A 47,010-nucleotide genomic window follows, 5' to 3' on the forward strand; every position below is an offset into this window, starting at 1 on the left:
CTTCTCGAGGGGTATAAACCCCGTAGGTAATCCCGCTGGCCAATGAATTAAGCCAGGATTGTTCTGTCTCGATCCTGACAACATTTTCGGCACCGTGACAAATAGCAGCGGCGTCTATGGGTTCGTTCAGGCCAATATCAATATCTGAAAAGAAGAAGTGACTGGTGACCTCGGTCGAACTGACACTATTTTCGTTACCGAGTGTAAATGCCTGTGCGGCATTGACATCGACAACCTGTTTGGCACAACCACAGTTAACAACCGTCAAGCAGACGATAATCATCGTTTTGTAATTAAACATTTAAACTACCTTGCTGGTGCTGCCAATAACATCATCAAATTTTGACTGCCAGATATAGCACCGCCAATATTGGGATGGCAGTGTCACGACCGTAAAAATTAGAAATGATATATGTGATGAGGATTTTTTTGATCAGCATCATCTGCCACACTTCCCGTGTTAACGCAGAGCAATGATGTTTGTTCAAGCCAATTTTAATGTACGACCTCTTGCATCCCCTCAATAGGGATTGAATGCAAGTTAGCTTTTCTTGTTATGAATCGCAGTATCTAACGGTGCCATGCTGACGTCTACAGCAAAAGCAGAAGTCAGAACATTCCATTTCAGAAAGTATGTTGCGATATTGTTTGGATAGAAAACAGACGACCGAATGGTCCATCGCCATCATCACCGCCGGTTAAATAATCAATAACAAGCCGAAACAGCTGACTCCGGCTAATCAATCGGCATCGTCACTGCCACATTAACGTGGCAATTCGTCGTTATAGAGTCGCCGGATCTCGTTACGCAGCCACATTACCTTGGCATCCTGATTGTGCCGTTTGTGCCACAACAGGATGAAGGCGATCTCCAGCTGGGCATAGAGCTTCTCCGGCAGCGGCAGCGGCATGGCGATCAGATTGCCGTGATGCCGACTGGCATAACCACCGCAGTAGGAGGGGGCTACCGCGATCAGCTCGTGGCTCGACTGGGAGGCAATATGCAGCGCCTGCTCGAAACTGGCGACCATGATGGGCACCTCCCGCTTCAGCCCCTCATCCTCCAGCAGACTGTCGAGGGCCCAGGTATCGTTCGCTTCCCACACCATGCTGATCTGGGGGCAGGCCAGAAAGTTCTCCAGCGACCACTTCTGCTCGAGCAGGGGGTGATCCTTGCGCAGAAAAACCACCGGACGATCGGTAAACAGCACCTCGTGATCAATGTAATAAGGCAAGCGGTTGACCTTGGCCCGGGAGCGGCCATGGGTTTCGCGGGCGCAGAAGCCGAGATCCGCATCGCCATTGACGATGTCGTTGAGAGAGTGGTGATCCCACCCCAGCATCCTGACCACCGATTTCGGGTACTTCTCATAGATGGTCATGGGCAGATCGCTCAGGAAGCTGATGTAGAAGGGGGACTCCATCACCAGCGTAAAGCGGGCACCGTCGGGGATCGCATCGCTATTGAGCGAGGTGATGCTGTCGGTGAGCTGGAACCAGACCTTCAGCTCCTCCTCCAGGGTCAGGGAGAGGTTGGTCGGCTGCAACCCCTGCCGCACCCGCACAAACAGGGGATCGTCAAACCACTCCCGCAACTTGGCCAGAGACTTGCTCACCGCCGACGGGGTGACGCAGAGCTTTTTGGCCGCCCCTGCCACACTGCGCTCCTGCATCAGGTACTTGAAGACCACCAGCAGGTTCAAATCGAGTTCACCCAGGTTGCGCATATCCCCTCTCATCTTCCATCAGCCCTGCGACCGCGCTTCACGGACCGCGAGCCATGGTACCAGCCCTTTGACAGCCAGGTAACTGAGCATTGCCAGCAGCAGGGCATAGATCAGCATCTCGGACGGAGTAAAGCCGAGCCGGCCAAGCAACCAGATATAGAGGCCGGAGAGGCTGATCTGCATGATGCAGAGCACGGCGCTGGCAAAGGCCACGTTATGCTGGCAACCATCGAGCGCCTCCCCCATCGCCACCCCGAAGCCACAGGAGAAGCCGACACAAACCAGCGCAAACCCCGGCAGCAACAGATGGATATCGCCCCCCGCCTGCCAGCTGCCGAGCAGTGAGCACGCCGCCAGCAGATAGGAGAGATGAGACACCGCCAGCACCTTCTGTTTGCCCAAACGGCGCAACAGCAGGGGGGTCAGGAAAGAAGTAGACATGCTCACCCCGGCCATCACCATCATCACGATGGAGTACTGCTCGGTCGTGAAGCCAAACTCCTTCATCAGGATCAGCGGCGAGACGCTGACATAGACCAGAATGGCGGTCACGCTGGCACTGGTCAGCAGGGAGAGCAACATAAAGCGCGGCGAGCGCAGCAGGGCAAAGGGCAGCGCCGCGCCACTCCCCGGTTGCCGCGCCGGACGGGTCTCCTTGAGCAACAGCAGGTTGACCAGACCGCTGATGGCCGCCACCAGCGCCATCGCCACGAAGATCCCGCGCCAGTCAAAATGGGACAGGATGAGATAACCGAGCACCGGCGCCAGCACCGGGATCACGCAGATCACCCCGTTGATCATCGAGAGCGCCATCGCCAGCCGCTCCTGACTCAGCACATCCCGCAGCACGGTAAAGGTCATGATATAGAGCGCCCCCGCCCCGACCCCCTGCCAGAAACGGCCGAGGTAGAACTGGGTGATCCCTTCGGCATGACCCGCCACCAGCGAGGCGATGACAAAAATCAACGCCCCCCCGAGCACCACCCAGCGCCGCCCGTAGCGATCGGCAATCATTCCCCCCAGCAGCACGGTCGCCGCCATGCCAAACAGATAGATGGAGAAGGCGGTATGGATCTGCGCCTCGCTCGCCTGCAGGGTATCGGCAATCTGGGGCACGGCGACCAGATAGAGATCGATCCCGACCGGATAGAGGATGATCATCAGAAAACTGCACAACAGGAATACAGGCATGGATGCTCCATAACAGATTGACCCGCCAGCCCCCGCCAGAAAGAAGCAACAGGCGAAGAGTGGGCAGGGTCAAGGTGGTAACGAACGTAATGAACATGGCAGCGGACAGGGCCGCAATGGGGGGAACTATATGGTGGGCCCTCTCCTGCACCTAGTGAAGAGATGGCGATCGGTACATTCCAATCAGGAAATTTTGTTTCTACCATCGAGCCATTTAGGCAGCAAAACCCACCACAGCACGATTGCCGGAGACGAGCATACCCGCATGACGCCGGGGTTGCCCCTGCGTCACTGTCAAATTTGGACGCCCTGAACTCGGCCGATCACTCGGCCAACTGACTCAGGATGGCGTGAGCCGCCTTCACCCTGGCCTCGATGGGATAGTTGCGATTGGCCAGCATGACGATGGCGATCCCTCTGGCAGGCACGAACGCCACATAGGCGCCAAAGCCGCCGGTCGAGCCCGTCTTGTTATAGAGCCGCTGCTCGCCCATCGCTTTGGGCACCGCAAAGCGCGTTACCGGATTGGCTTGGAAGCTCACCGCCGGTGAGTTGCCCGCCAGCAGCACCTGCTCGGTGACGGGATAGGCGTAACTCTCCCAGCCCAGCCCCTGGGTCATGCCCCCCACCGAATGGAAGCCGGTGTGGGTCAGCGCGATCGCGCTTTTTACCGCGGCATCTCCCTGATACCCCATGTTTTCCTCGACAAACTTCAGCAGATCCGCCGAGCCGGTCTTGATCCCGTAAGCCTCGGCTGCCAGCACGCCCGGAGTGACCCGAATGGGCTTATCTTCCTTCGAATAGCCGTAGGCATAGTTCGCCATGGCCGACTCCGGCACCTGGATATAGGTGTGGTGCAAACCCAGCTTGGGCAGCAGGGTCTGGCTCATCAGTTGCTCAAATGGCTGGCCCAGACTATTTGCGGCCAGGTGACCAAACAGGCCTATGCTGGGGTTGGAATACTGACGATGAGTCCCCGCCGGATAAACCGGTGACCAGTGCCGATAGTAAGTGCGCATATTGTCATTCGAATCCACCTCATCGGGGAACTGCAGCGGCAAACCACCCGCACTGTAGGTGGCAAGCTCGGCCATAGTCACACCATCGAAAGCGGAACCTTTGAGCCAGGGGGCGTGCTGGCTCACCTTGTCATCCAGCTCAAAGCCCCCCTTGACCGCAGCATAGGCGCCAAGGGTCGCGGTCAGAGTCTTGCTGACCGAGCCAATCTCGAACAGGGTCTGCTCATTGACCCGCTGGCCGCTCTCGCGGTTGGCAACCCCATAGTTGAAATAGTGGGCCTTGCCATCTTTCAGCACAGCGACCGCCATCCCCGGGATCCGATACGCCTTGAGCATCGGCTGGATAATGCCGTCCACAGCGGCGGTCAGCGGAGCCTCCCCGCTGGCATAAGTACAAGGGGCTAACAGCAGGCTACCCAGCGTCAGTAGCGCGAACGCACGTCGTTGTTGCATATGGTTATTCTCGTGGTGAATGAAATTGGCATTAGCATAAACAAGATGTATGTGCCCACGATGAGCCGGTGTGAAGTCTCGGTGAAGTCACCGGGACATGGCCGATGCTACATCGCTTATGGCTCGATGAGCCCTCCCTCTGCTCGCTGGCGTATAAGCTGTAGGGGCCAAAGAGCCAGAGAGAGAAATGGAGGTGCAAGTGAGATCACAAGAGCACATCACGGCGGTGCTGGCGGCACTGGAGCGAGTCATTCTGGGCAAGCCGCTACAGCTGAAAATCGCGTTGGTGACGCTGCTGGCGCGCGGTCATCTGCTGATCGAGGATCTGCCCGGCATGGGCAAGACTACCCTGGCCCACGCGCTGGCGCAGGTGCTGGGGCTTGCATGCAGGCGGATGCAGTTCACCGCCGATCTGCTGCCCGCCGACCTGCTGGGGCTGCAGATCTTTGACCCCCAGCAGCAAACATTTCGCTTTCACCCCGGCCCCATCTTCACCCAGGTGCTGCTGGCTGACGAGATCAACCGCGCCAGCCCCAAGGTGCAGAGCGCCCTGCTGGAGGCGATGGCCGAAGGCAAGGTGAGCATTGAGGGGCACACCCATCCCCTCCCCGATCCGTTTTTCGTCATCGCCACCCAGAATCCGGCGGATCAGGCGGGTACCTATCCGCTGCCGGAGTCCCAGCTCGACCGCTTCGCCGTGCGACTCTCTTTGGGTTTTCCACCGCGAGAGGCGGAGCGCCAGTTGCTGCGCGGCCACCAGCCGAGTGGCCCCTTGTCCGCCATGCTGGATGGCGCCGGACTCGCCGCCCTGCAAGCGGAGGGGGATGCCATCCATGTTTCCGATGCCACCCTCGACTACCTGCTGGCGCTGGTGCACCAGAGCCGCTTTGATGGGGATCTGCCACAGCCCCTCTCCCCCCGGGCGGCCCAGACCTTGTTGGCGGTGAGCCGGGCCTGGGCGCTGGTAGCCGGGCGGCGCTTCGTCACGGTGGAGGATGTGCAGGCGGTCTTCCCCTATGTGGCCGAACATCGGCTGCGGGGCAGCTTCGGCGTGCAGCATGGCGAAGCCTGCCCCCTGAGCCAGCGGTTGCTGGCCAAGGTCGATCCGGACCATCCCTGATGAGCACCTTGTTCACCCGCTGGCGGCAAAGGAGAGAAAACTGGCAACGACGCTGGCTCGATCGACGCATTCCCCCGGCCCGCCAGATCACCCTAGGGACTCACAGCCTCTTTATCCTGCCCACCCGCATGGGGCTGCTCTATCTGCTGGTGCTGCTCGCCATCTATCTGCTCGGCACCAACTACCAGAACAATCTGGTGCTGCTGGTGGCCTACTGTCTCGGCAGTCTGTTTATGGCCGCCATGTGGCTCACCCATCGCAACCTGCTGGGGCTGGAGCTGCTGGGTGGCCCGCTGGTACTGGGGGAAGCAGGTAGCCAGCTTCCTATCCGTATCTTGGTTCAGAGCCGGCGTCCGGTGCTGGCGCTCCGTTTTAGCCTCAACGAAGGGACCCTCTGGCTGAGACAGGCCGACGCTGTGCCCCGCACCTTGATCCTGCCGGTATCGGGCTCGCGCCGTGGGCCATTGCCCCTTGGCCGATTGCGGGTCGAGAGCCGCTACCCCCTCGGCCTGTTTCGCTGCTGGTCCCTGCTGGATCTGCAGCTGGAAGGCTGGCTCGCCCCCAAACCGGCGTTCGGGGCGCTAAGAGGGGAACATGCGACCGAAAGCGAGGGTCATCAGGGCCAGCCGGCTCCGGCCCCCCTCGGTGACTTTGATACCCTGCGGACACACCAAACCGGCGAGCCCCTGAGCCGGGTCGCCTGGAAGCAACTCGCCCAGGGGCGCGGCCTGCTGACCAAGCAGTTCCATGAACCGCTGCAGGATGATACTCACCTCACCTTGCAGCGGGTCGCAGGTGGGGATCTGGAGCAGCGGCTGGCGGTGCTCGCCTGGTGGTGCGCCGATTACGGCAAGCGGGGTATCCCCTTCACCCTGACGCTGGCAAACCAGACGCTGGGGCCTGATAGCGGCGCCGCCTTTGTGCAGCGCTGCCTGCTGGCACTGGCCCGATTCGATGCGACACCACCGAAGAGCACACGGGATGCAGCTCGATAACCGCCGCCTGCTGCCACTCATCGCCCTGCAACAGCTGCTGCTGGTCGCAGCGCTCTGGCCCCAGTTGCAGCTCTGGGTGGTGGCGGTAAGCGCCGCTACCCTCTGCGTCCGGGCCATGATGCTGTGGCGCGGCTGGCCGCCCATTCCGGCGCGCTGGTTAGCACTGCTGGCCATCACTACCTTAGTGTTGCTGGGGCTGCAGTGGCGCACATTGGGCACCCTGCCCGCCCTTATCAATCTGCTCTGGCTAGGCTATAGCCTGAAGATGATCGAGGTGCGGCGCGAACGGGATATCGAGCTGGTGCTGCTGCTCGCCTTCTTTCTGATTGCGCTAGCGCTGGTGCAGCGGCAAAGTATCGGCTGGACGGCCGGGATGGCGGTGGCACTCTGGCTGGCGGTGACCACGCTGGTCGCCGCCATCGCCCCCGAGCAGAAACGGCCTTGGCGCAGCGCGGGTGGCGCCCTGCTGCTGGCGCTTCCCCTGCTTATCACTCTATTTTTGCTGCTGCCAAGGCTCCCGCCCCTCTGGCAGATGCCCACCACCAGCCGCGCCCTGTCGGGGCTCTCGGAAGAGCTGGCCCCCGGCGATATCAGCGAACTGGTCAACTCCTCCGAACTGGCGTTTCGGGTCACCTTTGCCGATGGCCCGCCCCCTGCCCGCGAGCGTTACTTTCCGGTAATGCGACAAGAGATTTTCGATGGCCAACGCTGGCTGCTAAGCCCCAAGATCAAGGCGTGGCAGCGGACGGTGCCGGTGCAAACCGGGCTCACGCTTCTGGCGTCATCTTCACAGACCAACAATCAACTGACAGATAGTCCGTTACCCGCCGGAAGCTACGAGGTGATCGCAGAGCCCCAGCGCCACCGCTGGGCCTTTGCCCTCAGTGAACCGCGCCTGCTGGCGGGTCCGGTGCTGCTCACCCCCATTGACACCCTCTATCGGCAGGGGAGCGGCGAGGTGGCGATCCGCTATCGCATTGGCCAAAGCGAAGCGCAGCCCGAGGATGATCGCCAAGCCGCCCAGCGCAACCTGCAACTGCCAGCCGGGGGCAACCCGAGAGCGCGAGCTCACGGCCAGGCGCTGGCCGCACGCCATCCGGATCGCGCTGCGCTGGTCGCCGCCCTGCTCGCGCAGTTTCGCAGCCAATCCTATTACTACACCCTGACCCCGCCACGGCTTGGCAGTGACGGGGTTGATGAGTTCCTGTTCGATACCCGGCGCGGCTTTTGCGGCCACTACGCCATGGCGACTGCCTTCGTGCTGCGCGCTGCCGGTATTCCGGCACGGCTGGTCACCGGTTATCTCGGCGGCGAGTGGAATCCCAGAGGCAACTATCTGGCGGTACACCAGTTCGATGCCCACGCCTGGGTGGAGTATCTCGATGAAGGGGGAACATGGCGGCGCGTTGACCCCACCGCGGCAGTGGCGCCAGATCGCATTGAGGGCGGCGTAACAGAGGCCCTGAGCGACGAGTTTACCGCCGCCGACCCGCTATCTTTGCAGCGTTATCGCAATTGGGCGCTGCTCAATCAGCTGCGCTGGTGGGGCAACAATATCGACTACCAGTGGAGCCGCTGGGTGATTGCCCACGATGCGGGTCAGCTCTGGCAGCAAATCGGCCTGCGCTGGCCTGCTCTGGCGGGGCATACCCCTTGGTTGATCCTCGCCAGCCTGATGCTGGTTGCCCTGTTGGTGAGCCTGCCCCTGCTGTTGCCCGCCCGTCTGCCGCCAGAGCGGCGCATCTGGCAACCCTTGCTCAAACGGGGCAAATGCAGCGGCTACCCACCCCAGCCCGCCGAGAGCATGGGGGCATGGTGCGAGCGACTGGCGCGGCTGCGTCCCGACCTTGCCCACCCCCTGCTAAAGAGTGCGTGGCTCTATCGCCGCTGGCGTTATGCCCCCCTCAGCGACCGGCAACAAGGGCGCTACTGGCGCCAGTTGCGACGACGTATCAGACAGCTCGTTCGGCGCTGGGATCAACAGCCGAAGAGCACGCTATAAAAGAAGGGGGGAGCCACTGGCTCCCCCCTTAGGTTTGACTCAAGAGATTTGACTCAAGGTCTGACTCACCGCTTGTTATTTTTTGGTCGGATTGTCCCAGATCCCCTCTTCCAGCTGGGAGCGGATCTCGGGGTATTTGTTGGCATCGAAGGTAGGCACCTTGCCCAACCGGAGCTGGTCGTTGTAATCCTTGGCCAGCTTGATGGCGACGCTGGAGAGCAGCAGGATCGCCACCAGGTTGACGATGGCCATCAGCCCCATAGAGACATCCGCCATCGCCCAGACAATCGGCAACTCACCCACGGCACCGAACATCACCATCCCCAGCACGAACACCCGGAACAGCATCAGACCGCCCTTGTGGTTGTGCTCGAGGAACACCAGATTGGTCTCGGCATAGGAGTAGTTCGCCACGATAGAGGTGAAGGCGAAGAAGAAGATGGCTGCCGCAATGAAGATGTTGCCGCCGCTGCCAATCTGGGAGGAGAGCGCCCGCTGGGTCAGCTCGACACCGGTCACGCCGGAGCCCGGCTCAAACTGACCGGACATCAGGATGATGGCGGCGGTACAGCTGCAGATGACGATGGTGTCCATAAAGACCCCGAGCATCTGCACATAACCTTGAGAGGCCGGATGCGGCGGATAGGGGGTGGCGGTCGCCGCAGCGTTGGGCGCAGAGCCCATCCCCGCTTCGTTGGAGAAGAGACCGCGCTTGATGCCGTTGATCATCGCCTGGGAGATGGCATAACCCAGCGCACCGGAACCCGCCTGTTCAATCCCGAAGGCGGACTTGATGATCAGCATGAAGACATGGGGCAGCTCGGTGATGTTCATCGCCACGATCACCAGCGCCAGCAGGATGTAAGCCAGCGCCATAAAGGGCACCACCAGCTCGGCAAAACGGGCGATGCCACGAATGCCGCCGAAGATGATAAGGCCGGAGAGCGCCACCAGCGCCAGCCCGCTGACCCAGTCAGGAATGCCAAACGCCACCTTCATCGCCAGACTGATGGAATTGGCCTGCACCGCGTTGAACACCAGACCAAATGCCAGGATCAGGCAGAGGGAGAACAGCACCCCCATCCAGCGCATGCCGAGGCCCTTTTCCATGTAGTAGGCCGGACCACCGCGGTAGTTGCCATCCTCATCCTTGACCTTGTAGAGCTGGGCCAGGGTGCTTTCCACAAACGCCGTCGCCATACCGATAAAGGCGATCAGCCACATCCAGAAGATGGCACCGGGGCCACCCAGATAGATGGCGACGGCCACACCGGCCAGGTTGCCGGTGCCGACACGGGCGGCGAGGCTGGTACAGAGAGCCTGAAAAGAGGAGATGCCCGCATTGTCCGATTTGCGGCTGTTTCTCAGCACGGAAAACATGTGGCCAAAGTGACGGACCTGGATAAACCCCAGGCGGAAAGTGAAAAAGATACCGACCCCGATCAGCAGGTAGATGAGCACGGCTCCCCACATCAGGTCGTTTAGCATCGCAATCAAGGTGTCCATAATTCTCTCGTTGTTATTCACATCCATGGTCAGTCTGCGCTGACCGTTTTCTGTCTGTCGTTTAATTAGCGTTTCGCTAAAGGGGCGGAATCTAGCACAGCGGGAGAGCCCGGAATAGTGATCCCGATCACTCGGGACACAAAAAACGAACGGTAAAAGCCCATAAAGCTCCATTTAAATCGCAAACTTTCAACAAACTCAATAATCTAATCAGGCAGGCCACCATTAAGCCCCATAAGAGAACCACTTTGATATATCCCTGATGAGTTATCCGAAAACGCAAACGCTTGCCTGAAATGGCTTTCAAACGGGGATATTTCGCCAAACGTTTTCTCTGTAATTAAATTTCAAGTACGCAACAGGACAATTTGTGTGATCGACGACACAAATATGGATATTGGCTAAAAAAGTTGAGCCGGAAGCAAACCGGAAAAGCCTGCAGAAACAAGATAAAAAACCTTATAAATCATCCACTTTAGCTCATTGAAACGGAATGAATGGCCAGCCTGAATATTTAACAACCAAGCGCCCCTATTGCAGGATGCACCACATAAGTATTAATTAGGCAGGCAATGACGATGGGCCGCCCCCATCGCGCTTTTCTGAGCCTGAGGCACCAAGATCCTGTAATTTTATTTCAGAACCACCGTCTCAAGCCCGCAACCCAGGGATGATTCCCTCATTAAGAGATGATATTCGCTATGGCCGATAAATTAACCCAGCTGAAAGCCCTGACCACTGTTGTTGCCGACACCGGTGATATCGAAGCCATCAAACGCTATCAGCCCATCGATGCCACCACCAACCCCTCTCTGGTTCTGAAGGCCTCCGAGATCCCCGAGTACGCTCCGCTGATCGAAGACGCCATCAACTGGGCCAAAGCCCAGAGCCAGGACAAGGCACAGCAAATCATCGACGCGGGCGACAAGCTGGCCGTCAACATCGGTCTGGAAGTGCTGAAAATCGTTCCGGGCCGTATCTCCACCGAAGTGGATGCCCGTCTCTCCTTCGATACCGCTGCCAGCATCGCCAAAGCACGCAAGCTGATCCGTCTCTACAACGAAGCGGGTATCAGTAACGACCGCATTCTGATCAAGCTGGCCTCCACCTGGGAAGGCATCCGTGCCGCCGAGGTACTGGAGAAAGAGGGTATCCAGTGCAACCTGACCCTGCTGTTCTCCTTCGCCCAGGCCCGTGCCTGTGCCGAAGCCGGTGCCTTCCTGATCTCCCCGTTCGTGGGTCGCATCCTCGACTGGTACAAGGCCAAGCACAACCGTGACTACACCGCCAGCGAAGATCCGGGCGTAGTGTCCGTCACCGCCATCTATGACTACTACAAGCAGCACGACTACCCGACCGTGGTGATGGGCGCCAGCTTCCGCAACACCGGCGAGATCCTGGAACTGGCCGGTTGCGATCGCCTGACCATTGGCCCGGCCCTACTGGAAGAGTTGAGCAAGACTGAAGGCGCCGTGGTTCGCAAACTGGACTACACCGGTGAGCGCAAGGCCAAGCCGACTCCGATGACCGAAGCCGAATTCCGCTGGGAACTGAACCAGGACGCAATGGCTCACGAGAAGCTGGGCGAAGGCATCCGCATGTTCGCCATCGACCAGGGCAAGCTGGAAACCATGCTGGCAAGCCGCCTGTAATCTGTTCTTTTTTCTGAAAAAACCGGGCCCCTACCAAGGGGCCCGGTTTTTTTTCATGGGCTTTTTTAGCTCTGTCATAGAGTCGTCACGAAAACGTTTTAATTTCAGATTCGTTATGTTATACGGGTGGTGAAAACGATAAAAACCAAGGAGGGAGCCATGGAAATGTTCAACTTCGATTATGACGAGGTGGTTGAACTCGGTTCGCGTAGCCGCGGGACAACGGGAAAAAAACGTAAATGGCGTGAGATCGAGGCGTTGAAAGACAAGCACCGCCTGCAGAAGGAGCTGCAATCCATCGATATCGCCTATGAAGGTCTTACAGACGAGATTGAACTGTAATACCGCCAGACACCTGTAAAAGCGTCCCGCACAGCCGGGGCGCTTTTTTATGCCGAAATCGGATGATTAAAGCGGCTGGTCATGCCAGCGCGAGCGATGCCACGGGATACTGCAGACACGAGACAGACCGACGACAGACAACGCGTGCAGCCCTCCTCTTCCAGCGCCCTGACCGCCCTCGCCAACGGCATGGCATACCAACCCTCCCCTCACCCGCGAATGCAGGCCTGCGCCGTTTCAGGGCGTGTTGGGGCACTCACCGCAAGACTGGTGATCAGCAATAAAAAGCCCCCGTCGATGACGGGGGCCTGGATGCTCAAGGTCAGGCTGCGCTTAGCAGTAGCCGTAGCCCAGCAGACGCTGGTAGCGCTGCTCCAGCAGTTGCTCGGTCTCGAGCGGACGCAGGGCGTTCAGATCCTGCTGAATGCGGTCTTTCAGACGCTTGGCCATCTTTTCCACGTCGCGGTGGGCGCCGCCGAGCGGCTCCTCGACGATATTGTCGATGAGTTTCAGCTCTTTCAGACGCTGGGCAGTAATGCCCATCGCTTCAGCAGCCACGGAGGCCTTGTCGGCGCTCTTCCACAGGATGGAGGCACACCCTTCCGGCGAGATGACGGAGTAGGTGGAGTACTGCAGCATGTTGACGCGGTCACCCACGCCAATGGCCAGCGCACCGCCGGAGCCGCCCTCACCGATCACGGTGCAGACCACCGGCACGGTCAGACCGGCCATCACTTTCAGGTTGCGGGCAATCGCTTCGGACTGGCCACGCTCTTCGGCACCGACGCCGGGGTAAGCGCCCGGGGTGTCGATAAAGGTGATGATCGGCATCTTGAAGCGCTCGGCCATCTCCATCAGACGCAGGGCCTTGCGGTACCCTTCCGGACGCGGCATGCCGAAGTTGCGCTTGATCTTCTCTTTGGTCTCGCGACCCTTCTGGTGACCAATCACCATCACCGGCTCGCCGTCGAGGCGGGCGATGCCGCCGACGATGGCCTTGTCATCGGCATAGGCGCGATCGCCAGCCAACTCGTCGAAATCGGTGAAGATATGCTCGATATAGTCAAAGGTGTAGGGGCGCTGGGGATGACGCGCCATCTGGGATACCTGCCAGGCACCCAGATCACCGAAGATCTTCTTGGTCAGCTCTTCGTTTTTCTTCTCCAGCCGGCGGATCTCGTCTTTCAGATCCACGGCGTGATTGCCTTCACTCACATGTTTGAGTTCATCAATCTGCGCCTGCAACTCGGCAATCGGCTGTTCAAAATCCAGAAAAAGACTCATAGGGCCTTAGAACCTCTAATCAAAAACCAATTCAACCCGCTCTCGTCCAAGCAGGACTCGCAAGTCATCTATCAGTTGATCGGTGGGCGTCACCCGCCACTCGGTACCGAGCGTCAATCGCACCCGGGAGCCGGGGCGACGATAGTTTACCTGAACCGGACAGACTCCGGCACGGGCGGGCTCCAAAATCTCGCACAAACGCGGGAAAAAGCGATCATCAATCCGCTGTTCATCGAGGGAGATGCGGATTGCTCTGGCAAAACGCTCCCTCGCATCGTTGATATCCAGTAATTCTCGAGCAGACATTTTAAGGCCACCGGAGAAGTCATCAAAGCTGACCTGTCCAGAAACCACCAAAATGCGGTCTTTTTGCATCAATTCTTCATATTTTTCCAGCGCTTCACTGAACAGGGTCACATCGAGGCGACCGGAACGGTCGTCCAGGGTGAAGATCCCCATCTTGTTGCCACGCTTGGTCACCATGCTGCGGGCCGCAATCACCAGTCCCGCCGCCGTGGTCACGGTATCGCGGGAGGTGGGATGCAGCTCGCACAGGCGACCCGAGGTATAACGGCGCAACTCGCTGCTGTACTGGTTGATCGGGTGACCGGTGAGGTAGAGCCCGAGGGTCTCGCGCTCCCCTTCCAGCCACACCTTGTCAGGCCAGTGCGGCACGTTGGCAAACGCCTTCTTGACGTCGTCAATCTCTTCGGTAAGCACGCCGAACATGTCGACCTGCCCCACCGCCTGTGCCTTGGCGTGCTGCTCGGCGGCCCGCATTGCCTCCTCCAGCGTCGCCATCAGGGCGGCGCGGTGGGGGCCGAGCCGGTCCATGGCGCCGGAGAGAATGAGCTTCTCCATCACCCGCTTGTTAAGCTTCTTGATGTCGACCCGGTTGCAGAAGTCGAACAGATCGCGGAACGGGCCATCCTGATCCCGGGCGCTCAAAATCGCGTCGATGGGGCCTTCACCGACCCCTTTCACCGCCCCGATGCCGTAGACGATATGGCCATCTTCGTTGACCGAGAAGCGATAGCGACCGGTGTTCACATCTGGCGGGATCACCGTCAACCCCATCCGCTGGCACTCATCCACCAGGGTCACGATCTTGTCGGTGTTGTCCATATCGGCGGTCATGACCGCCGCCATGAACTCGGCCGGGAAGTGGGTCTTGAGCCAGAGGGTCTGGTAGGAGACCAGCGCATAGGCGGCGGAGTGGGATTTGTTGAAGCCGTAGCCCGCAAACTTCTCCACCAGATCGAAGATCTTCATCGCCAGCTCGCCGTCGACGCCATTTTTGATGGCGCCCTCCTCGAAACCGGCCCGCTGCTTGGCCATCTCCTCGGGCTTTTTCTTACCCATGGCACGGCGCAACATGTCCGCCCCGCCGAGCGTGTAGCCCGCCAGGGTCTGGGCGATCTGCATCACCTGCTCCTGATAGAGGATGATGCCGTAGGTCGGTTCCAGAATCGGTTGCAGGCTCTCGTGCTGCCACTTCTCGTCCGGATAGGAGATCGCTTCATTGCCGTGCTTGCGGTCGATGAAGTTATCCACCATGCCTGACTGCAGCGGGCCCGGTCGGAACAGGGCCACCAGTGCGATCATGTCCTCGAAACAGTCGGGGCGCAGCCGCTTGATCAGATCCTTCATGCCACGGGATTCCAGCTGGAATACCGCGGTGGTCTCGTAGCGCTGCAGCAGGTCGAACGACTTCTTGTCATCGATGGGGATGGCGGCGATGTCGACCGGCGGCTTGCCCTCTTTGGCAAGACGCGGGTTAATCATGCCGAGCGCCCAGTCGATGATGGTGAGGGTACGCAGACCGAGGAAGTCGAACTTCACCAGACCGGCATATTCCACGTCGTTCTTGTCGAACTGGGTCACCGGGTGATGACCCTCGTCATCGCAGTAGAGCGGCGCAAAGTCGGTGATCTTGGTGGGCGCGATCACCACGCCACCCGCGTGTTTACCGGCGTTGCGCACCACCCCTTCGAGGCGACGGGCCATGTCGATGAGGTCTTTGACCTCTTCATCCTGCTCGTAGAGCTCGGGCAGCTTGGGCTCGGCCTCGAACGCCTTGGCCAGGGTCATACCCGGATCCGGCGGGATCAGCTTGGAGATGCGATCGACAAAACCGTAGGCGTGGCCCAACACCCGGCCCACGTCCCGTACCACCGCCTTGGCCGCCATGCTGCCGAAGGTGATGATCTGCGACACCGCATCCCGGCCATACATCTCGGAGACGTGCTCGATCACCTCGTCCCGTCGATCCATGCAGAAGTCGACGTCGAAGTCGGGCATGGATACCCGCTCGGGGTTCAGGAAACGTTCGAACAGCAGGTCGAATTCCAGCGGGTCGAGGTCGGTGATCTTGAGGGCATACGCCACCAGCGAACCCGCACCCGAGCCCCGGCCCGGGCCAACGGGAATGCCGTTGTCCTTGGACCACTGGATAAACTCCATCACGATGAGGAAGTAACCCGGGAAGCCCATCTGGTTGATCACTTTCAGCTCGATGTCGAGACGCTCGTCGTACTCGCCGCGCTTGGCGGCACGCACGGCAGGATCCGGGAACAAAAACTCGAGCCGCGCCTCCAGACCCTCTTTCGACTTGGCCACCAGAAAATCTTCGGTGGTCATGTCGCCGGTCGGGAAATTGGGCAGGAAGTATTCACCCAGACGCACCGTCACGTTGCAGCGCTTGGCGATCTCCACCGTGTTTTCCAGCGCTTCGGGGATGTCGGCAAACAGCTCCGCCATCTCCTCCTGGCTGCGCAGGTACTGCTGCGGGCTGTAGCGACGGGGGCGGCGCTTGTCCATCAGGGTATAGCCATCGTGGATGGCAACCCGGATCTCGTGGGCGTCGAAATCATCGGCTGAGAGGAACACCACCTCGTTGGTGGCAACCACCGGCAGCTCGAACTCGGTGGCAATGGCCACCGCCATGTGCAGGTAGACCTCTTCGTCGGGTCGACCGGTACGCAACAGTTCGAGGTAATAGGCATCGGGGAAATGGGTCTGGTAGAAGGCGAGACACTGCTCGGTCATCTGCCGGTTGCCCTTGAGCAGGAACTTGCCCACATCCCCCTCGCGGCCGCCGGAGAGCACGATCACCCCCTTGGCATGATCGCTGAGCCAGCTCTTGTCGATAACCGGGCGCCCCTGCACATGACCGCGCTGGTAACCGCGGGAGATGAGCAGGGTGATGTTCTGGTAGCCATCGTTGTCCATGGCGAGCAAGGTAAGACGGAACTGCTCGTCGCCGAGCTCATCACTCTGCACCCAGAAGTCGGCACCGACGATGGGTTTGATCCCCTTGCCGTGGGCCGAACCATAGAAGCGCACCAGACCGCACATGTTCATCTGATCGGTCAGCGCCAGCGCCGGCATGTTGTTGGCCGCTGCCGCCCCGACGATGGGGTTGATCTTCTGCAGGCCATCGACCATGGAGAAGTCGGAGTGGACTCGCAGGTGGATAAAACGGGGTTCAGCCATCGTCATCTCCTCTCGCTGCTCAAACTAAATGGCATGGTCTACTCGATCCCCAGTGCGCGGCGCACCGGTTTGAAACTTTTGCGATATTCGGGCAACGGGCCACGCTCGGCCAGAATGGCAAGGTGCTCAGCGGTCGGATAACCCTTGTGACGGGCAAAGCCATACTCGGGATGGCGGCTGTCCAGCTCGGTCATCTCCGCATCGCGGGTCACCTTGGCCAGGATAGAGGCGGCGCTGATGGCGGCCACTAGGCTGTCGCCCTTGACCACGGCGCGCGCTTCCATCGGCAGAGCCGGGCAGCGGTTGCCATCGATAAAGACCAGCTCGGGGGTGACTTTGAGCCCTGCCACGGCGCGCTGCATCGCCAGCATGGTGGCGTGCAGGATGTTGAGCTCGTCGATCTCCTCCGGAGTGGCGCGACCGATAGCCCAGGCGAGCGCCTTCTCCCTGATCTCGTCAAACAGCGCCAGCCGTTTCTTCTCGGAGAGCTTCTTGGAGTCAGCCAGCCCGACAATGGGGTTGGCGGGATCGAGAATGACCGCAGCGGTGACCACGTCACCCACCAGCGGGCCACGGCCCACTTCGTCCACACCGGCAACCAGCTTGTCGTCAGGAATATCGATCATCATCTTGTAGCCTTGAATCAAAACAGGCCCCGCGGGGCCTGACAGGGGTTCGACTGGCGCGGCATCACCGCTCGAAAACGGATTAACGGGTAGCACGGCGCAATCGACGGTCCGAAATAGCGTTATCTGCCGAGCAGATCAGCCACCGCGTCGGCGGCCTGCGAGTCGGCATTGCAGCGGATCAGCTGGTGCAATTCGGTGAAGGTGTTGACCAGCGCACTGTTGTCGTGCTCGAAGTACTTGCTCACCTCTTCCACCAGATTCTCGGGGGTGCACTCGTGCTGGATCAGCTCCGGCACCAGCATGCGACCGGCGAGCAGGTTGGGCAGAGAGACAAATTCGGTCTTCACCAGTCGCTGGGCCAGCCAATAGCTGAACGGCTTGAGCTTGTAGCCCACCACCATCGGCTTTTTCACCAGCATGGCTTCGAGCGCCGCGGTGCCGGAGGCCAGCATCACCACGTCGGCGGCGATCATCGCCTCACGGCCCTGCCCTTCCAGCAGCACCATGTCGAGATCCGGCGCCAGCTCGGCCTTGATCGCCATAAACTGTTCGCGCCGTTTCTGGTTGACCAGCGGTACGATGAAGCCGAGATCCGGATAGCGCACCGTCAGGTGTTTGCACGCCTCGAGAAACAGGGGGGACATAAAGCCCACTTCTGCGGTGCGGCTGCCCGGCAGTACTGCCAGCCAGCGGCGATTGGCATCAATGCCGAGATTGCGACGCACTGCGGCCTGATCCGGCACCAGCGGAATATCGTCCGCCATGGTGTGACCGACAAAGCGGCAAGGGGCGTCGAAACGGTCGTAGAAAGCTTTCTCGAACGGCAGGAAGGCGAGCACCATGTCGGTGGCGGCCTTGATCTTGTGAATGCGGTTCTGGCGCCAGGCCCACACCGAGGGGCTGACATAGTGAACCGTCTTGATACCGGCGCGGCGCAGTTTCAGCTCCACTCCGATATTGAAATCCGGTGCATCCACGCCGATGAAGATATCGGGCGGATTGGCAATAAAGTGGCGCAGCAGTTCGCGACGGACCTTGAGGATGCGCGGCAGACGGCCCAGCACCTCGGTGATCCCCATGACGGAGAGCTCTTCCATCTCGAACAAGGCCTTGACGCCGAGGGCCTGCATCCGCGGCCCGGCAATCCCTTCGAACTGCGCATCCGGGTAGCGGGCTTGCAGCTCGCGCAACAGACCGGCAGCCAGAATGTCGCCGGAGACTTCTCCGGCGACGATACCGATACGAACCGGATCAGGCACGGATGATCCCGCGCTCGTTGTCTTTGAGGAAGTCCACATAGAGCTGGACGGCCGGCTCGACTTGCGCCATCTCGATCAATACCGGCAGCACCTCTTCGATGGTCTTGCCGGAGCGGAAGATCTCTTTGTAGGCACGCTTGACGGCGGAGATGGCCTCAGGCGTATAACCGCGACGACGCAGACCTTCGGAGTTGACCCCGAACGGCTTGGCGTAGTTGCCGGCAGCCATCACGTAGGGCGGCACGTCCTTGTTCAGGGCGGCGCAGCCACCGACGAAGGCGTGGGAACCAACACGGCCAAACTGGTGAATGGCGGAGAGACCACCAAAGATCACGAAGTCACCGATCACCACGTGGCCCGCCAGGGTCGCGTTGTTGGCGAAGATGCAGTTGTCACCGATGATGCAGTCGTGGGCAACGTGGACGTTGACCATGAACAGGTTACCGCTGCCCACCTTGGTCAGGGATTGATCCTGAACAGTGCCGCGGTGGAAGGTGCAGTTCTCGCGAATGACGTTGTTGTCCCCAATCTCGAGGAAGGTGCGCTCACCGGCGTACTTCTTGTCCTGGCAATCCTCACCGATGGAGGTGTGCTGGAAGATCTTGTTGCCACGGCCAATCTTGGTCGGGCCCTTGATCACCACATGGGAACCTACCCAGGTGTTGTCACCGATTTCCACCTCGGCGCCGATGACAGAAAAGGGGCCGATTTCAACCCCTTTACCGATCACGGCAGACTCATGGACGATGGCAGTATCGTGAATGATGGCAGTCAGGTCGATCACGTGTGTTAAACCTCGCGTTTGGCGCACATCAGCTCGGCGGTACAGACCACTTCACCGTCGACGGTAGCGACACCGGTGAACTTGGCAATACCGCGACGCTCTTTCAGGAACTCCACGTCGAGCACCAGTTGGTCACCGGGGCCGACCGGGCGCTTGAAGCGAGCGTTGTCGATTGAGGCAAAATAATAGAGTTCGTTTGGAGACGGCTTGCCCACCATGGTAAAGGCCAGGATACCGGTGGCCTGTGCCATCGCTTCCAGGATCAGTACGCCCGGGAACACCGGCTTGGCCGGGAAGTGCCCCTGGAAGATCGGCTCGTTGAACGAGACGTTCTTGATGGCGCGCAGAGTTTTGCGCTCATCGCTGATCTCGTAGTCGTCCACACGATCCACCATCAGGAACGGATAACGGTGGGGCAGCAGATCCATGATTTCCTGGATACCCAGGCTCTTCTTTTCAGTAGTCAAAACAGTACCCTATACCAATCGTGATTATTCTTGATCCAGCTTCTTCTCAAGCTTGCTTAACCGCTTGTGCATCTCGTCGATACGCATCACCCGGGCGGCGGTCTTGCGCCACTCTTTATTGGTTTGCAGAGGGATGCCGGAAGAGTAGACACCGGGCTCGGTAATGGGTCGCATCACCATGGCCATACCGGTAACGGTGGTCTGGTCGCAGATCTCCATATGCCCGTTAAAGACGGAAGCGCCGCCAATGATACAATATTTGCCGACCTTGAGACTACCAGCCATCACGGTGGAGCCCGCCACGGCGGTGCCGTAACCGATCTCCACGTTGTGGGCGATCTGGCACTGGTTGTCGATGATGACGTTGTCAGCGATACGGGTATCTTCCAGCGCACCACGGTCAATGGTGGTACAGGCACCGATCTCGACCCGGTTGCCAATGGTCACGCCGCCGAGCTGGGGGATCTTGATCCACTCGCCACGCTCGTTGGCATAACCGAAACCATCGGCGCCGATCACTGTGCCGGATTGAACCAGACAGTCGGTACCCATGGTCACATTGTGATAGAGGGTGACGTTGGCCCACAGCCGGGAGCGGGCTCCCAGCCGGGTATCTTTGCCAACAAAACAGCCCGGACCAATGCGTACATCGTCACCCAGCACGACGCCGGATTCGATCACTGCATTGGCACCGATGGCCACTCTCTCGCCCAGTTGCACGTCAGCCGCGATGACGGCGCTCGGATGGATATCCGTGGCCGGCTGCGGGGTAGTGTCCAGCAGTTGGGCTACCCGGGCAAAGCCCACATAGGGGTCTTTGAGCACCAGGGCATTGGTGGGACAAAATGGCAGATCCGCTTCTGTAATGAGCACGGCAGTCGCCTTGCTCTGCTCCAGATAGTGCCGGTACTTTTTGTTGGACAGGAAGGTGATATCCCCCTCCCCGGCCTTTTCCAGTGTCGCTACCTTGCGGATTTCCAGGGTTCCGTCGCCATGGACCTGGGCCCCCAGTTGCTGGGCCAGCTGTGCGAGAGTGAATGCCATCAATTAGTTGCTCTTGCTTACCTGAGAAATAACCTGGCCGGAGATGTCCAGCTTGCTGGCGGCATACGGGGCGGCATTGCGCTCCAGCACCAGATCGTAACCATTGCTCTTGGCGATGGAATCGATGGCTGCCTGTACCTTGGTCAGGATCTTGTTGCGCTCTTCGGACTGACGGCGACCGTTGTCCTGTTCAAACGCCTGACGCTTCTGGTTGAACTCCATCTGCAGCTTGGCCAGTTTCTCCTGGTTCTGCTTCTTCTGCTCGGCGCTCATGAAGGCTTCATCCTTGCGGAACTTCTCGACCAGCTTCTGGCCTTCCTGTTCCAGCTTCTGCAGCTCACGCATGCGCGGCTCGAATTCGCCTTTCAGCTTGGCTGCAACGGCTTCACGCTGGGGCAGCTTTTGGAAGACTTCGCCCATATCCACCACGGCGATCTTGGTCTCAGCGAAGGCAGAACCCATGCCGGCAGCCATCAGTGCAAAGCTCAAACCAGCTACTTTCAACGCTTTATTCACACTTACTCCTTGTTCCCTCATGGCGAGGGCTACCTGATTTACCCGATTATGCAAGCGGCGTTAGGACCGTCTTGTTACCTGGTGAGGCACGCATACCGCGCGTCCCATCATTGAAGACCCCCACCGCATGGGTGGGGGCGATACTCTGCTTAGAAAGTACGACCGATGTTGAAGGAGAAGACTTCGGTACGATCCCCTTCGTATTGCTTGATTGGCTTGGCCAGGGCGAACACCAGCGGGCCCATCGGCGAGAGCCACTGCAGGGAGACACCGGCAGAAACCCGGATATTGCCCGGGTTGGAGTAGTCCTGGCTCAGATAGTTGCAATCAGCACCGGCGGTACAAGGGTATGTCCCGTTGGCAAAGTCAGTGCTCCAGACGGTACCAGCATCCATAAAAATGGTGGAACGGATCTGCGGACGATAGGTCTCGGAAACGAACGGGGTCGGGAACACCAGCTCCAGTGACGCAACAGCCAGGGCGTTGCCGCCCACCGAGGTATCAGAACCCTCGTAACTGCCAGTCTCGCAAGGTTGATTGCCGGTACAAGTCCCTGAGCCCGGTTTGGTGTAGGTCTTGTAGATCGCCTTGGGACCAATGGTGTTGCTCTTGAAGCCACGTACCGTATCGAAACCACCGGCATAGTAGTTCTCGAAGAATGGCAGCATTGAGTCGTCGCCATAGCCGTTACCGTAGGAGACACGCCCTTTGCCGATCATCACCCAGTTGTGGTCCGCATCGAGCGGGAAGTAGTGAGCATCTTCGGCGGAGAGCTTGTAGTACTGCAGCTCCATGCCCGGCACGGTCACCTTGGCGTTGATACGCTGACGATCACCGGCGGTCGGGAACATCCCCTTGTTCAGGGTGGAGCGAGTCCAGCCAGCTGTCACATCGACGGTCACGAAGTCGAGGTTGGAGCCGTCTTGCGAGTAGATATCCCAGAACTGATCCATCTGCACCGACTGGCGGTTGTCATTCCACTGATCCCAGCAGTAGGTATTACCATCACTATCCGGGTTGTCCTTCAGACACTCCTGATAGTTCTGGGCATTGAATGACGGACGGCTCAGCTTGGTGCTCTCGATACCGGTACTGAAGTCGAGACGGTTGAACTCGTTGACCGGGAAGCCGCTGGAGAGACGGAAACCGATGGTTTCGTTCTCGTAATCGACGATATCGGCATCATCGGCGCGGAACTGGTTGTAGTAAACCCGACCACCCAGGCTGACACCATCCACGGTGAAATAGGGGTCGTTGTAGCTCAGGTCAACGTTCTTGGAGTAGTCGTTGGTGCTGGCGTTGATGGAGACCTTTTTGCCGGTTCCCATAAAGTTGTCCTGGGAGACCCCCGCCTGCAGGCTCAGACCTGACTCGGTACCGTAACCGATACCGGCGTTGATGGAGCCCGCGGGCTGCTCCTTGACCTTGAAGTCGAGGTCAACCAGGTCATCGTTGCCCGGCACTCGCTTGGTATCCACTTCGACGCTCTCGAAGTAGCCAAGGCGGTTGAGACGGCTCTTGGACTGCTCGATGTTGTCGGAGGAGAGCCAGGTGCCTTCCATCTGACGCATCTCGCGACGCAGCACCTGATCTTCGGTGGTGGCGTTACCGCTGAAATTGATGTTGCGCACATAGACACGGGGGCCCGGTTCCACGTTGACGATCAGCTCCACTTCCTTGGTCTTGTCATTAACCTGCGGGAAGGTGACCACTTTCGGATAGGCATAGCCGTAACGGCCGAGGAACTTGGAGAGCACCTCTTCGGTATGGGTCACCTGGCTGGCAGAGTAGGTGCTGCCGGCAGCGATCGGGATCAACCCCTTCATCTCGCCACCGCGATCGATCAGATCGCCTTTGAGCTGGACACCGGAGACCTTGTACTGATCCCCTTCCTTGATGTTGAGGGTGACATAGACGCCCTTCTTGTCCGGGGTCATGGAGACCTGGGTTGACTCCTGCTGGAAGCGGATATAGCCGCGATCCATGTAGTAGGAGCGCAGAGTCTCGATATCACCGGCCAGCTTCTGCTTCTGATAGCGCTGATCGGCGGTGAAGTTCCACCAGGGCACTTCGTCGCGCAGGGAGAGCTGGGCGATCAGCTTATCTTCCGGGAAGACGCTGTTGCCGACGATGTTGATCTGCTGGATCTTGGCCGCTTCCCCTTCCACGAAGGTGAACTTGAGGTCGACCCGGTTGCGCGGCAACGGGGTGACGATGGCCTTGACCTTGGCGGAGTATTTACCCACGCCATAGTAGAAATCTTCCAGTCCCTTCTCGAGGGAAGTCAGCACGGTGCGATCCAGCGGATCACCCACTCGGATACCGGAGGACTCCAGACTCTGGGTCAGTTGCTCCTCTTTGATATCCTTGTTGCCGGCAAACTCGATGCTGGAGATGGTCGGACGCTCCTTGACCATCACCTGCAGCACCTGGCCGTCACGGTAAACCTTCACATCCTCGAAGTTACCCGAGGCATAGAGCTTTTTGATGGCGCTGGCCAGAGCCACGGAATCGACGGTATCACCGACCCGGATCGGCAGGTTCAACAGTGCGGCACCCAGGGTCACCCGTTGCAGACCTTCGACCTGGATATCTTGCACCACAAAAGAGGCAGGGGCCGCCTGGGCCAGGAAACTGGCACCCAGCAGGCAACTCAACACCAATGCTTTTTTAACAGCCATTTTGTTCTTATGTGTCCTTGTTGATGCTCTGGCCTCAGAGGCGAGCGAAATCGTTAAACAGCGCAATGCCCATCAATAACATCAGAATGGCGGCGCCTATCCTGAAACCCACTTCCTGTATTTTCTCTGATACCGGCTTGCCGGTGACCGCTTCGATCAGGAAATAGACCAGATGGCCACCATCGAGCACCGGCAGGGGGAACAGATTGATAATCCCCAGGTTGACGCTGATCAGCGCCAGAAAACTCAAGAAATAGACCAGACCATAGTCGGCACTGCTGCCGGCGCCCTTGGCAATGGAGATGGGGCCGCTCAGGTTGTCCAGCGACACTATGCCAGCTACCAGCTTGCCGATCATGTCAAAGGTGAGCGTGATCAGGCTCCAGGTTTTGTCGGCCCCCTGCCACAGCGCCTGCAAAGGCCCATACTGTAACAGAATTCGATATTCATCCGGTAATGGAACCAGTTGCGGTGAGAGGCCGACAAATCCAACCAGCTTGCCCTGCACCTTGCGGCTATCCGGGGTCAGGATCACGTTGAGATCACTGTTGTTACGCTCAACCACCACTTGCAGGGATTCGTCCGGTGCCTGCTGCACCCGTTCGACAAACTGGGTCCAGGCGGTAATTGGCTGATCGCCGACTTGCTTGATGCGGTCACCGACCTGCAGCCCCGCCTTTTCACTGGCACTCTTGGCCACCACGGCAGCCACGACTGGCAGCACTTTGCCACTCAGGGGAACGATCCCCAGACTGCCGATGGGCGACTCTTTATCCGGATCGAAGGTCCAGCCGGTCAGCGACAAGGTTTTGTCGGTGGCGTAGCTGGTATTGGGTGCCTGCACCTTGAGGGTAACCGCCTCATCACCCAGATGGCTGATAAGGGCGTAGGTGACGCTCTCCCAGTCACCGGTCTGTTCATCGCCGACCCCGACAATCTCCATCCCGGGCAGCACACCCGCCTCGGCAACGATGGAGGCCGGACGCACCTCACCGATCACCGGCTTGACGCTCGGCACCCCGATGATAAACATCAGCCAGAGGGCAAACAGGGCAAACACGAAGTTGGCCATGGGGCCTGCGGCGACAATCGCCATTCGCGCCCAGACACTCTTGTGGTTGAAGGCATACTGCTCATCACCGGGCTTGAGTTCATCGACCCGGCCATCGAGCATCTTGACGTAACCACCGAGGGGGATCAGCGCCAGCACATATTCGGTGCCATCCTTGCCCATCCGGCGCCAGATCGCCTTGCCAAAACCGATGGAGAAGCGCTCAACCTTGACGCCACAGCGACGGGCCACCCAGAAGTGACCAAATTCGTGCACCGCGACCAGCAGGCCCAGCGCAACAACAAAGGCACCGATATTCCACAACACACTGCCCATCAGCCAAGCTCCTCAATCAAAGTGTGAGCACGGGCTCTTGCCGCACCATCCAGGGCAAACAGATCATCGAGCGAGCCGACGGCGCTGCTCTCCAGCGCCAGCATCACTGCTTCGTTGATCCGGGCAATATCCATAAAGCCGATGCGCCCGGCCAGGAAGGCGGCAACCGCCTCCTCGTTGGCCGCATTGAGCGCAGTGGTCGCCGCTTGTCCCTTCTGGCAGGCATTGATAGCCAGCGCCAGACAGGGGTAGCGATCGTAATCAGGCCGGATAAAGCTGAACTCTCCGACACTGAAGAAATCCAAAGGTTCCACACTGGAGGGGATGCGATTGGGATAAGCCAGCGCATGGGCGATAGGCGTACACATATCCGGATTGCCAAGCTGGGCCAGCACGGAGCCATCCTTGTACTGCACCATGGAGTGGATCACCGACTGCGGGTGGATCACCACCTGGATCTGCTCGGGCGCAGCGTTGAATAGCCAGCGCGCCTCGATGTACTCCAACCCCTTGTTGATCATGGTGGCAGAGTCGACCGAAATCTTGGCCCCCATCGACCAGTTGGGGTGAGCGATGGCCTGCGCCGGCGTCACCCTGGCCAGCTCGCTGATCTCGGTGTAACGGAACGGGCCGCCGGAACCGGTCAGCAAAATCTTGCTGATCCCCGCCGCCGCCAGATCGCAAAAACCGGGCTGGCGCTGCACGGCGGTCGGCAGGCACTGGAAGATGGCATTGTGCTCGCTGTCGATGGGCAGCAGCTCGGCGCCATGCTCGCGCACCGCCTCCATGAAGAAAGCACCGGACATCACCAGCGCCTCCTTGTTGGCCAGCAAAATGCGCTTGCCGGCACGTACCGCGGCCATGGTCGGGGCCAGACCGGCCGCGCCGACGATGGCGGCCATCACGCTATGGGCATCGGGATGGGCGGCCACCTCGCAGAGGGCGGTGGCACCAGACATGACCCGGGTCGCACTGCCGTGCGCTTTCAGACGGGCGGCCAGCTCACGGGCGGCCTCCTCATCGACCATCACGGCAAAACGGGGGGAGAATTCGAGGCAGTCCCGCAACATGGCATCCACGTTGCGGGCAGCGGTCAACGCCAACACTTGCCAACTGCCCGGGTTATGGCGCAGCACTTTCAAGGTACTCTGACCAATGGAGCCGGAGGCCCCCAGAATAACCAGTGACTTGTGCATCAAAACTCCTGACTGAGTAGCAGATAACTGAGCAGAAACACCGGCAGGGCGGCGGTCAGGCTGTCGATCCGGTCGAGAATGCCGCCATGACCCGGCAGCAGGGTGCCGGAGTCCTTGATGCCCGCTTCGCGCTTGAACATGCTCTCGGTCAGATCACCGAGCACGGAGGCAAGCACCGCCAGCAGGGAGCAAAACAGCACGGTGATCATCTTGGCAGGCACAAATCCCATCGACCAGGTGACACCGATGGCCAGCAGGCTGGCGGTAAAGAGGCCGCCACACATCCCTTCGATGGTTTTGCCCGGACTGACGGCGGGCGCCAGCTTGTGTTTACCGAACGCCTTGCCGAAAAAATACGCGCCAGAATCTGCCGCCCAGACCAGTCCCATCACGAACAACAGGATCCAGGCGCCCATCATGGGGTCATGGTAAAAGTTGTAGCCACGGATGGCGACCAGCGACCAGAAGAAGGGCACCAGGGTCACCAGACCAAACAGCGACTTGAGCCAGATAGACTCTTTCCACAGCTTGGCGCTCTGGGGATAACGCAACACCAGTAGCAGACCCAGCAGCCACCAGCTTACCGCGGTCCAGAGCACGCCCATCACCAGGGGGTGCAGGTGAGGCGTCCAGAGTTGCTCCACCGGCAGCCAAAAGAGGCTGGCACCGAGCAACAGACAAAATACGATGGGCAACCATTGCTGCGGGGCAGCACAGACAAACCCACTCCATTCGCGACTGGCCAACAAAAACACCAGCGCAGCCAACAGGGCAAAAAATTTCAATGGCAGAAAGAAGAGCGCCCCCAACACCAGGGGGATCAACATCAAAGCAGTAATAATTCGTTGTTTTAGCAAAAGAAACCTCTCTCTTGGGAGCGGGGTTTAGCCGGTCTGCTGCTCGGCGATCAATTCCCGTATCTGTTCACCGGTGCAACCGAAGCGACGCTCGCGGGCAACGAAAGAGGCGACAGCCTCACTGAACTCGGCCTCGTTGAAATCGGGCCACAATACCGGGGTAAAATAGAGCTCGGCATAGGCGAGCTGCCATAACACAAAGTTGCTGATGCGATGATCGCCACCGGTACGGATCAACAGGTCCACGGGTGGCAGATCGGCCATGCAAACCTCGCGGGTCAGCATGGACTCATCAATGTCGTCAGCGACCAGTTCACCGGCCGCGACCGCTTTGGCCAGCTTGCGGGCCGCCTGGGCGATATCCCACTGGCCGCCATAGTTGGCCGCAATGTTCAGGGTCAACCCCTTGTTATTGGCGGTCAAGGCTTCCGCCTTGGCGATTTTGGCCTGCAACCGCTCACTAAAGCGAGCAGTATCGCCAATCACCTTGAGCCGGATCCCGTTGTTGTGCAGTTTCTGCACCTCACGACCCAGCACTGTGATGAACAGTTCCATCAAGGCACTGACCTCCCCTTCCGGGCGGCGCCAGTTCTCGCTGGAGAATGCAAACAGGGTCAATGCCTCGATCTTGGCACGCGCAGCAAAGGTAACGGCCTCGCGCACTGACTTGACGCCCGCCTTGTGGCCATAAACCCGCATCTTGCCTCGGTTCTGGGCCCAGCGACCGTTACCATCCATGATGATGGCGACGTGACGGGGTAAAGACGAGTTGGCACAATCACCCAACGCAGCCAAAAGCGACATGTAATTCTCCCACAAAGACAAAAGCGCCGTGCAGGGGCACTACACGGCGCTCGTAATATACCTTTCAGACGGTTAGATTTCCATTAGCTCCTTCTCCTTTACGGCAAGGGCCTCATCGACCAGCTTGACGTAGGAGTCGGTCAGCTTCTGGATCTCTTCCTGGGCACGACGGTCGTCATCCTCGGAGATCTCTTTGTCCTTCAGCAGTGCTTTCAGGTCGGCGTTGGCGTCACGACGGATGTTGCGCACGGCAACACGGGCGTTTTCCGCTTCGGCACGGACGATCTTGGTCAGGTCGCGACGACGCTCTTCGGTCAGCGGCGGCAGCGGCACGCGCAGGGTCTGGCCATTGCTGGACGGGTTCAGGCCCAGATCGGAGGTCAGGATCGCCTTCTCTACCGCCTGGATCATGGAGCGGTCAAAAATGGAGATGGAGAGGGTGCGCGCATCTTCTGCCACGACGTTGGCCAACTGTTTCAGCGGAGTGGCTGCACCGTAGTACTCAACCTGGATGCCGTCGAGCAGGCTCGGGTGAGCACGGCCGGTACGGATCTTGGACATTTGGGTCTTGAGCGCTTCTACGCTCTTGCCCATACGGTCCTTGGCGTCGTTTTTAATCTCGTTGATCACAGTGGTTTTCCTTTTGGCGAACGAGCCGTTACACGGCCCGTGTCTATCTTATTTACTGACGTGATGGATAGGATAAGAGCGCCAGGTGGCTCACTTTTATCTTATTTACCAACGTGGTGGATCAGAGTGCCTTCCGGTTCACCCATGATGACCCGGCGCAGGGCGCCCGGTTTGTTCATGTTGAACACGCGGATCGGCAGATCATGGTCACGCGCCAGGGTAAAGGCAGCAAGATCCATCACCTTGAGCTCTTTTTCAAGAACTTCATCATAACTCAGTTCATGATACAGCACGGCATCCGGATTCTTGACCGGATCTTCGTTGTATACACCATCAACCTTGGTGGCTTTGAGCACCACGTCAGCTTCGATCTCGATCCCGCGCAGGCAAGCCGCAGAATCGGTAGTAAAGAAGGGGTTGCCGGTACCGGCAGAGAAGATAACGACTTTGCCAGCGCGCAGCTGGCTGATTGCCTCGGCCCAGCTGTAGGAGTCACAGACGCCCTGCAGGGAGATGGCAGACATCAGACGGGCATTCACATAAGCACGATGCAGGGCATCACGCATGGCCAGACCGTTCATCACGGTTGCCAGCATACCCATGTGGTCGCCCACCACGCGGTTCATGCCCGCTTTGGCAAGACCAGCACCACGGAACAGGTTGCCGCCACCGATGACCAGACCGACCTGAACACCCAACTCAACCAGTTCTTTGATCTCTTGGGCCATACGCTCCAGCACCGCCGGATCAATGCCGAAACCCTCGGATCCTTGCAGGGCTTCACCACTCAACTTCAGAAGAACACGTCTGTATGCAGGTTTGGGATTGGTACTCATGTCACTGATTCCTGGTCATATAAAGACCGCGACATAAGTCGCGGTCTGGGGAAACGGAAAAACCGGTTCGATTAGGCCTTTTGAGCGGCCGCGATTTGGGCTGCAACTTCAGCAGCGAAATCGGTCTCTTGCTTCTCGATGCCTTCGCCCACTTCGAAACGGGTGAAGGAGACAACGTCAGCGCCTTCTTTCTTCAGCAGCTCGGCAACGGTCATGGAAGGATCTTTCACGAACGGTTGACCAGTCAGGGAAACCTCACCGGTGAACTTCTTCATGCGGCCTTCAACCATCTTCTCGGCGATCTCTTTCGGCTTGCCGGAGTTGATGGCGATGTCGATCTGGATTTCGCGCTCTTTGGCAACGACATCAGCAGACACGTCTTCAGGCTTGACGAATTGCGGGCTGTTGGCTGCAACGTGCATGGCCAGATCTTTGGCCAGCTCGGCAGAACCACCGGTCAGCTTGGTGATAACACCAATGCGGGAACCGTGAACGTAGGTACCCAGGTTGTCACCTTCAACCAGCATCACGCGACGCAGGTTCATGTTCTCACCGATCTTGGCGATCAGGTTGGTGATGGTCAGCTCGACGGATTCGCCGTTACCGAAGTCAGCGGCTTTCAGCGCGTCAACGTCAGCAATTTTCTGGGTCGCAGCGATATCAGCGATCTTCTGGCCCATTGCCATGAAGCTGGCATCTTTGGCGACGAAGTCGGTTTCGCTGTTCAGCTCGATCATGACGGCAACGTTGCCTTCGGTGCGAGCAAAGATAACGCCTTCAGCGGCGATACGGCCCGCTTTCTTGGCGGCTTTGGCCTGACCGGATTTGCGCATGTTCTCAATTGCCAGCTCGATATCACCAGCAGCTTCTTCCAGTGCTTTTTTGCAATCCATCATGCCAGCGGCAGTGCGCTCGCGCAGTTCTTTTACCAGGGCGGCAGTAACGTTAGCCATGTCCAGTATCCTCGGTCTTGAATTGACAAGAAACAGGGGCCACAAGGGCCCCTGCTAACCAATTACATCAGCTTGGTTAATAAGGGCTTTACAGTCCTTATCAATTACTCAGCTTCAACGAAGCCATCTTGTTCGGCTTGAACAACGATGTCCTGAGCGCGAGCTTCCAGTACGGTGTCAGCAGCAGCATTCAGGTACAGCTGTACGGCACGGATAGCGTCGTCGTTACCCGGGATGACATAGTCAACGCCGTCCGGGTTGGAGTTGGTATCAACGATGGAAACTACCGGGATACCCAGGTTGTTGGCTTCTTTGATAGCGATATGCTCGTGGTCGGCATCGACAACGAACAGAACGTCAGGCAGGCCGCCCATGTTCTTGATACCACCCAGGCTCTTCTCCAGCTTTTCCATTTCGCGAGTACGCATCAGCGCCTCTTTCTTGGTCAGCTTTTCGAAGGTACCGTCCTGGCTCTGGGTTTCCAGATCTTTCAGGCGCTTGATAGACTGACGAACGGTTTTCCAGTTGGTCAGCATACCGCCCAGCCAGCGGTGGTTTACATAGAACTGGTCGCAACGCTCAGCGGCTTCTTTGACGGCTTCAGACGCGGCACGCTTGGTACCTACGAACAGTACCTTGCCTTTCTTGGCAGCTACGGAGCTGATGAAGTTCATGGCATCGTCAAACAACGGAACGGTTTTTTCCAGGTTGATGATGTGAACCTTGCTGCGGGCACCGAAGATGTAGGATTTCATTTTCGGGTTCCAGTAACGAGTCTGGTGACCGAAGTGAACGCCGGCTTGCAGCATGTCGCGCATAGAAACTTTAGCCATTTTATACCTCTGTATGGGGTTAGGCCTCCACACATCCCATATAACCGACCTGTTAAGGCACCCCGGTATATGTGTCGATGTGTGTGTGTTATTGATTAAGGGTGATGAAATGGTGGACGCAAGTTCCCCATTCCGGCGCGCTTTATACCATAACTTTGCTCAGGACACCACCGGCCGACACCCGAAACGGGTGTAAATATGGATCCCGCCAGAGGATGCTGCGACGCTGATTTGACGTTGTGATGACAATCACACTGGAAGTACGCGGGGGTTGCGGATAAAATTTTGCCCTGATTGCAAACGCATCTATTTTTCATTACCTGTCCTGTCTGCCCTCGCAGGCCCAGCGGCAGGCCGCAAGAGAGATCCCATGTCCATTAAAATCAAGACACCGGAAGAGATTGAAAAGATGCGCGTTGCCGGCCAATTGGCCGCCGATGTGCTGGTCATGATTGCGCCCCATGTCAAAGCTGGCGTCACCACTGACGAACTGAACACCCTCTGCCACGACTATATGGTCAACGTACAACAGGCGGTTCCGGCTCCGCTCAACTACCACGGCTTCCCCAAATCCATCTGCACCTCGGTGAACGATGTGATCTGCCACGGTATCCCGAATCACAAGAAGCTGCGCGATGGCGACATCATCAACCTGGATATCACCGTCATCAAGGATGGCTACCACGGCGATACCTCGGCCATGTTCATCGTGGGGGAAACCACCCCGCTGCGCCGTCAGCTCTGCAAAGTGGCGCAAGAGAGCCTCTACGCTGCCATCAAGACGGTGCGTCCGGGTGCCTGCATCACCGAGATTGGCGCCGTTATTCAGCCCATCGTCGAGAAGGCCGGTTTCTCCGTGGTACGTGACTACTGCGGTCACGGCATCGGTGCCGAATTCCATGAAGAGCCGCAGATCCTCCACTACCGCAACAGCGGCAAGCAGGAGCTGAAAGCGGGCATGTGCTTCACCATCGAGCCGATGGTCAACAGCAAGAAGTATCACTGCAAGGTCAATCCGAAGGATGGCTGGACCGTGACCACCAAGGATGGCGGCGATTCCGCCCAGTGGGAGCACACCCTGCTGGTGACCGAGGATGGCTGCGAGGTGCTCACCCTGCGCCCCGATGACACTATCGACCGCTTCATCAAACACAGCTAACATCGAACCCCGGCCCTGAACTCCCAAAGCGCCGGGGTTTTTACTTCTGTTTCAGCCATTTGCCTGCCACTTGCGTGTGAGATGCCATGGACGCCAGCCTGCTTTCCCCTCATTTGTTACCCGATGACCAGCTCACCCGCGACAACTGCAAAGAGTACCTGAGCCGCTTTCTCGGTTGGCTGCACGCCCGTTTCGATGCCGGTGACAACATCATCGAGCTGGTCGCCACCCGCTCCGAGTACATGGATCAGCTGCTCTGCCGCCTCTGGCAGAAGTTCGGCTTTGACAAGAGCGACCTCACCCTCATTGCGGTAGGCGGTTATGGCCGCGGCGAGCTGCACCCCCACTCCGATATCGACCTGCTGATCCTCTATGACGGCGATGAGCTGGACGAAGTGCTGGGGCTGCGGATCGGCGAGTTCATCACCCTGTTGTGGGATCTCAAGCTGGAGGTGGGTCAGGCGGTGCGCAACGTGGCCGAGTGCCTCGAACAGGGGCGCGCCGATATCACAGTCGCCACCAACCTCATCGAGGCGCGCTATATCACCGGTCGCAAAGAGGGTTTCCGGCAACTGAAAGAGGCCACCGGCCCCCAGCACTTCTGGCCAAGCGAAGCCTTCTTTCGCGCCAAACGGCAGGAGCAGGCGGAGCGCCATCAGCAGTTTCTCGGCACCGCCTACAAGCTGGAACCCGATCTCAAGAGCAATCCGGGCGGTCTGCGCGACATTCAAACCCTCGCCTGGGTCGCACGCCGCCACTTTGGCGCCACCACTTTATTCGAGATGACCAGCCACGGTTTTCTAAACCGCGCCGAGTACCGCGAACTGCTCGACTGCCAGAACTTCCTCTGGAAGGTGCGCTTTGCCCTGCATATGGCCATCAACAAGGGGGACAACCGCCTGCTGTTCGATCGCCAGCGCACCGTGGCCCAGATGCTGGGGTTCGAGGGGGAAGGCAACACCCCGGTCGAGCAGATGATGAAGCGCTTCTACCAGACGGTGCGGCGAGTCTCCGAACTCAACGAGATGCTGCTGCAGCTGTTTGACGAGGCGATCCTCGGCAACACCGCCATGGATGTGCGCCGCCTCTCCGATGAGTTCCAGCTCCGTGGCCGCCTCATCGATGCGGTGGATGCCGAGCTGTTTAGCCGTGAACCGGCCGCCATCCTGCGTCTCTTCTATCAGATGGCCCAGCATCCCGAGATTGCGGGCATCCACTCGGCCACCCTGCGCCAACTGCGCGAGGCGCGCCGTAAACTCAACTGCTGGCTGCAGGACTTGCCCGACTGCCGTCGCCTGTTTATGGCGCTGCTGCGCCACCCCAACGGCATCGGCCTGCCGCTCACCCTGATGCACAAGTACGGCATCCTCGCCGCCTATCTGCCGCAGTGGAACCTCATCGTCGGCCAGATGCAGTTCGACATGTTCCACGCCTACACAGTCGATGAGCACACCCACCGACTGCTCAAGAACATTCACCAGTTCCCCAATCCGGCCAGCCGCCAGAGTCATCCGCTCTGCCACGAGGTGTTCACCCGGCTGCGCAAACCGGAGCTGCTCAGCATCGCCGCCCTGTTCCACGACATCGCCAAGGGGCGGCGCGGCGATCACTCGGAACTCGGCGCCGTCGATGCGCTGGAGTTCTGCCAGTTACACGGTCTGGATCGCTACGAGAGCCGACTGGTGGCCTGGCTGGTGCGCCACCATCTGCTGATGTCGGTCACCGCCCAGCGCCGCGATATCTACGACCCCGACGTGGTCACCGACTTCGCCCAGAAGGTGCGCGACGAGCAGCATCTCGACCTGCTCTACTGCCTCACCGTGGCCGACATCTGCGCCACCAACGACACCCTGTGGAACGACTGGAAGGGCACCCTGCTGCGGGAGCTCTACTTCGCGACCCAGAAAGCGCTGCGCCAGGGGCTGGAAAACCCGCCCGACATGCGGCTGCGCATTCGCGAAAACCAGCGTCAGGCCAAGCAGTTCATGGCGCAGCGCGATATATCAGAAGAGGCGATCAACCAGCTCTGGGCCGATTTCAAGGCGGATTACTTCCTGCGTCACAGCCCGGAGCAGATCGCCTGGCACTGCCGCCACATCATCGAGCATGGCGACAATCCGGCGCCGCTGGTGATCATCGGCAAACACCCGACCCGCGGTGGCAGCGAGGTGTTTATCTACTGCCGCGATACCCCGAATCTGTTTGCGACCGTCGCCTCGGCGCTGGATCAGAAGAACCTCAACATCCACGACGCCCAGATCATGAACTCGCGCAGCAACTTCGTGCTCGATACCTTCGTGGTGCTGGAACCGAGCGGCGAACCCATCAGCCCCAACCGCACCGCCACCATCAAGAAGGCGCTGGAGAAGGCGTTGCAGGAGCCGGGCAAGCTGGTACTGCGCAACAAGCCGCTGTCGCGGCGCCACCGCCAGTTCAGCGTGCCGACCCGGGTGGTCTTCCTGCCCCACAAAGGGGAGAGCCGCCACACCCTGATGGAGCTGACTGCCCTCGACACCCCCGGCCTGCTGGCCCGGATCGGCGCGGTATTCCAGCAGTGCGGGCTGTCGCTGCACGCCGCCAAAATCGCCACCTTCGGTGAGCGGGTCGAGGACTTTTTCAGCCTGACCAGCCTCGATGGCGAGCCATTGACCGCCGAGCAGCAACAGCAGCTGGAAGAGCGGCTGGTACACCAACTCAACCCCCAGCACTCGGTGCTGGAGTAAGCGTTCCGTGTTTCGAAAGAGGCTGGTTATCGGGCGTTTTTTGCCATGCCAAACAAATGGTTGGCGCACACCGGGCGAAGAAATGGCCGCTGGCCGGAAGAATTCCGGTCAACCCCTTAAAAACAGTCGGAAAAGTGTGATACAACAAACAGAATTTTTTAAAGGAAACCTGTCATGACCGAGTTGCAACAGATCATTGAAGCGGCCTTCGAGCGCCGCGACACCATTACTCCGGGCTCCGTGGATAGCGCCACCAAGTCCGCCATCCTGCAAGCCATCGACCTGCTGGACTCCGGCAAGGCGCGGGTTGCCGAGAAGATCGCCGGTGAGTGGGTTGTCCATCAGTGGTTGAAGAAAGCGGTACTGCTCTACTTCCGCATCAACGACAACGGCATCATCAAGGGCGACGATGCCCAGTACTACGACAAGGTTCCCCTCAAGTTCTCCAACTATACCGCCGAGCAGTTCAAGGAAGCGGGTGTGCGCGTGGTGCCGCCGGCAACCGCCCGCAAAGGCTCCTTTATCGCCCCCAATACCGTGCTGATGCCCTCCTATGTCAACATCGGCGCCTTCGTTGATGAAGGCACCATGGTCGATACCTGGGCCACCGTCGGCTCTTGCGCCCAGATCGGTAAAAACGTCCACCTCTCCGGCGGCGTCGGCATCGGCGGCGTGCTGGAGCCGCTGCAAGCCAACCCGACCATCATCGAAGACAACTGCTTTATCGGTGCCCGCTCCGAAGTGGTTGAAGGCGTCATCGTCGAGGAAGGTTCTGTCATCTCCATGGGCGTCTTCATCGGTCAGTCCACCCGCATCTATGACCGCGAAACCGGCGAGATCCACTACGGCCGCGTACCGGCTGGCTCCGTGGTCGTTTCCGGCTCCCTGCCCTCCAAATGCGGCAAATACAGCCTCTACGCGGCGGTGATCGTCAAGAAGGTCGATGCCAAGACCCGTGCCAAAGTTGGCATTAACGCCCTGCTGCGCTCCATCGACGAGTAACCAGCATTGCTGTGCTGAAAAGGGCGCCTGATGGCGCCCTTTTGATTTTGGCGCCCCTGTCACAGGCAAGCCATCAGGCATCGGTTAAGATAATCGGGACAGGATCGTTTCAAACCGAGGAAGCCCGATGTACGAGAATCTGAAGAGCCTGGGGATCCAGGATCCCGCCTCCGTCGACAGCTATACCCTGCGCCAGGAGGCCAACCACGACATCCTCAAGATCTACTTCAAGAAGCAGAAGGGCGAGTTCTTCGCCAAGAGTGTCAAATTCAAGTATCCGCGCCAGCGCAAAACCATGCTGGTCGACTCCGGTACCCATGAGTACAAGGATGTCACCGAGATCAACGCCAACCTCAAGTATGTGGTAGATGAACTCGACAACCTGACCCAGGGCGTCCATGTCGAGATCGACCCGGACATCAAGCAGAAGATCCTGCGCGACCTGCGTCATCTGGAAAAAGTGGTGCAGAACAAGATCAGCGAAATCGAACGGGATCTGGAGAAACTCTAACCCTACCCACTCGACAACAGAGCGCCTTGATGGCGCTCTTTTTATTGGCTGGCATTATCTGACCTGATGATGCCGTTTGATGAGGTGAGCAAGGCCCGCCACCTTGTACTGTTGGGCCAACATTGGGCAACGTTACACATCGCCCCCTTGGACAACACAACCCCTGCCAAGCCCCGACTCACGCTACAAGCAACCACAAATAGCAAGAGGGAGGCTTTCGCCTCCCTCTTCAAACACTCGGATATTCAGGCAACAGGATTAGTTGCTCTTCATCCAGATGTCCATGTCGGTTTTCAGGTTGTCAGACTTGGTACCGAAGATGGCTTGTACGCCGGAACCAGCTACTACCACACCGGCAGCACCCAGTTTCTTCAGGCCAGCCTGGTCAACTTTGGCAACATCTTTCACGCCAACACGCAGACGGGTGATGCAAGCATCCAGAGAAGCGATGTTCTCTTTACCACCGAAGGCAGCAACCAGCGCAGCAGACATTTCGTCTTTGCCGTGACCAACGGTCTCTTCAGCAGTCTCGTCTTCACGACCCGGAGTTTTCAGGTTCATGGCACGGATAACGAAGCTGAATACGACGTAGTAGATGGCAGCGTAAACCAGACCCAGACCTACCAGCAGCAGCATGTTGTCGGCACGTGGAGATTGCACCACGAAGTCGATGAAGCCGTTGGAGAAGGTGTGACCGTGTACGATACCCAGAGAGTTGGTCAGCACATAAGCCAGACCAGCCAGTACAGCGTGGATGGCGTACAGCACCGGAGCGATGAACAGGAAGGAGAATTCAATCGGCTCGGTGATACCGGTCAGGAAAGAGGTCAGGGCAGCAGAGGCCATGATACCCACGATCTTGGCGCGGTTTTCCGGCTTGGCAGCGTGAGCAATGGCGAACGCAGCAGCAGGCAGACCGAACATTTTGAACAGGTAGCCACCAGCCAGCTGACCGAAGCCGTTACCGGCAGCGCGGGAAGCGTCATCAGCAGTCAGGAAGCAGGTCATGATACCGTGAACAGTTTCACCGGCGCCGTTAACGCAGGTACCCGCCTGATAGAAGAACGGCACGTTCCAGATGTGGTGCAGACCGAACGGGATCAGGGAGCGCTCGACCACGCCGTAGATACCGAAGGCCAGTACCGGGTTCTGGTTGGCAGCCCAGTCAGAGAAGGCACCGATAGCGCCACCTACTGGCGGCCAAATCACGGACAGGATTACACCCAGACCGATGGAGAGGAAACCGGTGATGATGGGTACGGCACGTTTGCCCGCGAAGAAGCCCAGATACTCTGGCAGCTGGATCTTGTAGAAGCGGTTGAACGCCCAGGCAGCGATACCACCGGCCATGATACCACCCAGCACGCCGGTCTCGATGGTTTCAACACCCATCACAGGTGCCATGACTTTCAGGGTAGCGACCATGATGCCGTAGCCAACGATGGCTGACAGACCGGATACGCCGTCGTTATTGGTAAAGCCCAGAGCAACACCCACTGCGAACAGCAGGGCCATCTGACCAAATACGGAACCACCAGCTTGCTCCATCAATTGGGAGACAATTTCTGGCAACCAGCTGAAGTGGGCAGCACCCACCCCCAGCAGAATACCTGCGACCGGCAAGACTGATACTGGCAGCATCAGCGCCTTACCAACCTTTTGCAGATTAGAGAAAGCATTTTTGAACATTGTGTGCGCTCCTGAATGGATTGTCTTCCCTGAACGATCTATCTGAATGAAATAACCACTGATTCATCCAGATATCTTCGAGTCGGGCTTGTTTATTTTGACCATCAGAATATAACCCAGCGGGTCATAAATTGCTGCTTTAGGAAGCGGGGGAATATTGAATTTGGAGGGAAGATCACAACTTGTTTAGCAGCGAAAAAACAACGTTAATATAAGTTAGTAATCGGCATTATCACTCTATTACAAACATATATGAATTGCAGTTTCACTTTGTATTTTAATAATGCAACTTGCATCACCAAGAAACCAATTGTAACCCAATGTAACCACATCATTTTTATTTATTACAGTCTACCGATTAAAAAGGCCTCCAACAAGGGAGGCCTTAATAAATATATCTGACCAACTACAGCCGATATTACTCTATTTTTGTGAGCGCTTTACTGCATCGACAAACACGGTTTTTGCCTTGGTTGAACCGGCACGCTCGGCCTCGTTCACCAGCTTCATCGCCTTGTCGATATCCCCCGCCTTGACCGCTTTTTCGATCTGGCTCTGATAAAAGGCTTCCGTTTCACTCAGCATGGCAGGAGCAGGTTTGGCTACGACCGCAGCTGTTGCAGTTGTGGTAACAGCAACAGCCGTCGCCGGAGCGGCCTGACTCATCGCAACCTTATCTGCGTACTCGGGTTTGAACACAGCCTCAAGGCCCTGCCCCTTGGCCATATCGACCACCTCAATCTGTACCAGCCCCCACGGTGAATGCGGGATCACGGGATCCGGCATTGCTGGCTCAACCGTTTGGTTGGCACGAGCGAAGGCTTTTGCCGGGTGCAATATGGTGGTACTGCCAGCCAGCTGGCTGGCTGGGGCATAAATAATCATATAGGTTTCAGCTGCAGGATTGCCCGGCATGCTGCGATCAACGAATACCTTTCCTTCGATCCTGTCATTGTCCAACAGATGCGCCGGCTGGTAACTGAACACTGATTCACCCAGCACGCGCGTCACCTTGAACTGACTATCCAGCATAATGACCTTGGGTACCAACACCGTCTTGCTTACCTGAGATGCGACCTTGATGGCCAGGTTGCCTGTGTTGGCTGGCAGGCGATAAGCCGCAAAGTAGCTCATCCCCTCATCAAACTGAAAAGCGGGTTGCTGGCCATCGATGGCCAGCAAGGTCTCACCTTCAGGCAAGGGGGTATAACTGAAATCTTTAAACGCCACACAGCAGCTTGAGGCTTTGGCCAGCGCTTGCTTGGCCTGGTCTGCATCGCTCAAGATAGAGCCATGTTCTTGCAGAGGAACAACCATGTTTCCGGCACAACCGGTTAATAGCGCAGTGATTACGGCTGCAATAGACATCTTTACCCGTTTCATTTTTCTTATCTCCATAACCCGGTGGCCGTGATCCGGCGAAACAAAACTGCCCCCATACGGGGGCAGTCACTAACTTAACTTAAACTTATGCTTACCACCAGGCTTCCGCCTGAACACCAAAGTTCCAGGTATCTTTAGCAGTTTTGCTGTCGTATGGTGTACCAGCCATGTCGTTGTCTTCTAACGCAACATAGGAGGCAAACACTCGGATCTCAGGACGGGCCCAGAAACTTGAGCCAGCAGACCAAGCCTGCGCCAGTGTCAGCTTATAACCAGAATCTTTGGCTTCAGAGCCATCGGTAGACTTGTTGGTGTCTTTGAAGTAACCACCTTCGAAGATGGTCTTGTTGAAATCATCCCACTTGTACATAGGACGAGCAACAACAGACATAGTTTCCCAGCTGTCATTGGTATCCCACATATCATTGCCTACACCGTAGACCAACTGGTGGCCCATCTCCCAGGAGTTACCCATCGGGATCACACCCCAGTTGATCAAGCGATAACCATCGGCACCGTCTTTGGCTTCAGCACCATACCAAGAACCATCACCATAGAAAGCCATGGTCTTGGAATAACCTTCGGTACCATACTGCAGTACGGTCTTGTTGAAGCCACCCAGCACACTTGCTGTCAGCTCAGCTGTCAGCATTACACCATCTTTAGCATTTTTGTACTGACTGTTTGAAGAGTCCTTTTGAGCATCGGTGGGATTAACAAGCGCATAATCAACGCCGACTTCTAAAGAAGCATCCTGCCATAGCGGAATACCTGCATAACGCAGATCAAGGGTGTTTACATCCATTCCATCGAACTTGGTCCAACCGTCCTTGCCATCCCAGCCACGATCATTACGAATCCATGCGAAGGATACTTTGCCCGGACCAGCTTGAACGCCTTCAATACCAGCGCCAGCACCGGAGATGTTCCAGTAGTAGAAGTCAGAGATATGGATATCGTGACGTTGGTAGTAACGCTTACCAGCCCACAATGTGGCCTCAGGAGCAAAGTTCAGCAAGCCTTTAGCTTGTACGTTGAACTGACGCAGAGCGAACTCAGAGTCGCCGCTACACTGTTTTTCATCGAAGTTACATACTGACCCAGTACCTTCCCAGTCATTGGAACCGTTAGAGCTCATGGCAAACATGGAGTCAACATAGAAAGTTTTACCATCTTTGTTGAATACTTCCTGGCCCAGCTGAACTTCACCATAAGTGTCATCTTCATTACCAAGACGACCCACTTTTTGTTTGCTCAAAGTCTGCATGTCACCATCACTGGAAACACCGACACCAGAACGCATATAACCGTGGAAATCTACGGCAAAGGCGGCTTGGGAAGCCAGGGCGGCAGTAACAGCTGCTGCAATCGGGAGCCACTTCATTTTCATTGTCATATTCCTTATTTCCCGCAGTGAGGAGTGTGATCCTGAATATTCAACTTCTTATCACCATGTAATCCTGTTGGTGATAACCGAGGTTGATTATAGGGAGCGTATTTCACGACAAATATGAAGCGACTCACAAAATGGCGACAAATCGCTCGGCAAACGATCGCCACAACACTGACAAGTAAAAAATCGCCACCTCATGCAATAAAAAACCAACAATCACATAAATTCAGCAATCACAGCAAACCTGAAAGCGTTACCAGCAATTAATTTGCGATAGAACCAAAGTCATTATTTTACGATTGGATGACAAAAACATGACTGAGATCGCTTTCAAGATTGAACTTTTATTTAGATGACGGGTCTGCAGCAAGGTTGAAACCATTTCAGCCATGGGATAGTGCGCGAGGGGAATATCCCTCTTTCAGTTAGGGAAATATGCCGGTGACAGGCTATTGAATTTGTACAAATAACAATCCCCTGCCGATTAGGGATCAGGGGATTGATATGGCTCTATTTCAGAGAATATTCAGGGCTGAATATCCCACTTTTGCAGCCAGCTGAGAGCCACCTGTTCGGGTTCATCGTGCACGGTGGCATCCAGCTCCAGCGGGGGAATCACTCGCGTGGCCCCCAGCTCTTGCAGCAATCCGTCCAGCCGACGGCCCGCGCCACAGAAATGCTCATAGCTGCTGTCACCCATGGCGATCAGGGCATAACGCAGCCCCTTGAGCCAGGGTGCCCTGTCAGCCAGTTCGCTGGCAAAGGGCTGCAGATTGGGTGGAATGTCCCCCTGCCCTGTGGTGGCACTGACCAGCAATAAAAAACGGCCGGGGTCGATGTCCGCCAGCCGTGCTTCTTCGTGCAGGGAACAGTGATGCCCCTTGCGTTCCAACTCATCTGCCAGGGTCTCGGCCACCAGCATGGCTGCGCCGTAGACACTCCCTACCACGATATCGATCTGCGCCATTCTCCGCTCCCTGCTTGAGTCACTCTTTTTGAGCAACGCTCGTGAGCAACTCTATCAGCAAGCTGGTGTCAGATGCCACCCGATCAGGGCCGAGGATCAGGCGCTTAGTAGTCGCTCTCGCTGGCGGGCCAACCCAGCTCGGCAAACAGCCGCAGCACATCCTGACCGAGCGGTGCTTGGATCCGCATCGGCACCTTGAGCACCGGATGGGTAAAGCTCAGGGTGCGGGCCACCAGCAGCAGCCGCTCACAGCCAAAGTGCTCGCGAAAGAAACGGTTGTGACGGCCATCCCCATGGGTGGTGTCCCCGACGATAGGGTGGAACAGATGATCCATATGGCGGCGCAGCTGATGCTTGCGGCCGGTCTTCGGGAACAATCTGACCAGGCTGTAACGACTGGTGGGGTGCTTCTTAGAGACCGCGTGGGGCAGCTCGACCTGATGCAGGCGACGGAAGGTGGTGACGGCATCCTGCGCCGGGCGATCCGGGTTGCTCATGGCATCGGCAATCTTGTCCAGCTGCTCCTTGAGGGGATAGTCGATCACCCCCTGCTCGGGCGCCCAGCCGCGCACCAGTGCCAGATACTCCTTGTGCACCTGACGTTGGGTAAAAGCTTCGGTCAGTGCGCGGGCAATCACCGGATCGAGCGCAAACAGCAGCACGCCGGAGGTGGGACGGTCGAGGCGATGCACCGGATAGACATGGCGACCACCGATGAGATCACGGGTCATCTGCATGGCAAAACGGGTCTCGCCCTTGTCGAGCCAACTGCGGTGTACCAACAGACCGGACGGCTTGTTGACCGCCACCAGCCACTCATCCTGATAGAGCAGGGTCAGCCTCAGGTCACTCTCTTCTCGCGTTTGCTCTGGCATCATTGTTCGATCACTTTGCCGGAGAGCAGCAGGTCGAAGCGGGCGATCAGCCGCAGCAGCGCTTCTACCTCGGCCAGCTGCTCTTTGTAGACTTCGCTGGCCATGGGATAAAGAGATACGCTGGTGGGCAACGGCGCCTGCAACATCACCAACTGCTCCATGCGCGGGATCAGCACGAACTGCAGCCACTGATCAAAGCTCAGGGTATCGACACAAAAAGGCAGGGTGCTTGCCAGAGCTTCGTCACCGGGATGGTCAGCTTGCCAGCGCTCAAGGCGCTGCAACTCGGCGGTGAGTTCCCCCAACAGGCCAGCTACCAGCAAATATTGATTCATCTCGCTCTCTTCCTCATAACCACAAATTGATCCGCCGACCCGACAGGGTCAGCCAGGATGCCGATACATTCAGTCGCACAGCACCGGCGGTTCTGCCGGGTCATCGACATACACGGCAGCCAGCGCGGCCTGCCGCCTTTAAAAAAGGGCGATACTATACACCTCCCCCCGCATGGCTGCCATGTTGATATCTGCCGCAACACGCGTCTGCTGCCACTGGCTATCCTCGGCAAGGGCCTTATAATCGGCCCGCATCACCATTAGCCGGATCTCACCATGTCTGCGACGCCTACTGCCATCAATACCTTGACCGAATTTCTGACTCAGGCTGGCACCCAGTTCCAGCTGTTTGACATGGGCCGCCAGGTGCGGCCACTGGCAAGCGATACCTTTGTGCGCATCGAACAGCAACAGGAGCCCTACCCCTGGCCGCTGCAACAGCACGCCTGGCTGGGTGTGCACTTCTTCCAGCCGAGCGAGTCTCGCCACTACCTCTGGTTCCTCAAGTTCGCCCTCGATGAGCGCGGCCTGCTGATGTCAAACGGCCCCAAGCTGTTCATGGATCAGGTGGTGGAGACCCTGGGCTACAAGCTCACCGGCGATCTGGATGAAGAAAAAGCCCAACGCCTGGCCGACAATCCCTACACCTTCCGTCCGGCCGAGGCCAAGATGGCCAGCCTGCACGCCAAGCTGGCGCGCCAGCTGGAGCAGGCCCCTTCGGCCTATTACGATGCCCTCTGCCACTATCTGGCCGCCCCCAACGACACCGGTTGGCAGACGCTGGGGCTGCAGGGTTTTGCCGATCTGGCTGAGCGACTGCATGATGAGCGCAATCTGGCGCTGGTGTGCAAGGCGCTGCCCAAACTGCCGCAAGAGCCGCTCTACGCCCTCTGCCAGAGCCTCGAAAACGCCCCGCTGCCGCCGGCAGTACAAGGCGCCCTGCTCGAGCGGATCGGCAAGGAGCAGGAGTGCGCCGCCCCCAACCCGGAGACCCTGGCCTACCTCTGCCGCGCCATGGCCTCCTGCCCCGGCAGCACGCTGCGCAGCAACAAACTGCTGACCCTGCTGCAAACCCAGCCGAGCCCGGCACTGCTGCTCGCCATTGCCGGTCGGCTCTGGCCCGATCTGAAAGATGCCCATCTGCTCAGCCACTATCTGGAACAGCTGGCACTGCAACCGACCCAGTTCTTCAATCAGGTTTTTGCCGAGTTGGTCACTTTACCTGCCCTGCGCAATGATATGCTGGCCAGACTGCGCGACCCCGACCGCAGCGAGGTGCTGGGCAAGGCCATCGGCCGTCTGTTTGCCTCGGCCTGATCCCTCGCCTCATCCTTACGCCAAGAGGCAACACGGCGGGAAATAGAAAAGGAGATCGGGAGTGCCGAGCAGGACTCCCGGTTATCGACATCACGATAAGGAAGCCCGCCTATGGGAGAGATGCTCGGAATTTTGTTGCTGATTGCCGTTGCCGGCCTGTTCTGGCTGCAACGCCAACAGGCAGAAGTGGCCTGGCAATATATGCGCCGCTACTGCCAGCACCATGATCTGCAACTGCTGTCACTGGCTCGCCATCGGCGGGAGCTGGCCCGCAATCCCCTGCGGCTGCTGACCCACTATCAGTTTGAATTCTCCAGCGACGGCGAGAGCCACTATCAGGGCACCCTCAAGATGCAGGGGCTGCACGTCGTCGGCGTTGATCTGCCACCCCATCGCATCCCCTCAGCCTGATCCCCAATCTCGTCTCTGCGCCCGATGGCTGTGCCTGTCTATAATCTCAGGGATTAAACAAAGGGAGAGACGAGATGGAACCCCTTGTCCACGATCTGCCAGCCCTGTTTGCCCAGCTTGGGATGGCCAACGACGAGCTGAGCCTGCACCGCTTTGTGCACGACCATCACCTCGACAATGAGACCCTGCTGCCGGAGGCAGGTTTCTGGAGCGCCGCCCAGGCCAGCTTTCTGCGCGACGCCCTGTGGCACGACTCCGACTGGTGCGAAGCGATCGACCAGCTCGACGTGATGCTGCGCCAGCCCCGCTAAGCCGCCCGCCCCTTTCCTCCCCTGCCGGCTTTGGTTAAGATCCCGCCCCGATATCGATCCCCCCTTCTCACCCAGAGCATGCTTATGTCCGCCCACGAGATCATCCGAATTGCCAACGAGCTGGCCGCCAAGGGCCTGACGCCCACCACCGCCATGATCAAGGCACGCCTCACCCAGCCCGTGCCGATGGCCGAGCTGTTGAAAGTGCTGAGCCAGTGGAAGCTGCAGCCCGTCGCGACCGCCGAGAGCGAGAGCCTGCCCGAAGCGGCACCCCAGCCAGCGCCGGCGCTCACCCTGCAACAACTCGCCGAGCAGCTCGCACGCATCGAACAGAAGGTGGATCGCCTGACCGACCTGCTCATCCAGCAGGGGCAGCGCTGAGCCATGTATATCGTCGAACTCTGCTTTGAGTGTTACCGCGACACCTCCCTGGGCGACGCCGAGCGGGCCATCGTCAACTATCTGGACATGCTGCGTTATCAGGGTCAGATCCTCGGGCGGGAGTTCCCCACCAGCATGCACGACGGCTATTTCGTCAGCCGGGTGGTCTGCCCGGAGCAAGATAGCCTGCATCCGGACAACCAGAGCGATCAGGTCAGGCTGGCTGAACAGCAACTCAATCAGGCGGGGCTGCTGGCGCCTAAACTGCAGCTGCAGGGGGCGGATTTACTGTCTGACAGTACCGACCCTTGCGGCGAGCAGGGTGAACGGCCGAGCTGGATGTTGCTCTATACCAGCTTTTTGCACAGCTGCTCGCCGCTGCGCTGTGGCGACCACTTCGCCCCCATTCCGCTCTACCAACTGCCCGCCGTCGCCAACGGCGATCAGAAACAGATCATCAAGTGGCAGGAGGATTGGGAGGCGTGTGATCAGCTGCAGATGAACGGCTCCATCGCCGAACATGCGGCGCTGCACGAAATCGGCGACGTGGGCAGCCGCCTCTACCGGCGCGGCAGCGATCTCGCCAAGCGGCTGGAAGTACTGAGCGGCATCCCCACCTACTACTACCTCTATCGGGTGGGCGGGCTAAGCGCCGCCGACGAGAAGGCGCGCCCCTGCCCCAGCTGTGGCGGCGAGTGGGCGCTGGCAGAGCCGCTACACGAGATCTTCGACTTCAAGTGCGACAGCTGCCGGCTAGTCTCCAACCTCTCCTGGGATTTCAAGGATTAAGCGCGTTCCCTGCACGTAACCTCATAAAAAAGGCTATGTCCCAATTACGTGTTGCATGGGGTGCCCCAGCGCCTCATGCAAACACGCTTTGATATTCACGCC

42 protein-coding genes (1 of these 42 running past the window's edge) are annotated in these 47,010 nt (G+C 58.4%); 14 read left to right on the plus strand and 28 right to left on the minus strand.

All coding sequences use genetic code 11. The annotated features are described in order from the left end of the window. The 4 genes from BSP75_RS12670 to blaFOX form a co-directional block, all read right to left on the minus strand. Positions 1 to 301, minus strand: partial view of a Bor family protein gene (locus BSP75_RS12670; RefSeq protein ID WP_075113428.1) — the 5' portion only. It extends 26 nt beyond the left edge of the window; the window shows 301 of its 327 coding nt (coding positions 1-301); the start codon lies at positions 299 to 301; the stop codon falls past the left edge of the window. Positions 302 to 764: 463 nt separating this feature from the next. After that, on the minus strand, positions 765 to 1,727 hold the full coding sequence (gene yidZ, locus BSP75_RS12675) for an HTH-type transcriptional regulator YidZ (protein WP_042058466.1): 963 nt from the start codon (positions 1,725 to 1,727) through the stop codon (positions 765 to 767). 18 nt (positions 1,728 to 1,745) lie between these two features. Further along, positions 1,746 to 2,918 (minus strand): MFS transporter, encoded by a 1,173-nt coding sequence (locus tag BSP75_RS12680; protein WP_075113429.1) that lies wholly within the window; start codon positions 2,916 to 2,918, stop codon positions 1,746 to 1,748. A 323-nt stretch (positions 2,919 to 3,241) separates the two neighbouring features. Continuing rightward, a complete protein-coding gene (gene blaFOX, locus BSP75_RS12685) occupies positions 3,242 to 4,390 on the minus strand; it encodes an FOX family cephalosporin-hydrolyzing class C beta-lactamase (protein ID WP_075113430.1) in 1,149 nt (382 codons plus the stop codon). Positions 4,391 to 4,589: 199 nt separating this feature from the next. Between blaFOX and BSP75_RS12690 the strand changes: the two genes are divergently transcribed. Genes BSP75_RS12690 through BSP75_RS12700 form a run of 3 tightly spaced genes read left to right on the plus strand, consistent with a single transcriptional unit; the run spans position 4,590 to position 8,507 of the window. Next, positions 4,590 to 5,510, plus strand: a complete 921-nt coding sequence (locus BSP75_RS12690) for an AAA family ATPase (protein WP_050070523.1) — start codon at positions 4,590 to 4,592, stop codon at positions 5,508 to 5,510. Continuing rightward, entirely contained in the window at positions 5,510 to 6,505 is a 996-nt protein-coding gene (locus BSP75_RS12695) for a DUF58 domain-containing protein (protein ID WP_042657959.1), read from the plus strand. The genes BSP75_RS12690 and BSP75_RS12695 overlap by 1 nt, the downstream gene beginning before the upstream one ends. Further along, positions 6,492 to 8,507, plus strand: coding sequence for a DUF3488 and transglutaminase-like domain-containing protein (locus tag BSP75_RS12700; protein ID WP_075113431.1), 2,016 nt, complete (start codon positions 6,492 to 6,494; stop codon positions 8,505 to 8,507). The genes BSP75_RS12695 and BSP75_RS12700 overlap by 14 nt, the downstream gene beginning before the upstream one ends. A 75-nt stretch (positions 8,508 to 8,582) precedes the next feature. Here the strand turns inward: BSP75_RS12700 and BSP75_RS12705 are convergent, their stop codons facing one another. Beyond that, positions 8,583 to 10,013: a sodium:alanine symporter family protein gene (locus BSP75_RS12705; RefSeq protein WP_075113432.1), complete on the minus strand. Its 1,431-nt coding sequence runs from the start codon at positions 10,011 to 10,013 to the stop codon at positions 8,583 to 8,585. A 701-nt stretch (positions 10,014 to 10,714) separates the two neighbouring features. Here BSP75_RS12705 and tal point away from each other — a divergent pair. Next, positions 10,715 to 11,665, plus strand: a complete 951-nt coding sequence (gene tal / locus BSP75_RS12710) for a transaldolase (RefSeq protein ID WP_042058455.1) — start codon at positions 10,715 to 10,717, stop codon at positions 11,663 to 11,665. A 159-nt stretch (positions 11,666 to 11,824) separates the two neighbouring features. Then, on the plus strand, positions 11,825 to 12,007 hold the full coding sequence (locus BSP75_RS12715) for a DUF3545 family protein (protein WP_005338547.1): 183 nt from the start codon (positions 11,825 to 11,827) through the stop codon (positions 12,005 to 12,007). Positions 12,008 to 12,340: 333 nt separating this feature from the next. Here the strand turns inward: BSP75_RS12715 and accA are convergent, their stop codons facing one another. The 17 genes from accA to rpsB all read right to left on the minus strand — a co-directional run bounded on the left by accA (position 12,341) and on the right by rpsB (position 31,662). Then, a complete protein-coding gene (gene accA, locus BSP75_RS12720; RefSeq protein WP_042657956.1) occupies positions 12,341 to 13,291 on the minus strand; it encodes an acetyl-CoA carboxylase carboxyl transferase subunit alpha in 951 nt (316 codons plus the stop codon). A 15-nt stretch (positions 13,292 to 13,306) separates the two neighbouring features. Further along, positions 13,307 to 16,786 carry a DNA polymerase III subunit alpha gene (gene dnaE, locus BSP75_RS12725; RefSeq protein ID WP_075113433.1) on the minus strand — a complete coding sequence of 1,160 codons (3,480 nt, stop codon included), beginning with the start codon at positions 16,784 to 16,786 and terminating at the stop codon, positions 13,307 to 13,309. A 38-nt stretch (positions 16,787 to 16,824) separates the two neighbouring features. Continuing rightward, the gene (gene rnhB / locus BSP75_RS12730) at positions 16,825 to 17,415 is read right to left on the minus strand and encodes a ribonuclease HII (protein ID WP_033136106.1); all 591 of its coding nucleotides are present in this window, start codon (positions 17,413 to 17,415) and stop codon (positions 16,825 to 16,827) included. A gap of 119 nt (positions 17,416 to 17,534) precedes the next feature. Next, positions 17,535 to 18,674: a lipid-A-disaccharide synthase gene (gene lpxB / locus BSP75_RS12735; protein ID WP_075113434.1), complete on the minus strand. Its 1,140-nt coding sequence runs from the start codon at positions 18,672 to 18,674 to the stop codon at positions 17,535 to 17,537. Then, positions 18,667 to 19,458, minus strand: coding sequence for an acyl-ACP--UDP-N-acetylglucosamine O-acyltransferase (gene lpxA, locus BSP75_RS12740; protein WP_083617161.1), 792 nt, complete (start codon positions 19,456 to 19,458; stop codon positions 18,667 to 18,669). Before lpxA ends, lpxB begins: the two co-directional genes overlap by 8 nt. A gap of 5 nt (positions 19,459 to 19,463) precedes the next feature. After that, positions 19,464 to 19,925: a 3-hydroxyacyl-ACP dehydratase FabZ gene (fabZ, locus tag BSP75_RS12745; protein WP_005338559.1), complete on the minus strand. Its 462-nt coding sequence runs from the start codon at positions 19,923 to 19,925 to the stop codon at positions 19,464 to 19,466. A gap of 24 nt (positions 19,926 to 19,949) precedes the next feature. Next, positions 19,950 to 20,969 (minus strand): UDP-3-O-(3-hydroxymyristoyl)glucosamine N-acyltransferase, encoded by a 1,020-nt coding sequence (lpxD, locus tag BSP75_RS12750; protein ID WP_075113454.1) that lies wholly within the window; start codon positions 20,967 to 20,969, stop codon positions 19,950 to 19,952. 3 nt (positions 20,970 to 20,972) lie between these two features. Continuing rightward, positions 20,973 to 21,485 carry an OmpH family outer membrane protein gene (locus BSP75_RS12755; protein ID WP_005338563.1) on the minus strand — a complete coding sequence of 171 codons (513 nt, stop codon included), beginning with the start codon at positions 21,483 to 21,485 and terminating at the stop codon, positions 20,973 to 20,975. A gap of 149 nt (positions 21,486 to 21,634) precedes the next feature. Further along, the gene (gene bamA / locus BSP75_RS12760) at positions 21,635 to 24,166 is read right to left on the minus strand and encodes an outer membrane protein assembly factor BamA (RefSeq protein ID WP_075113435.1); all 2,532 of its coding nucleotides are present in this window, start codon (positions 24,164 to 24,166) and stop codon (positions 21,635 to 21,637) included. 34 nt (positions 24,167 to 24,200) lie between these two features. Then, entirely contained in the window at positions 24,201 to 25,553 is a 1,353-nt protein-coding gene (rseP, locus tag BSP75_RS12765; RefSeq protein ID WP_075113436.1) for a sigma E protease regulator RseP, read from the minus strand. Then, a complete protein-coding gene (gene ispC / locus BSP75_RS12770; RefSeq protein WP_075113437.1) occupies positions 25,553 to 26,749 on the minus strand; it encodes a 1-deoxy-D-xylulose-5-phosphate reductoisomerase in 1,197 nt (398 codons plus the stop codon). The genes rseP and ispC overlap by 1 nt, the downstream gene beginning before the upstream one ends. After that, positions 26,749 to 27,606, minus strand: coding sequence for a phosphatidate cytidylyltransferase (locus BSP75_RS12775; RefSeq protein ID WP_033137949.1), 858 nt, complete (start codon positions 27,604 to 27,606; stop codon positions 26,749 to 26,751). The genes ispC and BSP75_RS12775 overlap by 1 nt, the downstream gene beginning before the upstream one ends. A 27-nt stretch (positions 27,607 to 27,633) precedes the next feature. Then, positions 27,634 to 28,410, minus strand: coding sequence for a polyprenyl diphosphate synthase (gene uppS / locus BSP75_RS12780; protein ID WP_075113438.1), 777 nt, complete (start codon positions 28,408 to 28,410; stop codon positions 27,634 to 27,636). 72 nt (positions 28,411 to 28,482) lie between these two features. Further along, positions 28,483 to 29,040, minus strand: a complete 558-nt coding sequence (gene frr, locus BSP75_RS12785) for a ribosome recycling factor (protein ID WP_033137948.1) — start codon at positions 29,038 to 29,040, stop codon at positions 28,483 to 28,485. Between the two features lie 101 nt (positions 29,041 to 29,141). Further along, positions 29,142 to 29,876 (minus strand): UMP kinase, encoded by a 735-nt coding sequence (pyrH, locus tag BSP75_RS12790; RefSeq protein WP_033137947.1) that lies wholly within the window; start codon positions 29,874 to 29,876, stop codon positions 29,142 to 29,144. Between the two features lie 71 nt (positions 29,877 to 29,947). Further along, positions 29,948 to 30,829, minus strand: coding sequence for a translation elongation factor Ts (gene tsf, locus BSP75_RS12795; protein ID WP_042058435.1), 882 nt, complete (start codon positions 30,827 to 30,829; stop codon positions 29,948 to 29,950). 104 nt (positions 30,830 to 30,933) lie between these two features. After that, positions 30,934 to 31,662 (minus strand): 30S ribosomal protein S2, encoded by a 729-nt coding sequence (gene rpsB / locus BSP75_RS12800; protein WP_042058433.1) that lies wholly within the window; start codon positions 31,660 to 31,662, stop codon positions 30,934 to 30,936. A 370-nt stretch (positions 31,663 to 32,032) separates the two neighbouring features. On the opposite strand from rpsB, the gene map reads away from it, so the two are divergent. From map to BSP75_RS12820, 4 genes are all read left to right on the plus strand, one after another. Then, positions 32,033 to 32,821, plus strand: a complete 789-nt coding sequence (gene map / locus BSP75_RS12805) for a type I methionyl aminopeptidase (protein ID WP_042058431.1) — start codon at positions 32,033 to 32,035, stop codon at positions 32,819 to 32,821. Positions 32,822 to 32,907: 86 nt separating this feature from the next. Continuing rightward, positions 32,908 to 35,544 (plus strand): bifunctional uridylyltransferase/uridylyl-removing protein GlnD, encoded by a 2,637-nt coding sequence (gene glnD / locus BSP75_RS12810; protein WP_075113439.1) that lies wholly within the window; start codon positions 32,908 to 32,910, stop codon positions 35,542 to 35,544. Between the two features lie 174 nt (positions 35,545 to 35,718). Further along, positions 35,719 to 36,546: a 2,3,4,5-tetrahydropyridine-2,6-dicarboxylate N-succinyltransferase gene (gene dapD, locus BSP75_RS12815; protein WP_005338581.1), complete on the plus strand. Its 828-nt coding sequence runs from the start codon at positions 35,719 to 35,721 to the stop codon at positions 36,544 to 36,546. Positions 36,547 to 36,673: 127 nt separating this feature from the next. After that, positions 36,674 to 37,057, plus strand: coding sequence for a DUF3461 family protein (locus BSP75_RS12820; protein WP_042657949.1), 384 nt, complete (start codon positions 36,674 to 36,676; stop codon positions 37,055 to 37,057). 258 nt (positions 37,058 to 37,315) lie between these two features. Here BSP75_RS12820 and ptsG read toward each other — a convergent pair whose 3' ends face one another. The 6 genes from ptsG to BSP75_RS12850 all read right to left on the minus strand — a co-directional run bounded on the left by ptsG (position 37,316) and on the right by BSP75_RS12850 (position 43,699). Continuing rightward, entirely contained in the window at positions 37,316 to 38,746 is a 1,431-nt protein-coding gene (ptsG, locus tag BSP75_RS12825; protein ID WP_042058424.1) for a PTS glucose transporter subunit IIBC, read from the minus strand. 423 nt (positions 38,747 to 39,169) lie between these two features. Further along, positions 39,170 to 40,129: a MalM family protein gene (locus tag BSP75_RS12830; RefSeq protein WP_075113440.1), complete on the minus strand. Its 960-nt coding sequence runs from the start codon at positions 40,127 to 40,129 to the stop codon at positions 39,170 to 39,172. Positions 40,130 to 40,220: 91 nt separating this feature from the next. Beyond that, positions 40,221 to 41,519 (minus strand): maltoporin, encoded by a 1,299-nt coding sequence (locus BSP75_RS12835; RefSeq protein WP_075113441.1) that lies wholly within the window; start codon positions 41,517 to 41,519, stop codon positions 40,221 to 40,223. Between the two features lie 529 nt (positions 41,520 to 42,048). After that, positions 42,049 to 42,489 carry a flavodoxin gene (locus BSP75_RS12840; RefSeq protein WP_075113442.1) on the minus strand — a complete coding sequence of 147 codons (441 nt, stop codon included), beginning with the start codon at positions 42,487 to 42,489 and terminating at the stop codon, positions 42,049 to 42,051. Between the two features lie 104 nt (positions 42,490 to 42,593). Then, entirely contained in the window at positions 42,594 to 43,367 is a 774-nt protein-coding gene (truC, locus tag BSP75_RS12845) for a tRNA pseudouridine(65) synthase TruC (protein ID WP_075113443.1), read from the minus strand. Continuing rightward, the gene (locus tag BSP75_RS12850; protein ID WP_042058414.1) at positions 43,364 to 43,699 is read right to left on the minus strand and encodes a YqcC family protein; all 336 of its coding nucleotides are present in this window, start codon (positions 43,697 to 43,699) and stop codon (positions 43,364 to 43,366) included. Before BSP75_RS12850 ends, truC begins: the two co-directional genes overlap by 4 nt. A gap of 276 nt (positions 43,700 to 43,975) precedes the next feature. On the opposite strand from BSP75_RS12850, the gene BSP75_RS12855 reads away from it, so the two are divergent. The 5 genes from BSP75_RS12855 to BSP75_RS12875 all read left to right on the plus strand — a co-directional run bounded on the left by BSP75_RS12855 (position 43,976) and on the right by BSP75_RS12875 (position 46,908). Continuing rightward, positions 43,976 to 45,016, plus strand: coding sequence for a DUF3549 family protein (locus tag BSP75_RS12855; RefSeq protein ID WP_075113444.1), 1,041 nt, complete (start codon positions 43,976 to 43,978; stop codon positions 45,014 to 45,016). Between the two features lie 111 nt (positions 45,017 to 45,127). Beyond that, positions 45,128 to 45,427 (plus strand): DUF3301 domain-containing protein, encoded by a 300-nt coding sequence (locus BSP75_RS12860; RefSeq protein WP_075113445.1) that lies wholly within the window; start codon positions 45,128 to 45,130, stop codon positions 45,425 to 45,427. 74 nt (positions 45,428 to 45,501) lie between these two features. Further along, positions 45,502 to 45,738: a DUF2789 family protein gene (locus tag BSP75_RS12865; protein ID WP_075113446.1), complete on the plus strand. Its 237-nt coding sequence runs from the start codon at positions 45,502 to 45,504 to the stop codon at positions 45,736 to 45,738. Between the two features lie 84 nt (positions 45,739 to 45,822). Next, complete coding sequence (locus BSP75_RS12870) at positions 45,823 to 46,119, plus strand: hypothetical protein (protein WP_075113447.1); 297 nt, start codon at positions 45,823 to 45,825, stop codon at positions 46,117 to 46,119. 3 nt (positions 46,120 to 46,122) lie between these two features. Beyond that, a complete protein-coding gene (locus BSP75_RS12875) occupies positions 46,123 to 46,908 on the plus strand; it encodes a Zn-ribbon-containing protein (RefSeq protein WP_075113448.1) in 786 nt (261 codons plus the stop codon). Positions 46,909 to 47,010: the final 102 nt, after the last annotated feature.

Source organism: Aeromonas sp. YN13HZO-058 (assembly GCF_001921245.1).
GTDB lineage: Bacteria > Pseudomonadota > Gammaproteobacteria > Enterobacterales > Aeromonadaceae > Aeromonas > Aeromonas allosaccharophila.

Excerpts from the sequence above, each read along its gene's own strand:
- yidZ (WP_042058466.1), bottom strand. The coding sequence starts at position 1,727 with ATGCGCAACCTGGGTGAACTCGATTTGAACCTGCTGGTGGTCTTCAAG.
- BSP75_RS12680 (WP_075113429.1), bottom strand. The coding sequence starts at position 2,918 with ATGCCTGTATTCCTGTTGTGCAGTTTTCTGATGATCATCCTCTATCCG.
- blaFOX (WP_075113430.1), bottom strand. The coding sequence starts at position 4,390 with ATGCAACAACGACGTGCGTTCGCGCTACTGACGCTGGGTAGCCTGCTG.
- BSP75_RS12695 (WP_042657959.1), top strand. The coding sequence starts at position 5,510 with ATGAGCACCTTGTTCACCCGCTGGCGGCAAAGGAGAGAAAACTGGCAA.
- BSP75_RS12700 (WP_075113431.1), top strand. The coding sequence starts at position 6,492 with ATGCAGCTCGATAACCGCCGCCTGCTGCCACTCATCGCCCTGCAACAG.
- BSP75_RS12705 (WP_075113432.1), bottom strand. The coding sequence starts at position 10,013 with ATGGACACCTTGATTGCGATGCTAAACGACCTGATGTGGGGAGCCGTG.
- tal (WP_042058455.1), top strand. The coding sequence starts at position 10,715 with ATGGCCGATAAATTAACCCAGCTGAAAGCCCTGACCACTGTTGTTGCC.
- BSP75_RS12715 (WP_005338547.1), top strand. The coding sequence starts at position 11,825 with ATGGAAATGTTCAACTTCGATTATGACGAGGTGGTTGAACTCGGTTCG.
- accA (WP_042657956.1), bottom strand. The coding sequence starts at position 13,291 with ATGAGTCTTTTTCTGGATTTTGAACAGCCGATTGCCGAGTTGCAGGCG.
- dnaE (WP_075113433.1), bottom strand. The coding sequence starts at position 16,786 with ATGGCTGAACCCCGTTTTATCCACCTGCGAGTCCACTCCGACTTCTCC.
- rnhB (WP_033136106.1), bottom strand. The coding sequence starts at position 17,415 with ATGATGATCGATATTCCTGACGACAAGCTGGTTGCCGGTGTGGACGAA.
- lpxD (WP_075113454.1), bottom strand. The coding sequence starts at position 20,969 with ATGGCATTCACTCTCGCACAGCTGGCCCAGCAACTGGGGGCCCAGGTC.
- bamA (WP_075113435.1), bottom strand. The coding sequence starts at position 24,166 with ATGGCTGTTAAAAAAGCATTGGTGTTGAGTTGCCTGCTGGGTGCCAGT.
- rseP (WP_075113436.1), bottom strand. The coding sequence starts at position 25,553 with ATGGGCAGTGTGTTGTGGAATATCGGTGCCTTTGTTGTTGCGCTGGGC.
- ispC (WP_075113437.1), bottom strand. The coding sequence starts at position 26,749 with ATGCACAAGTCACTGGTTATTCTGGGGGCCTCCGGCTCCATTGGTCAG.
- uppS (WP_075113438.1), bottom strand. The coding sequence starts at position 28,410 with ATGTCGCTTTTGGCTGCGTTGGGTGATTGTGCCAACTCGTCTTTACCC.
- pyrH (WP_033137947.1), bottom strand. The coding sequence starts at position 29,876 with ATGAGTACCAATCCCAAACCTGCATACAGACGTGTTCTTCTGAAGTTG.
- tsf (WP_042058435.1), bottom strand. The coding sequence starts at position 30,829 with ATGGCTAACGTTACTGCCGCCCTGGTAAAAGAACTGCGCGAGCGCACT.
- rpsB (WP_042058433.1), bottom strand. The coding sequence starts at position 31,662 with ATGGCTAAAGTTTCTATGCGCGACATGCTGCAAGCCGGCGTTCACTTC.
- map (WP_042058431.1), top strand. The coding sequence starts at position 32,033 with ATGTCCATTAAAATCAAGACACCGGAAGAGATTGAAAAGATGCGCGTT.
- glnD (WP_075113439.1), top strand. The coding sequence starts at position 32,908 with ATGGACGCCAGCCTGCTTTCCCCTCATTTGTTACCCGATGACCAGCTC.
- dapD (WP_005338581.1), top strand. The coding sequence starts at position 35,719 with ATGACCGAGTTGCAACAGATCATTGAAGCGGCCTTCGAGCGCCGCGAC.
- BSP75_RS12820 (WP_042657949.1), top strand. The coding sequence starts at position 36,674 with ATGTACGAGAATCTGAAGAGCCTGGGGATCCAGGATCCCGCCTCCGTC.
- ptsG (WP_042058424.1), bottom strand. The coding sequence starts at position 38,746 with ATGTTCAAAAATGCTTTCTCTAATCTGCAAAAGGTTGGTAAGGCGCTG.
- BSP75_RS12830 (WP_075113440.1), bottom strand. The coding sequence starts at position 40,129 with ATGAAACGGGTAAAGATGTCTATTGCAGCCGTAATCACTGCGCTATTA.
- BSP75_RS12835 (WP_075113441.1), bottom strand. The coding sequence starts at position 41,519 with ATGAAAATGAAGTGGCTCCCGATTGCAGCAGCTGTTACTGCCGCCCTG.
- BSP75_RS12840 (WP_075113442.1), bottom strand. The coding sequence starts at position 42,489 with ATGGCGCAGATCGATATCGTGGTAGGGAGTGTCTACGGCGCAGCCATG.
- truC (WP_075113443.1), bottom strand. The coding sequence starts at position 43,367 with ATGATGCCAGAGCAAACGCGAGAAGAGAGTGACCTGAGGCTGACCCTG.
- BSP75_RS12850 (WP_042058414.1), bottom strand. The coding sequence starts at position 43,699 with ATGAATCAATATTTGCTGGTAGCTGGCCTGTTGGGGGAACTCACCGCC.
- BSP75_RS12855 (WP_075113444.1), top strand. The coding sequence starts at position 43,976 with ATGTCTGCGACGCCTACTGCCATCAATACCTTGACCGAATTTCTGACT.
- BSP75_RS12860 (WP_075113445.1), top strand. The coding sequence starts at position 45,128 with ATGGGAGAGATGCTCGGAATTTTGTTGCTGATTGCCGTTGCCGGCCTG.
- BSP75_RS12865 (WP_075113446.1), top strand. The coding sequence starts at position 45,502 with ATGGAACCCCTTGTCCACGATCTGCCAGCCCTGTTTGCCCAGCTTGGG.
- BSP75_RS12870 (WP_075113447.1), top strand. The coding sequence starts at position 45,823 with ATGTCCGCCCACGAGATCATCCGAATTGCCAACGAGCTGGCCGCCAAG.
- BSP75_RS12875 (WP_075113448.1), top strand. The coding sequence starts at position 46,123 with ATGTATATCGTCGAACTCTGCTTTGAGTGTTACCGCGACACCTCCCTG.